Genomic DNA, 53,104 nt, shown 5'->3' with positions numbered 1-53,104 from the left:
CAGATGCGGTTCGATGATCTCCCATTCCTGGTCGCTCAGTTCGTGACGGCGCATGGCAATCTCCTTTCAAAGGAGATTGAATCAAATCAACCACCGAACGTGAACCCGGTTATGGGGATGCGACCTAGACGAGGGGACGTCGCCGGGGCACGGTTTCCCGCATTCGTTCAATCTTTGAGAGAGGGTCCCATGCAGGGCGTCACCGTCATCGACCACCCGCTGGTGCAGCACAAGCTGACGATCATGCGCAACAAGGAGACATCGACGGCGAGTTTCCGGCGGCTGCTGCGGGAGATCTCGACGCTGCTGTGCTACGAGGTGACGCGCAGCCTCGACCTGACGACGATGCGGATCGACACCCCCCTCGCCACCATCGATTCGCCGACGCTCGAGGGCAAGAAGCTGGTCTTCGCCTCGATCCTGCGGGCCGGCAACGGCCTCCTCGAAGGCATGCTCGACCTCGTTCCCGCAGCCCGCGTGGCGCATATCGGCATCTACCGGGACCACGAGACGCTGCAGCCGGTGGAATATTACTTCAAGGCGCCGGAAAATCTCGCCGACCGGCTGGTCATCGTCGTCGACCCGATGCTGGCGACGGCCAATTCCGCCATCGCCGCGATCGAGAAGCTGAAGCAGCGCGGCGCCCGCAACATCCGCTTCCTGTGCCTTTTGGCAGCACCGGAGGGGATCGAGAGGTTCCGCGCCGCGCATCCCGACGTCGAGGTCTTCACCGCCTCCATCGACAGCCACCTCAACGAGAAGGGCTACATCGTCCCGGGCCTCGGCGATGCCGGCGACCGCATGTACGGGACGAAGTAGCCGCTTCGCCGGGCCGCGGCCGGCTCGTCAGCGCGCCGCGGCGGTGGCGACGGCGTCGTTGGCGGCGGCCGGCACCGGGGCGGAGGCGCACCAGCCGTAGCGCTCGATGAAGCGGCTGGTCTGCAGCGCGCTCATCGGCCGGGCGAAGAGGTAGCCCTGGCCGAGTTCGCAGCCGGCGGCGTCGACCAGGCCGAGCAGTTCCTCGGTCTCGATGCCCTCGGCGACGACGGTCGCGGAGATGTCGCGCGCCAGGCTGCAGATCGCCCGGACGATCGCGGCGCTCTTGCCCTCCTGGTTCATGGTCGACACGAAAGACTTGTCGATCTTGATCTTGTCGAAGCGGTACTGCCGCAGATAGCCCATCGAGGCGTATCCCGTGCCGAAGTCGTCGAGCGCGATGCCGACGCCGAGCGAGCGCAGTTCGTCGATCACCGTCTTGGCGTTGGCGTTGCGGATCAGCACCGTCTCGGTGATCTCGAGGATCAGCCTGTGCGCCGCGACGCCGTGGCGGGCGAGCGAGTTCTTCACATGCGACACGAAGGCCCTGTCTCCGAGTTGCACCGCCGAGACGTTGACCGAGACGGTGAGCTGCCGCGGCCAGTTCGCCGCGATCGCCAGCGCCCGGTCGAGCACGAAGCGGCCGATCTCGACGATCGCCCCGGTCTCTTCGGCCAGCGGGATGAAGAAGTCGGGCGCCAGCCTGCCAAACTCGGGATGATGCCAGCGCAGCAGCGTCTCGAAGCCGTGCGCCCGCAGGGTCCCGACGTCGACGATCGGCTGGAAGACGGTTTCGAACTCGCCGCGCGAGACCGCGCTGGCGATGTCGCGCTGCAGGCGACGGCGCTGCTCGAGCCGGCTGCGGAACTCGTCCGTCGCCTGGACGATGGCCGCGCCGCCGCTGCTCTTCGCCGCATACATCGCCGCATCCGCCTCGAGCAGCAGCGCCTCGAGGTCCCGCGAGCCGTCCTTCGAGGCCGCGAGCCCGATGCTCAACGTCGGACGGCGCTCGTCGCAGGCGGTCCCCTGCAGCACGGCGAGGCGGCGCGTCACCATGGTGCAGGCGGTTTCGGCCCGCTCATGCGCCCCCGGCCCGACGAAGAGCAGCGCGAACTCGTCGCCGCCGATCCGGGCGACCTCGCTGCGCAGGCCGGTCACCTCGCGAAACAGCGCTCCGAGCTGGCAGAGAAGCTGGTCGCCGCGCTGATGGCCGCAGCTGTCGTTGATCTCCTTGAACAGGTCGACGTCGACGACCGCGATGGCGATCTCCTTAGCCCCTGCGGCGCGATGCGACCAGTCGCGGAAGGACGCGCGGTTCGGCAGGCCGGTCAAAGGATCGGTGAGCGCCTGGCGGCGGAAGTACAGCTTCTGGCTGACCAGCGTGGCGAGGAGCAGGAAGCCGAAGCCGCAGAGCAGCCTGACGCTGATCCCGACATCGACGAGCGCGCTGGACAGCCGCGTGCGCCAGCCTTCGATGATGTCGCCCTGGACGGCGTTGGCGGTCGTCGCGAGCCGCGAGAAGGTGCGGGCGAGGGTCTCCAGCCGGCCGGCCATCTGTTCGGCCATCGCCGGACCTGCCGTCCGCGGCAGGCGGGCCGCGATCTCGTCGCAGGTCGCGGCGAGTTCGTCCCGGGCCGCGACGGCGTCCTTGAACGGCCGGCCGTTGATCGTGACGGGCAGCGTGTCGAGCCGGGTCTTCACCACCGCGAAGCCGATCTCCAGCTCGTCGCGGTCGGCCCGGCCGGCGCCGAAACCCTCGACGAGCCGTGCCAGCTTCTCGACCTCGATCTGGGCCCGCGAATAGTCGAAGGTGGCGTTGTAGGCGGAAGCGTCGAGCAGGCCGCGCTGATAGTTCTGCGTCTCGACCGAGGCTTCGATCGCCGCAAGCGCGAGAACCACCGTCCCCGCGAACAACGCGGCGACGAACCAGGTGCCGCCCGCCAGCCGCCTGAGCGAAAACCACCTCATGACATGTCGATTTCGACGAGTTGCCAGACGGCGCGGCTGTAATATTGCTGCGACTGCAGCCGCCGGTCGGCATCGAAGGGGAACATCACGAAGACCGGGCCCTTGTTCGCCACCGCCATGAACCGGCCGTTCTCCCGGATCGCGAGGATCGCCCCGGCCTCGGTCAGGAGCGAGCGCTCCGCCGTCACCAGATAGTCGTTCAGCGCGGCGAGGTGGAAGCGTTCGCCCGTTTCGCCGAGGCCGGCGAGAAACGCCGCGACCGTCGGCCCCTCATAGGTCGTCGCCTCGCTGGCCCAGGGGGTGTGGGTGACGATCTTCGTCTGCGGCATCGCCGCGAGGTCGGCCCGGCTGAAGCGCGCCAGCGTGACGCCGCCGCGCTTGACCGCGAGGATCGGCCGGTCCGGATCGTCGAGACCGCCGCCCGATCTCGCGACCGACGGCGCGCCGACACAGACCATCGCAGCGACTGCCCCGAACAACGCTCGTCTCGTGATCGCCATCGCACCCGTCTCCCAAGTCACGTTACGTGATCTGAAATGCGGGATATGTCATTTCCATTGAGTTACTTTTCGCAGCGAGGATCGACCGGTGTCCGGCTCTTTCCCGACGAAGTGAATCGGGCGTTGGCGCTACGTCCGCGATTTTGCGCAAGTTCGCTAAGCATTCCGCACGAGCCGGCGCGCGGCCCGTGCGGCGGCCGGCAGTCTCGGGTGAACGGCCCGCCCGGCCCGTGGCGCGAAGATTTTTTCGACTGCCGGCGACGAACGGCTGCGGCGGGGCGCAAAAGCCGGTCTGCGGTTTGCACTTTCGGGTCATCGGCCAACGAGAGGCCGCCCCGAACAAACCAAGGAGAGACCGACATGATCCGCAACGCCATCATCGCCCTCGCCACCGTCGTCACCGCCGGTGCCGCCCTTTCCGCCCCGGCCAGCGCCAACGGCTACAAGTCCTACCACAGCGACTACGACTACGATTACGTCCGCTACGAGAAGGTCTGCCACTACGAGAAGGTCAAGGTCTTCGGCGGCTACGACGAGTGCGGCAACAAGATCTGGATCTGGAAGCGCGTCAAGTCCTGCCACTGAGCCGCAGCCTGCCTGATCGCTCCCCCGCTGTCCGGCGATCCCCCTCCCCCGGTCCCCTCCCGCCGGTGCCGGACAGTTCATGGAAACCGCCCCGTCCTCCCCGGGGCGGTTTCTTTTTTGCGCCGCTGTCGTGCCGCTCCGACGCCGCGCCGAGGCGCCTTCGAGGGAAAAAATCGTGGTGCCGCAACGTCATGGATTGGAACGGTCGGGCCGCTTTCCGGTTTGCCTCACCCGAAGCGCATCAATCGCTGAACCGAGGTAAGTACCCATGAAGTCCCATCGCACCATGCTGACGCTCGCCGCCGCGAGCGCGCTTTCCCTGCCGCTGTTCGCCATGCCCGCTTCGGCGGCGGTCAACGTCGGCACGCTCGGCTGCCACAGCAAGGGCTCCACCGGCTTCATCGTCGGCTCGTCGGAAGATCTCGTCTGCGAATTCACGCCCGCCGGCGGCGGACAGCCCGAGGTCTACGCCGGAACGCTCGACACCTTCGGGCTCGACGTCGGCGTCACCGGCCGGACGGTGATGACCTGGGCCGTCGTCATGGCGGATGGCGGCGCCTACCAGCAGAGCGCCCTTTCCGGCACCTATGTCGGCGCGAGCGCCGATGCCTCGGCGATCGTCGGCGGCGGCGCCAACCTCCTCGTCGGAGGCGCCAACGACAGCTACACGCTGCAGCCCGTCAGCGTCCAGGCGCAGGAAGGCATCAACGCCGCCATCGGCGTCGCCAAGCTGGAACTGCAGCCGGCGCAGGCCGTCCCGGCGGTGAAGGCGCCGGTCGCCGTGCCGGCCGAGCCCGTCGCGCCGGGCGTCGTGCGGCCGGAGTAAGGCTTGGCCGACGGCGACGCGACCATGATCGAGACGAAAGAGGGCGGTGCCGGCCGGTGCCGCCCTTTTCCTATGCGCCGCGTCGCCCGGCTCGGGAGGCCGGTCGCGGACGGGCCGGCGATGCGGACGTCCCGATCGCCGCAGCTTTTTGGGCTTTGACCTGAAATCCGCTATCGGTTTTCGACGACGTTCGAATCGGCAAAGGCAGATCATGACCATCCGCGTGCACAAGGGCGACCTTCCCGATCTCTCCCGCTACAGCGGACCCGTCGCCATCGACACCGAAACCCTCGGTCTCGACACGAGGCGCGACCGGCTCTGCGTGGTCCAGCTTTCGCCGGGCGACGGCACCGCCGACATCGTGCAGATCGCCAAGGGCCAGAAGGAGGCCCCGAACATCGTCTCCCTTCTGAAGGATCCCGCCCGGACGAAGATCTTCCACTATGCCCGATTCGACGTCGCCGCGCTCTATCACGGCTTCGGCGCGATGACCCAGAACATCTTCTGCACCAAGATCGCCTCGCGGCTGACGCGGACCTATACCGACCGGCACGGCCTGAAGGATCTCGCGCGCGAACTGGTCGGCGTCGACCTCTCCAAGCAGCAGCAGTCATCGGACTGGGCGGCGGAGACGCTGTCGCAGGCGCAGGTGGAATATGCCGCCTCCGACGTCCTCTATCTCCACGACATCATGGGTGTTCTCTACAAGCGCCTCGACCGCGAGGATCGCATGGACCTCGCCAAGGCCTGCTTCGCCTTCCTGCCGACGCGGGTGAAGCTCGATCTCGCCGGCTGGGGCGAATCCGACATCTTCTCGCACTCGGTCTGAGGCCGCGGCAGGTCGTCGCGGCGAGCCTGCGAGGCGCCGCCCTTATCGGCGGATTTACCGAAGCTGGCGAATGTGCGCTTTGCGGCGAAAGGCGTCGCAAAACAGATACCTTTCGGCTTCCGGAAACGCCACATGCGGCGGGGAAAAACCCCAACCGATCTCGAAAGGATCGCCGCCATGGTCCGCCGCCTGTTCTACACCGAAACCGCCCAGACCCTCGCCGTCACGGCCATGCTCTTCGCCGCCGTCGCGGCGACCGCCGGCTTCCTCCATCTCGTCGGTTGAGGACGGCGAAGCGGCACCCAGGCGCCGCGATCTTGATCAGATCATGATCCGGCGGAGGGCGGCGTCCGGCGCACGCCGCCCCTGCCACTGCTTCGGATAGCCGAAGGACACTTCCTCGAAGCGCACGCCGTCGATCGTCCGTGTCGACGGCATGTGGAGGTGGCCCGAGACGACCACGGACGCATTGAAGCGCCGATGCCAGTCCTCGGTCGCCACCGTGCCGCACCACAGCGAAAATCGCGGGATGCGCGGCGGCCGCGCGAGTTCCTCCCGCAGCGGCCAGTGATTGACGAGAATGCGCGGCACGTCCTCGTCCCCGAGCGCCGCGATCCGGGCCGCCGTCGTCTCGCAGCGCTGCCGGCACCAGTCCGAGCGGCTCGCGAACGGCTCGTGCGCCAGGAACTGCTCGTCCGAACAGCGCACGCCGCTCCGCTTCGCCCAGTCGACGGCCTCCTCGAAGGCGACCTCCGGCGGGCGGAAGGAATAGTCGTAGAGGAGGAACATCGGCACCAGACGCGCCGGCCGGCCGTCGACGTCGAGCAGCGGATAATCGTCCTCCGGGGTGAGAACGCCGTAGTCCCGGCAGAGATCGACGAAGGCGTGGTAGCGGGCCTCGCCCCGCGGCGCTGCGACGCCGGGCTCGGCCTCGCGCTCGCCGACGGCCCAGAGTTCGTGATTGCCCGGCACCCAGACCAGGCGCTCGAACTTCGGCGCGAGACTCTCGAAGGCGAGGCGCATGTGGGCGAAGGTCTCGCCGACGTCGCCGGCAAGAATCAGCCAGGCATCGCGCCGCGGCTCGATCTCGGCGAGCGCCTCGCGATTTCCGGCAAAGCCGAGATGCAGGTCGGCGACGGCGAAGAGCTTCACCGGACCTCTCGCGCCGGTGCGGCGACGAGTGTCGCCTCGCCTTCGCCGCGTTCCGGCATATCCGCCGCAAAGGGCGCCGCGCGCCAGAACCGCACGCCGAGCACCGGCTCGGCGGAAGACACCGCGAGGGCGAGCCGGTGCGACGTTCCGATCCGCCGCCTGAGAAAGCGCCAGCGGGCCGGATCGTCGGGACAACGCGCCGAGAACCGGATCGCCGGCGCGGGGCCGGAAAGATCGTAGGCAAAGCCGTCCAGCGGCAAGGCGAGCCCCATGCCGCGCGCCTTGATGTAGGCCTCCTTGAGGGTCCAGAAGGCGAAGAAGCGCTCGGTCAGTTCGGCGCCCTCGGCGGAGCGGACGTGGCGCGCCTCGCTCTCGGCGAAGTATCGTCCGCACAGATCGGCGGGCCGGCTGGTGCGGTCCGGCCATTCGACGTCGACGCCGAGATCGCAGGCGTAGCCGACCGCGAGGGCGACGAGCCCGCGGGTGTGCGAGAGGTTGAAGACGAGGCCGGGGGCGAGCCCTGCCTGTTCCGCCGCAATCGCCGGGCGCCCGTAGGCGTTCGCCTCGAACCGCCAGTCTTTCGGCTCTATCGGCGCGTGACGGGACAGCGTCCGTCGCACGAGGACCCGGCCGGCGAGATATTCCTGCCGCGCGCCCTCGACCTTGAAGCGGTCGTACCTCTCCCGCTCGGCCGGCGCGAGGATCGCGAGCCAATCCGCAGCGTCTTCCCCCGTGGCGGGAGCCGGGTCGGCGAGGTGGACGTCGATGCGGGACGGGTCGGACAAGGCGATGCGTTCGGCTGCGTTCGGACGGCGGCGGCGCGGCGGGGCCGGTGCGTCAGCCGGCGGTGACCGGCATCGACAGCGACCACAGCGCCGAGAAGATCAGGCCGAAGAAGATGATCCAGCCGAACACCGAGTTCGACTTGAACAGGCCGAGGCACTGCTCGGGATCGTCGATGTCGAGGCTGACGATCTGCCAGATCATCTGCACCGCACCGACGCCGAGCCCGGCATAGGCCGGCCAGGACGGGCCGCCATTGTCGCCCATCGCCGCGGCGGAGAAGGCGGCGAGGAACAGGATGATCGTGCCGAGATAGAGGATCGCCAGCGCCTCGCGCGTCCGCTCGCCGAACAGCCGCGCCGTCGAGCGAACGCCGACGAGGGCGTCGTCCTCCTTGTCCTGATGGGCGTAGATGGTGTCGTAGCCGATGGTCCAGAGGATCGAGCCGGCATAGAGCAGGAGAGGCGCCAGCGACAGCGAGCCCCAATGGCCGGCCCAGCCCATCAGCGCGCCCCAGGAGAAGGCGAGGCCGAGGCCGAGCTGCGGCCAGTCTGTCACCCGCTTGAGGAAGGGATAGATCGCGACGGTCAGCAGCGACATCAGGCCGATCAAGACCGCGAAGGGATTGAACTGGATCAGCACCCAGAAGCCGACGAGCGACTGCATGACCAGGAACATCTTGGCCTGGCGGCGGCTCACCCGGCCGGAGGGCAGCGGCCGCGAGCGCGTGCGCGCCACCCGGTCGTCGATGTCGTGGTCGACGAGGTCGTTGTAGGTGCAGCCGGCGCCGCGCATGGCGATCGCGCCGACGAGAAACAGGAACAGGTGCCAGAGGCTCGGCAGGCCGGTGTGGACGGCGCTCGGCGCGATGGCCTGCGGCGCCAGCGCCGCCGACCACCAGCAGGGCCACAGAAGCAGCTGCCAGCCGATCGGCCGGTCCCACCGGGCGAGTTGCGCGTAGGGCCAGACGGCCCGAGGCAGCCAGCGATAGACCCAGTTGTAGACCGGTGCGTCGGAAACCCGGTCGGATGGTTCAGCCAGGCTGGTTTTCAGATTCGCCATAGGCACACAGTGTGTGCATCGATGCTGCAGTCAAGTGAAAATCGCGCCGCAAACCCGGCAGGGGCGGTTTTTCGGCGAAATCCGGCGCTTGACCTTGCCGCCCGATCCCCCCTATCGCCTGACGCACGACGACACCCGCGACACGAGCCACCGCCTCGGGCGACAAGAGACAGCGCATGAACGTCCTCCTCATCGGCTCGGGCGGCCGGGAACACGCTCTCGCCTGGAAGCTCGCCCAGTCGCCGCTTCTCGGCACGCTCTTTGCCGCCCCGGGCAATCCCGGCATCGCCGCCTCGGCGACGATCGTCGCACTCGACGTGGCGGATCACCGGGCGGTCGCCGCGTTCTGCCACGAAGAAGCGGTCGAGCTCGTCGTCGTCGGTCCCGAGGCGCCGCTCGTCGCCGGCATCGCCGACGACCTGACGGCCGCCGGCATCGCCGTCTTCGGCCCGACCGCCGCGGCGGCGCGGCTGGAAGGCTCCAAGGGCTTCACCAAGGACCTGTGCTCGCGCCACGACATCCCGACGGCCCGCTACAAGCGCTTTTCCGACGTGGCGGCGGCGAAGGCCTATCTCGACGAAACCGGCTTTCCGATGGTGATCAAGGCCGACGGCCTCGCCGCCGGCAAGGGCGTGACCATCGCCGCGAACCGCAGCGAGGCATTGGCGGCGATCGAGGACTGCTTCGGCGGCGCCTTCGGCGGGCCGGGCGCCGAGGTGGTCATCGAGGAATTCCTCGAAGGCGAGGAGGCGAGCCTCTTCTGCATCTGCGACGGCACGCGGGCGGTCGTCTTCGGCACGGCCCAGGACCACAAGCGCGCCTTCGATAAGGACCGCGGCCCGAATACCGGCGGCATGGGCGCCTACTCGCCCGCCCTCGCGCTCACCGACCGGCTGCTCGACCGGGCGATGGCCGAGATCGTCGAGCCGACGCTGCGGGGCATGGCTGAAATCGGGGCGCCGTTCCGCGGCGTCCTCTATGCCGGGCTGATGCTCACCGAGACCGGGCCGAAGCTGATCGAATACAACGTCCGCTTCGGCGACCCCGAGGCGCAGGTGCTGATGATGCGGCTGGAGAGCGATCCGCTGCCGGTCTTCCTCGCCGCCGCGAAGGGCGATCTTTCGGGAGTGACGCCCTCCTGGTCGCGCGATCGGGCGCTCACCGTGGTGATGGCCGCAGAGGGCTATCCCGGCAGCTATCGCAAGGGGACGGAGATCCTCAGCCTGCCGGCCGACGACGCCAGGACCCGCATCTTCCACGCCGGAACGACCCGCGAGGGCGATCGCCTGCTGGCGTCCGGCGGCCGCGTCCTCAACGTCACGGCGCGCGGCGCGAGCGTGCGCGAGGCGGCGGCCCGGGCCTATGCCGCGGTCGAGGCGGTCGGCTGGGACGACGGGTTCTTCCGGACCGACATCGGACATCGGGCGATCATGGTCGAAGGGGCCTGAGCCGCGTCCCGCCGGCTGATATCAGACGGGCCGCCCGGTCACCCGCAACTCACCCGGTCCGCTCGCTGGCGCGAACGAAGTCAGCGCCGATGCACACATTGCCGGCGGGCCGGCGGATGCCGCGAGAATGCCCACACGTCAGTCGCCCTTCCCGGCTGCGGTTTCGATCAATTTCCACGGGGCAGGCCGGAAGGCGAAACTCCGGCGGCGGCGGCCTACTGCTTCGGCCAGGCGTAGGCGATCTTGCGCAGCTTCGTCTCCTTGAAGCATTCCTCGCCGGCGGCGACGGCGACGCCGCCGAGCCGCTCGTAAAAGCCGGTCGCGAGGCTGTTGTCTTCCAGCGCCCAGACGGCGTGGCTCGCCATGTCGCGGTCGCGCAGGAGTTTCTGGCAGGCAGAAAAAAGGCGCCGGCCAAAACCGACGCCCTGATACGACCGCTTGAGGTAGAGTTCGTAGATCTCGCCGTCGACCGGCAGCGCCTCGGTGCGGTTGCGCCCCATGGTCGCGTAGCCGACGGTTTCGCCGCAATAGTCGACCACCAGGATCCCGGCGCCGCCGTGCACGGCCCGCTGCCACCAGCCCGAATGGCGCCGCGCGACGATGGCGTTGAGACTGTCATGGGGGATCAGCCCAGCATAGGCGCCGCGCCAAGCGTCTTCGTGGACGCACGCGAGGGCGGCGGCGTCCTTCTTCTCGGCAAATCTGATCGCAGTCGTGATCGTCGGCATCGCTTCTCAACTTTCGAAACGCGGATTCGATCCACGCATTCGAAAAAATTTTTGCTTCGGTCGGGAAGAAGCCGCCAATGGGCCTGTCGACTCCCGTCCGATGCGCCTCACCGGCGCCCGAGGACGCCCTCCGCCAGGGCCTTCTGGATGCCGGCGATGTTCGACCGGCGCGACAGTTCGCGGGTCAGAGGCGGCTGGCCGCTCATCCAGATCGTCATCTCGGAATCGGTGTCGAAGGTGCCGGCGGTCTCGATCGAAAAGGTGGTGATCGCGCGATACGGGATCGACTGGATCGTCCGCTTGCGCCCGGTGACGCCCTGCTTGTCGACGATGACGAGACGCAGGTCGGTGAAGACGAGGATGTCGCGCACGACCATGAAGGCGAGGACGATCTCCTCGCCCTCCACCATGATCGGCTGAAGGTCTGAACGCACCTGCTCGACGTCGACGTCGCTGGTGAGGCCCATCAGGCCGGATAGTAGTCCCATCGCCGCTTTCCCGCTTCTCGTTCGACTGCGTCGCATGCGGCCGGGATCCTCCGTCCGCCGTCGCGACCGAGATAAGTCGCGCGGCGGCGAAGTCCGCCGCCGACATTAATTTTCCGTTCTCCCTTGATCGGAAAATCAACGTTCCAGTTAGCCGCCGGGTGGGTACGATCGTTTCGACACCGCGGGCGCGACGGCGCCCGAGAGCGTCTGTGCGCCCGCGTCGGCGCCAGGAGAGGACGACGTGAAGAACGGCATAACCCACCTCTACATTCCCGGCCCGACCAACGTTCCCGACCGCGTCCGGCGCGCCATGAACGTGCCGATGCAGGATCAGCGCAGCCCCGACATGCCGGACCTGACGCTCGGGCTGTTCCGCGACCTGAAGACGGCCTTCCGGAACGGCTCCGGCCGGGTGTTCATGTTTCCCTCGTCGGGCACCGGCACCTGGGAGGCGGCGATCCAGAACACCCTTTCGCCCGGCGACAAGGTGCTGATGGCGCGTTTCGGCCAGTTCTCCGGTCTCTGGGTCGAGATGGCGAAGCGCCTCGGCCTCGACGTCGAGGCGGTCGAGGTGGAATGGGGCAAGGGCGTGCCGCTCGATGCCTATGAGCGGATCATCGCCGCCGACGCGGCACACGAGATCCGCGGCGTCTTCGTCACCCACAACGAGACCGCCACCGGCGTGACGTCGGACATCGCGGGGGTGCGCCGGCTGCTCGACGCCCACGGACATCCCGCCCTGCTCTTCGTCGACGGCGTCTCTTCCATCGCCTCGATCGACTTTCGCCAGGACGAATGGGGCGTCGACCTCGCGGTGGCCGGATCGCAGAAGGGCTTCATGCTGCCGGCCGGCCTGTCGTTCCTCTCGGTGTCGGAAAAGGCGCTGGCGGCGAACCGCGACAACCGGCCGAAGATGGCGCGCAGCTATTTCGGCTTCGCCGAGCAGATCGCCATGAACGACCAGGGCTATTTTCCCTACACCCCGCCGACGCAGTTCTTCCACGGGCTGCGGGTCTCCCTCGACATGCTGTTCGAGGAAGGGCTCGAAAACGTCTTCGCCCGGCATCACCGGCTGGCCGAGGGCGTGCGCCGCGGTATCGCGGGGCTCGGCCTGAAGCTCGTCGCCGCCGGGCCCGAATGGTATTCCGACACGGTCTCGGCGATCACCGTGCCGGAGGGCGTCGACGCCAATCAGGTGCTGAGGATCGCCTACGAGCGCTACCGGACCTCGTTCGGCGGCGGTCTCGCCCGGCTCAACGGCAAGGTCTTCCGCATCGGCCATCTCGGCGATCTCAACGAGGTGATGTGCCTCGGCGCGCTCGCCGCCGCGGAAATCGCCCTTTGCGACGCCGGCGCGAAGATCGTGCCCGGCGCCGGTGTCGCCGCCGCAAACGCCTACTACCGCGAGGCGCTCGCAAAGCAGCGGGACGACGGGCAGGCCGCAGCCTGAGGCACGGTCCCGGAAGCTGCGAAGCATCACCAGAGCGGGACGAAGGCGTCGAATTCAATCCACCGGGCGTTGACCGGGCTCCTTCCCCGGATCGACCGCGACGGGCGTCCGCCTCGCGCGGGCGCCCGTGTCCGCTGCGGGACTATCCGATCGGCGGGCCGTGAGGATCAGCGGTTGAGAAAGGCCGCGAAGGCCGCCCGCGCTTCGTTCGAGCGCAGCCGCGCGGAGAAGATCTCGATCTCTTCGTCCATGCGCCGAACGACGTCCTCGCGCCGGCCCCGCAACAGCTCGCGCGCGGCGCGCAGGGCCTCGGGCGGCTTTTCCGTCAGCGCCTCGGCCGCCTTCCTCGCCTCGCTTTCCGGATCGGCGACGACCTTGTTCACGAGGCCCGCCTGCCGTGCGGCCTCGGCGTCGAAGGCTTCGCCGAGAACGAGCAGCGCGAAAGCCCGTTGCGGCCCCATGATGCGCGGGGCGATCAGGCTGGAGGCGGCCTCGGGCGTCACGCCGAGGTCGAGAAACGGCGTCCGGAAGACCGACCGCTCGCTGGCGAAGGCGAGATCGCAGTGCATCAGCAGCGTCGTCCCGATGCCGATCGCGAGCCCGTCGACGGCGGCGAGCATCGGCTTGCCGAAGCCGGCGACGGCGTGGAGGAAGTCGCGCACCTCGCCCGGCAGCGAGCCGCCCTCGGCGATCGCCATGAAGTCCCTGATGTCGTTGCCGGCGCAGAACGCTCCCGGCACCCCGGCGAAGACCACGGCGCGGACCGCCTCTTCGCGGGAGGCCTCGGCCAGCGCCCCGGTCATCGCCGCATACATCTCGCGGTTGATCGCGTTCTTCTTGTCGGCCCGGTTGAGGCGGATGGTCGTCACCCCGGCCTGCGTGGTCGCTTCGATCAGTGTGGACATCAGACGGGCTCCCCGACGAGACGATCATGGGCGGCGGCAAGGCTCGCCGCGCCCGACACCACCTTGCGGCGCAGCCCCCCGGTCTCGACGACGAGGTTTTCCGCAAAGAAGCGGCACAGCGCGGCGCGCTCGCCGCTCGTCTCCGCGAGCGCTCCCTTGGCGAGGAGAACGCCGCCCGAGGCGAGGCCGAACAGCCTGAGATAGGGCGTCGCTCCGGCGAGCGCGGTCTCGGTCTCGCCGGCACGGAGCCGTTCGAGGAGATGGTCCGTCGCGGCCCTGAGGTCCGCCATGCCTTCCGCCAGACAGGCCGCGGTGTCGCCGAACTGCGGCGCGTTGCGGCCGCGCAGCTCGTCGACGACGGCGTCCAGCTCGCCGAACAGCGCCGCCACCGCCCCGCCGCCCGACTGGCCGATCTTGCGGGTGACGAGGTCGATCGCCTGGATGCCGTTCGTCCCCTCGTAGATCGGCGTGATGCGGGCGTTGCGCATGAGCCGCGCGGCGCCGGTCTCCTCGACGAAGCCCATGCCGCCGTGAACCTGGATGCCGAGCGAGGCGACGTCGCAGGCCGCGTCCGTCGCAAAGGCCTTGGCGACCGGGGTCAGGAGGTTGGCGCGTTCCTGCCAGGCCCTCGCCTTGTCGGCGTCGCGGTCCTGGTAGCCGCGCGCCCGGTCCGTCGCCATGGCGCAGCAGAAGGCGATGGCGCGGGAGGCGTCGGTGAGCCCCTTCATCGTCAGAAGCGTGCGGGCGATGTCCGGATGGCCGAGGATGGGGCTCATTGCGCCGGACTTTTCCGCCGAGGGCGCGAGCCGCGTCGCCTTGCCCTGGTGCCGCTCGCGGGCATAGGCGAACGCCTTTTCGCAGGCCGCGTCGGCGATGCCGACGCCCTCCATGCCGACCATCAGCCGGGCGTTGTTCATCATCGTGAACATGCAGGCGAGGCCGCGATTCTCCTCGCCGACCAGCCAGCCGACGGCGCCGGCCTCCTCGCCCACGACGGTCCCCTCGCCGAACAGCATGGTGCAGGTGGGAGAGGCGTGGATGCCGAGCTTGTGTTCGATCGAATGGCAGACGACGTCGTTGCGCCGGCCGGGCCGGCCGGTTTCGTCGGGCAGGAACTTCGGCACCAAAAACAGCGAAATCCCCTTCACCCCCGCCGGCGCGTCCGGCAGCCGGGCGAGGACGAGGTGGACGATGTTCTCGGTGAGGTCGTGCTCGCCATAGGTGATGTAGATCTTCTGGCCGAAGATCCGGTAGCTGCCGTCGTCCCGCCGCTCGGCGCGGCTGCGCAGCGCCGCGAGGTCGGAGCCGGCCTGCGGCTCGGTGAGGTTCATCGTGCCCATCCACGCGCCGGAGACGAGCTTTTCGAGATAGACCCGCTTCAACTCCTCGGACCCGTGCCGGTCCAGCGCCTCGACCGCCCCGACGGTCAAAAGCGGGCCGAGCGCGAAGGGCATCGATGCGTGGTTCCACATCTCGGCGACGGCGGCGGCGAGCGCCGTCCCGAGTTCCTGGCCGCCATAGGCGGCCGGCCCGGACAAGGCGTTCCAGCCGCCTGCCGTCCAGTCGCGATAGAGCTCCTTCCAGCCGTCCGGCATGGTGATCGCGCCGTTTTCGAAGCGCAGGCCCTGGCGGTCGCCGACCGGATCGAGCGGCGCCATGCGCTCGGCGGCAAAGCGCGCGGCCTCGTCGAGCACCGCCTCGACGAGATCCGGAGCAAGCTCCGGAAACAGCCCCTCCTCCATCGCCGCGTCGAGCCCGGCGATCGTCCTCAGCGTGAATGCGATGTCCTTCACCGGCGGTTGCGGCATCGTCCCGTCTCCTCCTTCGTCGGCCCCGGCCGCGCCGGCCGGGGGGCGGACCCTCTGCGATTCAATTCTTCGTCGGCCCCGCAATTTCGCGTCGACGCCCTGCCATGCCTCGCCATATGAAGCGCCTGCAGGGCCGGCCGGCGATTCGTCATCCGACAGGGTTTCGACTGCAAGGAACCGGGCGGCCTGTTCGGCCATTCCGGCGATGAGGCGTCAGGGAGGTGTCGATGCGGCTTGTTCGGTTTGGGGATCGCGGTGCGGAGCGTCCCGGCCTCCTCGACGAAACCGGCGTCGTCCGCGATCTGTCCGAACAGATCGCCACGCTCGACGGGCCGATGCTCGATCCCGACCGTCTGGCGTCGCTCGCAGCCATCGATGCCTCGACCCTGCCGAGCGTGCCCGAGGGAACGCGGCTTTGCAAGCCGGTCGACCGGATCGGCAAGATCGTCGGCGTCGGGCCGAACTATTCCGACAGCGCCAAGCTCGCCGGCTTCCGCATCAATCCCGAGCCGACGATCTTCCTCAAGGCCGCGACCAGCGCCTGCGGACCGAACGATCCGATCGAGATCCCGAAGCTCGCCAACCGCGTCGACTGGGGCGTCGAACTCGCCGTGGTGATCGGCCGCGTCGCGAAATATGCCGGGGTCGAGGTCGCCGAGCGGGCGATCGCGGGCTACTGCCTCGCCAACGACGTGACCGAGCGGAATTTCCAGCTGCAGCGCGGCGGCCAGTGGACCAAGGGCAAGTCGCACGACACCTTCTGCCCACTCGGTCCGTATCTGGTGACGCCGGACGAGTTGCGCGAGACCGACAGCATCGAGCTCTGGCTCGACGTCAACGGCGAGCGCCAGCAGATCGGCTCGACGGGCGAGATGATCTTCAAGATCCCCTATCTCGTCTCCTACCTCTCCCGCTTCATGCGGCTGGAACCCGGCGACGTGATCCTGACGGGAACCTTTGCGGGCGTCGGCCTCTCCTACGATCCGCCGCGCTTCCTGAAGGCCGGCGACCGCATCCGCCTGGGCGGCACCCGGCTCGGCGAACAGGACAATCTCTGCGTCTCGATCTGAGGCGACCCTGCCGATAAACCGCTCGCAAGCATCGCCGGACGGACCACCCCGCGCGGCGCCGGCCGGTCGCGCCGCGGACGGCCGCTTTGAACTACTGGCGCCGGCTCGCCCCTTATGCGGCGGAGGCGTCACCCCTTCAGCCGCTCCCAGCCCGGATGCGGGGTAAAGCGCGGGCCGTGCTTGGCCGCAAGTTCGCGCATCCTCGCGACGATCGCGTCGATCCCCCGCTGGCGGGCATAATGGACGGGCCCGCCGCGGAACGGCGCAAAGCCGGTGCCGAAGATCATCGCGCCGTCGGCGATCTCCTCGTCGGTGATCACCTTCTCGTCGATGCAGGCGACGACGGCGTTCAGCATCGGCAGGATCAGCCGGTCGACCATGTCCGGATCGTCCCTGGAGCCGTCGGGCAGCGCCTCGGGGGCGATCTTCTTCGGCTTGCCCTCGCCGTCGTAGTCGTAGAGGCCCCGCCCGGTCTTGCGACCGAGGCGCTTCTCCTCGACCATCCGCGTCAGCCAGTCCGGCGCGGCGGGCAGCGTATCCTCGCCGAGGCGTTCGCGCAGCGAGGTCGCGACGTCGAGGGCGATGTCGAGGCCCACCTGGTCGGTCAGTTCGATCGGCCCCATCGGCATGCCGAACTCTTCGGCGCGCCGGTCGATCCGCTCCTTGGCGATGCCCTCGTCGAGGAGGACGAGCGCTTCCGCCATGTACGGCGTCAGCGCCCGGTTGACGAGGAAGCCCGGCGCCGAGGCGACGGGCGCCGGCAGCCGCGAGATCTCCGCGGCGAAGGCCGTCGCCCGGCGCGCCGTTTCCGGCGAGATGCGATCGTGGCTGACGATCTCGACGAGCTGCATGCGCGAGACCGGGTTGAAGAAATGCAGGCCGACGAAGCGCGAGGGATCCCGCATGCCGGATGCGAGGTCCTGCAGCGGCAGGGCCGAGGTGTTGGTGGCGAGCAGCGCCCCTTCCTTCAGCTTCGGCTCGATCCCGGCATAGATCTTGTGCTTCAGCTCGATCTTCTCCGGCGCCGCCTCGATGACGAGGTCGGCATGCGCGACGCCGAGACCCTCGGGGTCGGGAATCAGCCGGTCGAGGGCGTCGCGAACCTTCAGCGGATCCTTGACGACCTTCTCCAGCATCGCCGCCGCCTTCTTGACGGCCGCGCCGATCGGCTCGAGCCGGATGTCGCCGAGCGTCACCCGGAAGCCCTGCCCGGCCGCCCAGGCGGCGATCTCGCCGCCCATCGCCCCGGCGCCGATCACGTGGACGTGGCGGACGCCGGACGAGCCGTCCTTCAGGCCCTTCATCTTCTCGCGCAGGAAGAAGACGCGGACGAGGTTCTTCGAGGTCTCGCTCTCGATCAGTTCCGCGAAACTGTCGATCTCGGCGCGCTGCATCGCCTTTTCGTCGCCGCCATGGGCTTCCCAGAGATCGATCAGCCTGAAGGGCGCGGGATAGTTCTCCTGCCGGGCCTTTTCCGCGGTCTTCTTGCGCATGGTGCGCGCCGCGATCTGGCGCGCCGGCCTGAAGCCGAGGGCCCGGCCGGCCAGCGACGGGGACTTGCGGCGCAGATCGCCGTAGAAGGCGGCCTCGACCGCCGCCGCGACGTGCCTCTCCTCGACCACGGCGTCGACGAGGCCGATCGAGCGGGCGCGCCTTGCCGGCATCGCCCGGCCGGTCAGCATCATCGTCATCGCCTCGATGGGATCGGCGACGGCCGGCGCCCGGAAGGTGCCACCGAGGCCGGGGTGCAGGCCCAGCATGACTTCCGGAAAGCCGAGCGAGGCGTCGGAGACGGCGATGCGCCGGTCGCAGGCGAGCGCGAGTTCCAGCCCGGCGCCGAGACAGTGGCCGTGGACCACCGCGATGGTGCGGCAGGAGAGCCGCGCCAGCCGGTCGAGCACCTGGTGGCCCTGCTCCAGCGCCGCCTTGATCTCCGCCGCCGACGCGCCGACGAACTGGTTGATGTCGGCGCCCGCGGCAAAGCCCGCCTTCTTGGCGGAGCGGATGACGAGGGCGGCGGGCTTCTCCCGCTCGAAGCGGTCGAGGTGCTGGTTGAGTTCTTCGAGCACCGGACGGTCGATGGTGTTGACGCGCTTGTCGGTGCGGTCGAGCACCATCCAGACGATGCCGTCGTCGTCCCTTGCGACGCGGAAATGGCCGGTCGGCTCGGCGTTTCGCGCCGGCCCGAGTTCGAGGGAGCGCTCGGAAAGAGCGTTCAGCATCCTGCCCATGTCGTAGCGTTTCCGTTCGTCGCGTTGCTTCTTGTTCTGAAATGGCACCGCCCCTCGGGGGCCGTCGTCACGCCGCTTCGAGCATCATCGCCCCGCCGAGCCCACCGCCGATGCACTGGGTGGCGATGCCGCGCTTCCCGCCGAGGCGCTTCAGCGCGTTGGCGAGATGCAGGGTGATGCGGTTGCCCGACGTGCCGACCGGATGGCCGAGGGCGATCGCCCCGCCGTCGACGTTCAGCCTGTCGCGCTCGATCCGCCCGCCCTTGCCTTCGAGACCGAGAACGCCGTCGGCGATCTCCGGCTGGTCGAGTGCCGCGACGCAGGACAGCACCTGCGCAGCGAAGGCCTCGTTGAGCTCCCAGAGGTCCACCTCGTCGACGCTCATCTGCTGGCGCCGCAGGATCGGCGCGACCGCCGTCACCGGGCCGAGGCCCATGATCGAGGGATCGAGCCCGCCCCAGGCGGAATCGACGATCCGCGCCAGCGGCTCGAGGCCGTATGTCTCGACCGCCGCCTCGGAGGCGAGGACGACCCAGGAGGCGCCGTCGGTGATCTGCGAGGAATTGCCCGGCGTCACCTTGCCGTATGGCTTCTCGAAGGCCGGCCGCAGCCTGGCGAGATCCTGCACGGTCGTCGCCGGGCGGATCCCGTCGTCGTGGTCGAAGGCCCGGCCGTCGCGGGCGACGGCGGGAAGCATCTCGTCCTTCAGCCAGCCGTTCTTCGTCGCCTCGCCGAGCCGGCGGTGGCTCTCGACGGCGTAGGCGTCGGCCTCGCGGCGCGAGACGTCGAAGAAATGCGCCAGGATCTCGGCCGTCTGGCCCATGTTGAGGTCGGTAATCGGGTCTGTCAGGCCGCGCTCCAGCCCGATCACCGGCTTCAGGTAGCCGGGCTTCAGCCCGGCGAAGGCCTTCGCCCGGTCGCCGACCGACCGTGCCCGGTTGAGGGCCGCGAACCATTCGACCGCGCCGCGCCGCAGCACCAGCGGCGATTGGCTGAGCGCCTCCGTCCCGCCGGCGAGCACGATCTCGTGGGTCCCGTCCTCGATGGCGCGGAACCCGGTGTCGAGCGACTGCATGCCGGAACCGCAGTTGATCTGGACCGTGAAGGCCGGCGTCTCGTCGGAAATGCCGAGGCGCAGCGCCGCGACGCGGGCCGGGTTCATCTCGTCGGCGACGACGTTGACGCAGCCGAGGATGACGAGGTCGATCGCCGAGACCGGAAAGTCCTGGCGCAGGAGCAGCGGCCGGCCGCACTGGACGGCGAGGTCGACCGGGGTGAAGGGGCCGGGGCGTCCGCGCGCCTTGATGAAGGGCGTGCGGGCGCCGTCGACGAGATAGACAGGGCGTTGGTTCACTCGGCGGCCTCGCGCGAATGCAGGGTCTTGTCGCCGGACCGGCGCTGCGTGGCGTGCTGGTCGGCGAGCGGCGAAACGTCGTGCGCGTCGTAGGCGTCGACCGCGACCACCCGGGCGACGGCTTCCTTCACCTTCACGAGGCGCTCGTACTCCGCATCGGTGATAACGCCCTGATCGCGCGCGGCAAGGGGATCCTTGACCTTCCTGTCGCGCATCTTCTTCTCGATCGGCGCGGCATCGCAGACGAGTTCGAAGGCGTGTTCGAGGTCCTTGACCGGATGGTCGGCGTGGCGCTCGCCGAGATAGAGGTCGGGCGTCAGCCGGTCGCGCTGCGAGGACGGGCGCATCATGATCGCCGCCACCTCGCTGGTCAGCTCGTCCGAGGGCTCCTCGTAGGGAACGCCGAGCGGGAAGGCGAGAAACCGGACCAGCACCGCCGCCCAGCGCGCCGGCAGGTTGTCGAGCACGCCGTTGAAGGCGAGGCCGAGCCGGCAGTAGCCCTTCTCCATGACGTATTCGACCAGCGGCCGGTCGGCTTCCGGCCGCCCCTCCACCTCGAAGCGCTTGAGCGCCGCGCCGAGCAGGTAGAGTTCGGAGAGGATGTCGCCGAGCCGGGCGGAGAGCATCTCCTTGCGCTTCAGCGCGCCGCCGAGCGTCAAGAGCGACAGGTCGGAGAGCAGCGCGAAGGCGGCGGCATAGCGCGACAGCTGGCGCCAGTGGCCGGTGAAGGCCGCGTCCTTCGGCGCCGGCGCGGCGAGGCCGCCGGTCCAGCCACGGGCGAAGCTGCGCCAGGCGGTCTTCACCGAATGGCCGACATGCGCCCAGAAGTGCCGGTCGAAATCGGCGAGCCCCTTCTCGCGGTCCGCCTCGGACAGCGCCAGCATCTCCTTCAGCATGAAGGGATGCGCGCGGATCGCGCCCTGGCCGAAGATCATCAGGTTGCGGGTGAGGATGTTGGCGCCCTCGACGGTGATGCCGATCGGCACCGACTGGTACATCGGCGCGAGATAGTTCTTCTCGCCCTCGATGATTCCCTTGCCGCCGTGCACGTCCATCGCCCGCTCGACGCATTCGCGCATCCGGTAGGTGGCGTGGGCCTTCATGATCGCCGAGAGCACCGAGGGCTTGTGGCCCTGGTCGAGGGCGGCGACCGTCAGCCGGCGCGCCGCGTCGATCAGATAGGCGTTGGCGATGATCTCGGCGAGCGGCTGCTGGATGCCTTCGAACATGCCGATCGGCACGCCGAACTGCGTCCGCACCCGCGCATAGGCGCCGGTGACGCGGGCGCAATAGGCCGCGGCGGCAGCCGATTGCGAGGGCAGCGAGATCGACCGGCCGGCGGCCAGAGCCGTCATCAGCATCGTCCAGCCCTGGCCGATCTGGTCGGTGCCGCCGAGGATCCAGTCGAGCGGAACGAAGACGTCCTCGCCGGTCAGCGGGCCGTTCTGGAAATAGGTGTGGAGCGGAATGTGCCGCTCGCCGTGGCTGACGCCCGGATGCGAGGTCGGCAGCAGCGCTACGGTGATGCCGAGGTCCTCGCCGCGGCCGAGATGGTTCTCGGGGTCGTACATCTTGAAGGCGAGGCCCATGACCGTCGCCACCGGGCCGAGGGTGATGTAGCGCTTGTGGAAGTTCAGGCGGATGCCGAGAACCTCCCGCCCCTCGTGCATGCCGTAGCCGACGACGCCGGTGTCGGTCATCGCGGCGGCATCCGAGCCGGCGTCCGGCGAGGTCAGGCCGAAGCAGGGGATGTCGCGGCCGTCGGCGAGGCGCGGCAGCCAGTGGTCGCGCTGCTCCCTGGTGCCGAAATGCAGGAGCAACTCGCCCGGGCCGAGCGAGTTCGGCACCATGACGGTGACGCCGGCGACGACGGAGACCGACGAGACCTTGCGCACGATCTCGGAATGGGCGGTGTTGGAGAAGCCGAGGCCGCCATATTCCTTCGGGATGATCATGCCGAAGAACTTCTTCTCGCGCAGGAACGCCCAGACGTCTTCCGGCAGGTCGTGGTCGCGCGAGGCGATCCGCCAGTCGTCGATCATCCCGCAGAGCTCGTTCACCGGCCCGTCCATGAACGCCTGCTCTTCCGGCGACAGCCGCGCCGGCGGCGTCGCGATCAGCTTGTCCCAGTCGGGATTGCCGGAGAACAGCTCGCCGTCCCACCAGACCGTGCCGGCGCTGATCGCCTCCTCCTCGGTCTTCGAGATCGACGGCATCACGCCCTTCGCCCACTTGAAGATCGGGCGGGTGATCTTGTCCTTGCGAAACGACATGGAACGGCTCCCTTTCAGCTCCTGCCGGGGATGGTGGCGAAACCGCCCCCCGGTTCCGGCGCGCCCACGCACATAGCCAACTTTTACGTAAACGTCAAAACTTCCGACCCCGTTTCGTCCTTCCGGCCCCGGCCCGGCGCCACGACGCTCGGGCGCCAAGGCGGAAACGACCGCCATGGCGAGACGCGGACGGTCGGTCGGCGGGCGCCTCTTGCCGCATACCCCGACGCCACCACCCGGCCTGGCTTTCCTGCCGGGCCGGCAGCGGCCTTTCCCGTCGGAGATAGGGCCCTGTCTCGCAACGGGGACGTGGCTCCGGCCGTTCCGACGCACTAAATCGTGACGGACGACAGGCGCTTCGGGATCCGGCGCGCTTCTTCGAACGTCTCATGGAGTAGCCCGATCGTGTTGACCGTCCACCATCTCAACAATTCCCGCTCGCAGCGGGTCCTGTGGCTGCTGGAGGAGCTCGGCGCCCCCTACGAGGTGAAGCACTACCAGCGCGGCAAGGATTTGCAGGCGCCGCGGGAACTGAAGCAGATCCATCCGCTCGGCAAGTCGCCGGTGATCACCGACGACGGCCTCACCCTGGCCGAGACCGGCGCGATCGTCGAATACCTGCTCGCAAAGTTCGGCGACGGCCGGCTGATGCCGCCGGAAGGCAGCGGCGACTACTGGCAGGCGCGCCACTTCCTGCATTATGCGGAGGGCTCGGCGATGCCGCCGCTGTTCCTGATGCTGGTCCTGCAGATGATCCCCGACCGGGCGCCTTTCTTCGCGCGGCCGATGCTGAAGACTGCCATGGAAAAGGTCGACGAGATGCTGGTGAAGCCGCAGATGGCGCTGCATCTCGACCATTGGGAGCGGGCGATCGCCAAGACCGGCTGGTTCGCCGGACCAGCGATGAGCGTCGCCGACGTGATGATGAGCTTTCCGGTGGAGGCCGCCGCCCAGCGCTTCGGCTACGAGGCGCATCCGCGCCTGCGCGAATTCCTGCTGCGCATCCACGAGCGGCCGGCCTATCGCCAGGCGCTGAAGCGGGGCGGGCCTTATGCCTATGCCTGAGAACAAGGCGGCATCCGCGCCGTCACCCTGAGGCCGGACGCATCGGGGGTGGATCTCGCGGCCGACGGCCGTAAAATGACGCAGCGTCAACAAGCGACTTGCGGTCCGGCCGATGAAGTCCTTCCTCCTTGTCCTGGTGCTCTGCCTTCCGCCGACGCTCGCCCGCGCCATGGATTTTCGCATCGAGGGCGAGACGATCCACGCCAGCGGGACGATCGAAAAAGGCGACGCCGACCGCTTCGCCGCCACCGTCGCGCCCAGGATCGACGGGCCGCTCTTCACCGTCTCCTTCGATTCGCCGGGCGGAAGCCTCCTCGAGGGCATGCGGCTCGGCGAGGCGATCCACGCCGCCTTCGCCGGCACGTTGGTCGAACGCGGCAGGAGCTGCCTCAGCGCCTGCGCCATCGCTTTTCTCGGCGGCAAGGCTTTCGGCACCTACGCCCATCAGGTGCGCCGCGAGATCGAGCCCGGCGCCCGCCTCGGCTATCACGGCTTCTTCTCCGGCCGGGAAGATCAGGTGGAGCTGGTCAACGAGGTTCTCGACCAGTCGCGGCTCGTCAACGCCCTCCTCCTCGACTACGCGACGCGGATGCGCGGCATCGACGGCGGGCTCCTGTCAGAGCTCCTGACGACCGCTCCCGCCGCGATGGAGATGATCGACACGCCGGCGGAGATCGCCGGGCTCGGCATCACTCTCGTCGGCGATCCCCTGCCCCTGCCGGAAGACTGGCCCGCCATCGCCTGCCGCAACGCCGTCCAGCGGATGATCGGCGCCTTCGCCGACGCAGGGCCGCTCGTCGGCACCGCGGAGAATGCGGCGGCGAGCCTCGAAGCCCTGCGCCGGACGATGCTCGACGACAAATATCCCGCCGAGGGCGGCGCCGGCGACCTGCGGGCCGCCCTTGCCGGGCTCGATCCGGCCGATGCCGTGGATCTGATGGCCGGCGAACCAGTCTATGCCGATCCCGACGATCCGCCCCGACGCGTGGCGCTGAACCGGGGCGGCGGGTTTCTCGGCAATGCCTGCTACGCCATGGCCGACGCGAGCGTCGTCACCACCATCGTCGTCGACGGCATCGACCACAAGGCGACGTTCCGGCAGGACGATCCGCTCTTCGCCTTCGATCCGCACCGGCCGCTCTGGTAGCCCGTCGGCAGGGAACGCCCCCTCACCGCCCCTGGGTCATCAGGATCTTCACCGCAAAAGCGGAAAACACGCTGGCGAAGACATAGTCGATCGCCCGGGTGATCTTCGGCTTGCGCTTCAGGGCCGCCGCGAGCCGGTCCGCCGCGACGATCATCGCCAGCGAGAACGGCGTCGCGAAGACGATGAAATAGATCCCGAGGAAGAACAATTTGCCGCCGGCATGGGGATCGCCCGCGGCGATGAACTGCGGCAGGAAGGTCACGAAGAACAGGATGATCTTCGGGTTCGACAGGTTGATGCCGATCCCGGTCAGCCAGCTCGCCTTCAGCGACGGCGGCGCCTTCTTCTCGCCCTTGGTGTCGAGCCTGAAGGTCGAGCCGGAGCGGATCGCCTGGACGGCGAGGAAGATCAGATAGCCCGCCCCGCCGATCTTCAGGGCGAGGAATGCCTCCGGCGAGGCGGCGATCAGCGCCGACAGGCCGACGGCAGCGAGCGTCGTGTGGATCAGCGAGCCGGTCGAGGCGCCGGCGAAGGCGGCAATCCCCGCGGCCCGTCCGCCGGCGAGCGTGCGGCCGAGAAACAGCGTCATGTCCGGGCCCGGCGTGATCGTCAGGACGAAACAGGCGAGGGAGAAGGCGAGAAGGGTCGAGAGGTCGGGGATGAAGGTCATGAGGTCGGCGTATCCATCGTCTTCCCGATCCATAACGCCGCGAGCTGCCGGAGACCACCCGTTTTGCGGGCCGTCCCGCGGAAGTCGGGCGCCGGCTTGTTCCCTTCGCCCGTGCTTTTGTGTAGACGCCCGTAAACCACATTTTCCACCGGGCAGACGCGAAACACCATGACCCTCCCACGCGACGTGAAAAAGGTCGTCCTCGCCTATTCGGGCGGGCTCGACACCTCGATCATCCTGAAATGGCTGCAGACCGAACTCGGCGCCGAGGTCGTCACCTTCACCGCCGATCTCGGCCAGGGCGAGGAGCTGACGCCGGCGCGCGAAAAGGCCGAGCGGATGGGGATCAAGGAGATCTACATCGAGGACGTGCGCGAGGAGTTCTGCCGCGACTTCGTCTTCCCGATGTTCCGCGCCAACGCCGTCTACGAAGGCACCTATCTCCTCGGGACGTCCATCGCGCGGCCGCTGATCTCCAAGCGGCTCGTCGAGATCGCCCACGAGACCGGCGCCGACGCCATCGCCCACGGCGCGACCGGCAAGGGCAACGACCAGGTTCGCTTCGAGCTTTCGGCTTACGCCCTCGATCCGGACATCAAGGTGATCGCGCCGTGGCGGGAATGGGAATTCAGGTCCCGCACCGACCTCATCGATTTTGCCGAGAAGAACCAGATCCTCGTCACCAAGGACAAGCGCGGCGAAGCGCCCTTCTCGGTCGACGCCAACCTCCTGCACTCCTCCTCCGAGGGCAAGGTTCTGGAGGACCCGGCCGAGACCCCGCCGCCTTACGTCTTCATGCGCACCGTCAGCCCGGAGGAAGCGCCGGACAGGGCGACGATCGTCACCATCGGCTTTGCCAAGGGCGATCCGGTCTCGATCGACGGCAAGGCGATGAAGCCGCACGAGCTCCTGGCGGCGCTCAACGATCTCGGCCGCGACAACGGCATCGGGCGGCTCGATCTCGTCGAGAACCGCTTCGTCGGCATGAAGTCGCGCGGCGTCTACGAGACCCCCGGCGGCACCATCCTTCTCGCCGCCCACCGGGCGATCGAATCGATCACCCTCGATCGCGGCGCGGCGCATCTGAAGGACGAGCTGATGCCGCGCTATGCCGAGCTGATCTACAACGGCTTCTGGTTCTCGCCGGAGCGGCTGATGCTGCAGGCGGCGATCGACAGGAGCCAGGAGCACGTCGAGGGCGAGGTGCGGCTCAAGCTCTACAAGGGCAACGTCATCGTCGAGGGCCGCGCTTCGGAAAAGTCGCTCTATTCCGACGCCCTCGTCACCTTCGAGGACGATCACGGCGCCTACGACCAGAAGGACGCCGCCGGCTTCATCCGGCTGAACGCGCTGCGGCTGCGCACGCTGGCGAAACGCGACGGCCGCTGAGGCTCGGGAGACCGCCGAAGCGTCCCGCCTCCCCCAAGGTCGGCCCGTCGCCGGTGGCGGTCGATGCCCGCCGCGCCGGGCGCGGCCGTCGCCGGCATCTCTTCGGATGATCCCGTCATCCCCGCCGGCCCGAAAAATTCGGGCCCGCGGACCGCCGGTCAGCTGACGATGCGGATGCGCTTGACGCGTTCGGCGATGTCCTGGAACACCGCGCTCAACTGGCTGGCCGTGGTCACCGGATAGTAGTGCCCCTCGTCCGTCGCGCAGCTCTTCAGCAGCGTCTCGTTCCCGTCGATCACCCGGATCGTGTAGAGCTCGAGCACCGTGCCGTCGGCATTGGTCATCGCCTTGGCCTTGCTGCAGGCGAGTTCCGTGCGGGCGTCGATCGAACTGCTCGCGCTGGAATCGTACCAGCGGTCCTTGGTGTTGTCGCCGTCGGTGAGGACGATCATGATCTTCTTGGCGCGCGCGTCGGTGTTCGCCCCCTGCAGCGGATAGTCGCTGGTCAGCGCCTCCATGCCCCACTGCACGCCGATGCTGATGTTGGTGTTGCCGGAGGGCGTGAGTTTGGTGACGGCGGTCTCGACGGTGTCGAGATCCTCGGTCAGGCCGACGACCGGCTGCAGCGACGAGCTGGCGCTGCAGTCGTAGGACCGCGTGTAGAGCGTGTCGACGGTGCTGGCGGTGGCCGCGTCGGACTGCGTGTCGTAGGGCTGCAGTCGGTCGATGATGCAGCCGGTGAAGCTTCCCGTCACCTTGGTCTTCGTCAGGCTGCGGTTGTAGACCGTGGAGGTCGAGGTCGTGCAGCTCGTATAGTTCGAATTGCTGCAGCTGTAGGTCACCCGCGTGACGGTGAACATCTGGGCGGGCGTATCGGCGGCGGTGTAGACGTATCCGATGTAGCGCTTGGCCGAACTGCTGTAGCCGGCGAGATAGGTTCCGGTCGTGCCGAGCACGAAGCCGGCCGCCGTCGTCGAGCAGTAGCTCTTGTCCGGCGACGACATGTAGCTGCAGGTGGCGGTCGGCGTCGACAGCATGGTCATGCTGGCGCTCTGGATCTTTACCTCGGTGTCGAAGGGGATCATCGCCACCTGCACCTTGCCGATGCCCGTCGCGCCGTCGAAGCTGTCGAGGAACAGCTTCACCGCCGCCTGGAGCTGGGTCATCTTGCCGTTGCTGGCCATCGAGCCGGTGGAATCGAGCACCAGCACGATGTCGAGCGGCGTGTCGGCCTGCTTGACCTCCGATTTCACCGACATGTCGAGCGCGTCGATGTGCATCAGCCCGAGAAACGCCGTCGGCATGGAGAAGTCGGCGTCGTAGACCCAGGAGCCGTCGACCTTCGAGAGGCTGGTCGAGCCCACGGTGATGTCGGGATCGATGTTGGCGGAGAAATACATGTTGGCGCGCGACAGCCGCTCGGTCTCGTCCGAGCCGGAATATTTCGCCGCGGTCAGCGCCGCCGCGTCGGCCGCGGCCTGAACGCTGGTCTTCTCCCGCAGCGCGTTCGAATAGTCGACGGCGCCGCCGAGCGCGATCAGGAGCGGCACGGCGGTGAGACCGGTCATCATGCCGAAGTTTCCGGCCGACGAGTGCCGGAAGCGCCGTGCCAGCGCCGCAAGGCGCCGCAACGAACCCGTGGCGAGGGGGCGTGAGCTCATTTTCGATCGGTCCAGTCCGGCTGATGACGAGCCGGAAGGATCGCAGAAATCCCCTAAGGGTCGATGTCCGCAATCGTTCGAATGCGATGCAATCGGCGCGTGATCGCCGCGTGACCCGGCGGCAGGTGGTGCGTGCCCGGGGGCGGGATGGCGGCTCAGCGCGTCCAGTAGGCGGCGATGTAGCTTTCGCCGGCCGGAACCCCGCCCTCGTCGCGGAAGTGAAGCCGTGCCCTGCGCGCCAGTTCGCGCTCGCCGGCAATCCAGACGAAGCGGCTCTCGCCCGGCTTCGGCAGCGTCACGGCACGCGCCCGCTCGAAGATGTCCGGTGTCTCGCCGCGCTGCAGCCATTCGATCGACATGGCGTCCGGAAGCTGCAGCTCCATGCGGTCGCGCGGGTCGGCGAGTTCGACGAGGACGTGGCCGCGACGCACCGGCGGCGAGGCCGCGAGGATGCGGCGGATCGCCGGCAGCGCCGTCTCGTCGCCGGCAAGCAGGATGAAGTCGCCCGGCGGCAGGGTGCCGCCGCCCGGCCCGGCGAGGCCGACGACGGCGCCCTCCTCGGCCTGCAGCGCCCATGTCGTCGCGAGGCCGCCCTCGTGCAGATAGACGTCGAAAAAGAGGTGGCCCGCACCGACGTCCACTTCGGCGGTGGTGTAGGCCGGGCAGTGCAGCGCGTCCTCGCCCTTCGGCCAGACCGTGCGGCCGGCGCGGCCGAGCTGCGGCCAGACGGGCGCGCGGTCCCGCGGCGGAATGGCGAGGCGGAAATGCATGCCTCCGGCGAGGAAGTCGGAGACGCCGGGCGCCGCCAGCGTCACCCGCAGGAAATTCGGCGACAGCTTCCGCCTTCCGACGAACCGCGCGGTGCGGAAATTCGGCGGAAGCGTGCCCTCCGGCAGGTCGCCGCTCCACACCATGCGCTCCGAGAGCTGCGGCGCGGTCTGATCGAAAAGGAAGAGGACCGCCTCGCGCATCTCGTGGATCCGCGCGAGGTCGGCGGCGCCGATCGCGACTTCGAGGCCCTCGCCGAGGAGCCGCAGCCTTATGGCGGCGGCGTCGAATTCGACCGACAGCCCATTCTCCTGCGCCTCGTGCCGATAGCCGTATTCCCGCACCTCGGCGGTGAGATCGGCGACGAGCGTGTCGGGAAGCGGGCCTTCGGCCGTTCCGAGGGCATTGGCGGGAAACGTCATGGCAAAGAGACCTGATCGGTTGCCGGATGCGGCGAAGACGGGAGACGGCGGCGGGCCGCGCCGCCGGGCGAGCCGGAGGGTCGCTTCATGCGGCATGCCCCCCGGCGCCCCTGCGCGCCGCAAGGATGAGGAAGCAGAGACTGCCGAAAAGACCCGCGACGAGACCGCCCGGCACCTGCCACGGCGTCACCGCGACGCGGCCGAGCCAGTCCGCGACGACCATCAGCAGCGCCCCGGCGAGCAGCGTCGCCCCGACCTGCGGGGCGAGACGCCTGACGCCGGCCATCCGGACGAGATGCGGGGCGACGAGGCCGACGAAGCTGAGCGGCCCGATCACCATGGTGGAGGCACTGGCGAGGAGGGCCGAAAGGAGCAGCGTTAAGGTCTGGGCGGCGCGCACCCTCAGGCCGAGCGCCTGCGGCACCGCGGCGCCGAGGTCGAGCAGCGCGATAGGCCGGCGGCAGAGGAGAACCATGCCGGCGGCGGCGGCGAGCAGCAGGCCGAGCCCGATCGCCTCGGGCAGGCTGACCAGCACGGTCGAGCCGGACAGCCAGGCAAGCAGCGCCGTCGCCTCGAGGGACGCGTTGGCGAGCGCGATGCGCACGATCGCATCGAGGAACACGCCGAGGGCGATGCCGGCGAGGAGGACGGCGGCGATCTGGTCGCGGTGCCGCCGGGCGAACCACAGGACGAGCGCGGTCGCCCCGATCGCCCCGCCGAAGCCGCAGAGAAGCAGCGCGGTCCTTGAGATGACGCCGAGCACCAGCACCGCGAGGACCAGCGCCGCCGCGGCCCCGCTGCTGATGCCGAGGAGTTCGGGGCTGGCGAGGTCGTTGCCGACGATCTTCTGGACGAGCAGTCCCGACAGCGCCACGGCGGCGCCGGCCGTCAGCGCGCCGAGCACCCGCGGCAGGCGGGTGAGGAGAAGGGTGCCGTCGCGGGCCGGATCGAGGAGCTCGAAGCCGCCGCCGGTGCGGCCGAGAAACAGCGCGACGAGAATGGCGAAGGCGAGGCCTGCCGCGAGCGCCGCGAAGAGCGCCGGCCCGGCGTCGCGGAAGCTGCCGGCGGAACGGCGCAGAGGCGGGTTCGGCCGGCTCGAAAGGCGGCTGCGCGACAGAAGCGCGAAGAGCACCGGCGCGCCGAACAGCGCGGTGACGGCGCCGGCCGGAACCAGCCGGTCGCCGGAACGCGAGAGAAGCTGCGCCGATGCGTCTGCGGCGAACAGCGCCAGCGCCCCGAGGCCGGCCGAGGCGACGAGCGTCGCCGCGACCGAGCGCGGCCGGCACAGCCGGACGATGGCGGGGATCGCCAGTCCGACGAAGCCGACGATCCCGACGCGCGCAACGACGGCGGCGGTGAGCGCCACCGCGACGACGAGGACGAGGAGACGCGCGGTCTCGGTCTTCAGGCCGACGCTGCCGGCGACGTCGTCGCCGACCGCGAGGATGCCGATCACCCGCCGGGCCGCGAGAAGCGCGGCTGCGGCGAGCGCGAAGGCCGGCAGGAGCACTGCGGGCCCCGACCAGTCCGACTGGGCGAGATGGCCCGATCCCCAGAGAAACAGGAAGGCGAGCTGCTGGCCGTTGAAGAGGACGAGACCGCTGGCGGCGGCGGAGAGGAACAGGCCGACCGCCATGCCGGACAGGGCGACCCGCGCCGGGTCGAAGCGGTGGCGCCGGCCGATCAGATAGACGAGGCCGCCCGCCCCCATCGCGCCGAGAAAGCTCCACGCCTCGGGCGGCAGGAAGGCGGCGGCGCTTCCGGCGAGCGTCGACAGAGCCAGGGCGAAGGACGCCCCGGACGCGACGCCGAGGGTCGTCGGCGAGGCGAGCGGATTGCGCAGCACCGCCTGCATTGCCGCGCCGGCGAGGCCGAGCGAAGCCCCCGCGAGCAGCGCGACGGCGATCCGCGGCAATGTCGCGTAATGGAACATCACCGCCGCGAAGACGTCGTTCGGCGGATCGAAGAGGCCGAGCCGCGCGACGGAGACGGTGACGCGCGGATCCCATCCCGCCGCCGAGGCGAGAATGCCGACGGCGGCGAGAAACGCCCCGACGCCGAGGAGCCGTGCACCCGGCGCCCACGGCATGGCGGCAATCAAGGCGAAGCCTCCGTCAGCGCTTCGGTGATCGCATCCGCCATCGTGACGGCGGAAACGAGGCCTCCGAAGGTCCAGGTGACCGAAAGGCGACGAACCGCCTTCGCCCGCGACGCCGGCAGCGCCCGGCCAAGTGGCGTGTCGAAGACCCGCGCCATCTCCTCCTCGCCGACCGGGCCGGCGACGAGGATCGCGGCGTCGGTGTCCCCGGCGAGCGCGCTCGGTTCAGACAGCGCGAAACCCCATTCGTTGACGTCGCCCGCATAGGCGTCGACGAGGCCGAGCCGGGAGAGGACGGTCGCGGCGACCGAGTTTTTCCCGTGAATGCGGAGCGTGTTCGCGTCGACGAGGCGCACGAAATAGACGTGCCGGCCCGCAAGACCCGCCTTTCGCAGCTTCTCGGCGTCCCGGTCGAAAGCTTCCCGGGTCTCGTCGATCAGCCGCTCGGCCGCCGCCGACCGGCCGGTGAGCCTGCCGATCTCGCGGGTGCCGGAAAGGATCGCCGCGAAGGTGTCGCCGCCGGTGCCGTTGAAGGTCACCGCCTGCACCGGCGCGATCGCCGCGAGCTTTTCCTTCAGCGGCAGGAGATGGGCGTGGGAGAGGATGAGATCGGGCTCGAGCCGCGCCAGTTCCTCGAGATTCGGCTCCTGCCGCAGGCCGATGTCGGCGACGCCCGCCGGAAGTTCGGGATGGCCGACCCAGGCGCGATAGCCCGGCGCGTCGGCGATGGCCGCGGGAACGATGCCGAGGGCGAGCAGCGTTTCGGCCGCCGCCCATTCCATCGCGACGATCCGCGCCGGCGCCGCCGCGCCCGCCGCCGCTGCCGTCCCGGCGGCAGCGGCCGGTGCCGAAAGAAGCATTGCGAGGCACAGGAGAGCGGCGAGACGACCAGGGATCGTGATCGGGCGCGTCGGCATCATCTCGGCTCCTGCTTCACAACGGGTAGACGATCGGCGGCCCGGCCTCGGCCGCCTGCAAGGTGCCGATCGGCAGGTCGTAGATCGCCGACAGGACGCCGGCTCGTTGAATCGCCTCGGGCGGGCCGACGAAGACCGGCCGGCCGGCCTTCAGCGCGATCAGGTGGTCGGCGAAGCGCAGCGCCATGCCGACGTCGTGGATCGCCATGACGATGGTCAGCCGCCGCCGGTCCCGCAGCGATGCGAGCAGCCTCAAGACTTCCATCTGGTGCTTGAGGTCGAGCGCGGCCGTCGGCTCGTCGAGCAGCAGGCAGGACGGCTCCTGCGCCAGCAGCATCGCCAGCCAGGCCCGCTGGCGCTCGCCGCCGGAAAGGCTCGCCATCGCCCGCTCGCCCATGTCGGCGAGCCCGACCTGCGCGAGCGCCGTCGCCACCGCCCGCGCATCGCGGACGTCATGGCGCATGAAGGCGCCGCGCCAGGGATAGCGGCCCATCCGCGCGACCTCGACGACGGTCATCGTCGCCGCTTCCGGCGGGTGCTGGGGGAGCCAGCCGACCCGCCGGGCGAATTCCCGCGGCTGCCGCTCCTCGATCGGCTGGCCGGCGAAGGCGAGCGCCCCCTCGCTCGGAGCGAGCTGCCGGGCGAGCAGCGAGAGCAGCGTCGACTTGCCGGAACCGTTGCGGCCGAGCAGCGCGACGAAGCGGCCGGCCGGAATGGCGAGATCGATCGGCGAGAGGATCCTGACGCCGCCGAGGACGACCCCCGCGCCGCGCAATTCGAACAATGCGGCGCCCGCGGCTGGAGGTTCCGCGGGCGCCGGCTCGCCGGAGATGGCGTTTCCGGCCATCACCGCCCAGATCGTCCCGGCCGCCGCGCACCGGACGGCCGGGGCCGTCGCAGGGCCACGCGCCGCGCCACGCCGGCGCGGTGCGACATAACAACGCGCCCGGCAGAGAAATCGGCGGCAGGGCCGCCGTGGGAAGCCGCGACCGGGGCGGCGGCGGCTGACGCCGCAAGACTCGGGAAGAGCAAGGTTCGAGACATTTCGGGCTCGTCTTTCGTCGTCCGGCGCGGGTCCGGAGCGGCCGGGCCACCGCGCGGCGGCATGCCAGTCGGCAGCCAATTTTATAGACATTCCAAAGAGATGGCGGAGCGTCCATGTGGCCTTGACCGGCACTGCTATTTTATCATGATAAAACGAGTCAACAAACGCTTCCCGCCCCTGGTGCGGCATGGTGCGGCTGTTGCCGAACGGCAACGGATTCTGGAATTGATCGAAATCTCTCGGTGCATTGGACGGCCAGGCCGGGGCGGACGCGCGTCCCGTTCGGGCGCAGCGCCGCATGCCGGCGGTTTACCCTGTCGCAAGCCTCGCTCCTTACGATGCCCCAAGGTCAGAGTATGTGAAGGTTTGCCGTGTCGAAGGCCCGCAACACGCAATTGCCGGCTGCAACCGCAGCATCCGTCGGCCTGTCCCCCGAAACCCGGGGCCCCACGCCGAACTCTTCGACCGACCGCATCGCCACGCTCGAGACCCGGATCGCCGTCCAGGAGGCCCTGATCGCGAGGCTGCAGGCCGAGCTCGCCCACAGCCGCAAGATCTTCGAGCGCGCCTCCAACGCCGCGCAAATCGGCGTATGGGAATGCGAGCTCGACGACTGCACCCTGCGCTGGAGCGACGTCGTCTACGACATGTTCGATCTGCCGCGCGGATCGACGCTCGATCGGGACGAAATCCTGGCGTTCTATCCCGAAGCCACGCGCCTCGAACTCGAGGACATCAGGTCGCGGGCGATCCGCGAGGGGGGCGGCTTCAGCCTCGACGCCGAGATCACCACGGCGCGCGGACGTCCGCGCTGGATCCGCATCACCGCCACCGTCGAGTGCGAGGCGGGCGAGCCGGTGCGGATCTTCGGAATGAAGCAGGACATCACCGCCGAGAAGAACGCGACGCTGCGCCTGCGCCACATGGCCGAGTTCGACGCGGTGACCGGCCTTTCCAGCCGCAGCCGCTTCCAGTCGCGCATGGCGGAGGCGTCGAACGCTGCGGCGGCAGGTGCGCCCGTCGGCGCGCTGATGCTGATCGACCTCGACCACTTCAAGCAGGTCAACGACGCCTTCGGCCATCTCGTCGGCGACGACTGCCTGCGGGCGGTCGGGCGCCGGCTCTCGCGCCTCCATGCGACGAGCGACTGCGTGGCGCGCATCGGCGGCGACGAGTTCGCCGTGGTCTTCGGGCCGGAGACGCCGCGCGCCGTGGTGGTGCGTCTCGCCGGCGCCGTGGTGCGGACGATGCGGCGTCCGATCGAGATCGCCGGCCGGCACATCGAGCTCGGCGCCTCGGTCGGCATCGCCTTTGCTGACGACGGCAACTCCGAAACCCTGCATGCCCAGGCGGACGGCGCGCTCTACGCGGCGAAGGCTGCGGGGCGCGGCGCCGTGCGGATCTTTTCCGGAACGGGCGGCGAGCATCTCGCCGGAGCGCGGCGCGCCGCCGCCGAGCTGACCGCCTGCCCCTGAGGCTGCCGCTCGCCGGCGCCGCGCCGGCGCCGGACTGGTTCAGCGCCGGAGCACCCTTCCGGCTCCGCGCGAAGGCATTTCTCGGCCCCTGCCGCCCCCGCCGGTCGGCGGCGGCTACCAGCCGATGCCGCGCAGTCCCGGCTGCAGATCGGCGGCATGGCCCGGCAGTTCCTCGTTCTCGAAGAGATCCGGGAAGGCCTTGGCGAGCCGCGGCAGCGACAGCAGGATCTCGCGCAGATGCACCCGGACGGCGGCGGCCGCCTCGTCGGCGTCGCCGCGCCGGATCGCCGCGAGGATGTCGCGGTGCTGGTCGATCAACAGCGTCATCGGCGAGGCCTCGGGCAGCGAGAGATAGCGCACCCGGTCCATCTGGGCCTTGCCCATCTCGATCACCCGCCACGCCTCGCTGCAGCCGACCGCCTCGGCCAGCCCCTTGTGGAAGGCCTCGTCGAGGGCGAGGAAGCCGGCATGGTCGTTCGCGGCCGCCGCCTCTTCCTGGCGGGCGATCACCCGGGCGAGATCGCGCAGCGCCGGCGCGTCGGGCGACAGGCAGCAATGCCGGGCGATCGCCACCTCGACCGCCTCGCGCACGAAGCGGGCGTCCGCCACCTGGCGCGGCGACACCTTCACCACATAGGTCCCGCGCTGCGGCAGAACGCGGACGAGCCCGGCCTCGACCAGCTTGATCACCGCCTCGCGGGCCGGCTGCCGGCTCGAGCCGAAGTTCGCGGCGATCTCCTTTTCCGACAGCGGCTGCCCCGGCTTCAGCGCCATGGTGATGATCGCCTGGCGCAGCGCCGCATAGATCTGCGGCGCCACCGCCCCCCTCTCGTCGATCTTCAGCATCGCTTCGAAATTTCCACTTGCCAACTCCGCATTCATACTACCATACTAGCCAGACCAGGCAAGCGGAACGAGGGAGAAGTCGGCCGCTGCCCTGATCGGGAGGTTCATCGTCACATGTTTCGCAAGGCACTCGCCGCGGCCGCGCTCGTCGGCTGCATGATCGTCGGCGCCGGCACCGCCGCCCGCGCCCAGGACTACCAGCTCAACGTCAACACCGCCCTCACCCAGCAGGACCCGATCTACAAGGGCCTCGAGGCGTTCCGCGACGGCGTCGCCAAGCGGACCGACGGCAAGGTCGAGATCCGGCTGTTCCCGAGTTCGCAGCTCGGCAAGGACGAGGATGTACTGGAGCAGGCGCGGGCCGGGGCAAACGTCGCCGTGCTCGTCGATCCGGGCCGGCTCGCGGTCTTCGTCAAGGATCTCGGCGTGCTCGGCGGGCCCTATCTCGCCAAGGGCTACGACCAGTATCGCAAGATCACCCAGTCGGAGTTGTTCGCGGGCTGGGCCAGCGATCTCGACAAGAGCGCCGGCCTGAAGATCCTGTCGTTCAACTGGTGGCAGGGCCAGCGCAACCTCGTCACCCAGAACGCCGTGACGATGCCGGCGGACCTTTCCGGCGTCAGGATGCGCACCCCCGGCGCGCCGGTCTGGATGGAGACGATCAAGGCGATGGGCGCGACGCCGACGCCGATGGGCTGGACCGAGGTCTATCCGGCGCTGCAGCAGAACGCCATCGACGCCGCCGAGGCGCAGGACACCGCGGTCTACGGCGCCAAGCTCTTCGAGGTCGCCAAGCACCTGACCAAGACCGGCCATATCGGCCTCCTCACCGGTCTCGTCACCTCCAGCCAGTGGTTCGACTCGCTGCCCGAGGATCTGCAAAAGATCGTCATGGAGGAAGCGCTCGCCGCGGGCGACGTCGCCTCGCACGGCACCGAGGATGCGATCTCCAAGGTCGACGACGAGATGAAGGCCGCCGGCATGTCGATCGACGAGATCGACGTCACGCCCTTCAAGGAGGCGACGGCCGGGGTCTACGAGACGCTCGGCTACGGCGAGCTGAAGAAGCAGGTCGACGCCGTCCTTTCCGGCAAGTGACGGATTTTCCCCACCGCGAGACCGGGCCGGCGGCGTTCCGCACACGCCGCCGGCCCGCCCCGCGCTGATCGGCGACGCGCCCCATGTCTTCCCTCCTCGCCCGCATCGAAGACCTGATCGGCCGCCTGCTGCTTGCCGCCGTCGTCGTCTTCGTCTTCATCGGCGCCGTCTCGCGATCGATCGATCGCCCGATCATCTGGACGGTCGACATGGCCCAGGCGGTCTTCGTCTGGCTGTGCTTCTTCGGGGCGCTGAAGGCGATGCGGCTGAAGGCGCATATCGGCGTCGACTATTTCGTCGCCAAGCTCCCCTTCCCCGCGCGGCGGGCCATCGAACTCGGCCTCGCCGTCCTGGCGCTCGCCTTCCTCGCCGCCATGGGCTGGTTCGGCGTCAAGCTGACGCTGCTCAACACCGCGCGCGTCTTCGGCGACAGCGGCATCTCGTATGCCTGGGTCACGGCGGCGGTGCCGGCCGGCTGCATCGCGCTCGGCATCGTCCTCTTCGTGCAGATCGTCACCGCGCTGCGATCGGGCGGCCTCGTCTTCACCGCCGAGCCCGGCACGGTCGGCGATGCCGACACCAGCGACGCGCCGGGCCACGGTGAAGCCAAGACCGTGCGCACCGCCGGCGAATTGTGAGCGATCCCCGATGTTGCTGCCGACCATCCTGTTCTTCGCGCTGATGCTCCTCGGCATGCCGATCGCCTTCGCCATCGGCATCGCCGGCTTCTCCTTCTTCCTCACCAGCCAGTTCATCCCGGTGTCGATCGGCATCCAGCAGGTGGCCTCGGCCTCGCAGAGCTTTCCGCTCCTCGCCGTGCCGCTGTTCCTGCTCGCCGGCCACATGATGAACAAGACCGGCATCACCCGCCGGCTGATCGACTGTTCGAACGCCCTCGTCTCCTGGATGGCCGGCGGCCTCGCCCAGGTCTGCATCCTGCTCTCGACCTTCATGGGCGGCGTCTCCGGCTCGGCCGTCGCCGACGCGGCGATGGAGGCGCGGGTGCTCGGCCCGGAGATGATCCGCTCCGGCTACGGCAAGGGCTTCACCGCCGCCACCATGGCGGTCGGTTCGCTGATCACCGCGACGATCCCGCCGAGCCTCGGCCTGATCCTCTACGGCTTCGTCGGCAACGTCTCGATCGGCCGGCTCTTCCTCGCCGGCGTCATTCCCGGCGTCATGATGATGGTCGCGCTGATGACGACGGTCTGGATCGTCGCCAGGAAGCGCGGCTATGGCGGCGACACGAGGTCGCTGCCGGACCGGCGGACGGTCGGCCGCACGCTGTGGGAGGCGAAGTGGGCGCTGATCTTTCCGGTCGCCCTGCTCGTCTCGATCAGGAGCGGCGTCTTCACCGCCTCCGAGGTCGGCGCCTTCGCCGTGGTCTACGCCCTCGCCGTCGGCATCTTCGCCCACCGGGAACTCACCTGGAGCGCGCTGCAGGAGGCGCTGTCGGAAAGCGTCGTCGACATCGGCGTCATCACCGTCATCATCCTTTTCTCCGGGATGGTCGGCTATGCCATCGTCTTCGAGCGGGCGCCGCAGACCATCGCCGAGGCGCTGCTCGGCCTGTCCCACGAACCGATCGTCGTGGTCTTTCTGATCCTGATCTTCGTCTTCGTCTGCGGCCTGTTCATCGAGGCGACGGTGCTCGTCCTGCTGCTCACCCCGATCGTCCTGCCGATCGTCCAGCCGCTCGGCGTCGACCCGGTGCATTTCGGCATCCTGATGATGACCATCGTCACCCTCGGCGGCATGACGCCGCCGGTCGGCGTCGCGATGTACGCCGTGTGCAGCATCCTCGATTGCCCGATCGAGGATTACGTCAGGGAATCGATCCCCTTCGTGGCGGCGATCCTCCTGGTCGTTACGATCCTCGCCTTCCTGCCGGGGCTCGTGCTGTTGCTGCCCAACCTTCTGATGTAAAGCCGGCCGGGTTCCGGCTCCGATCGAAGAGAAGAAAAGGAAAGACGATGCGGCAGACCTGGCGATGGTTCGGCCCGGGCGATCTCGTGAGCGTCGACGACATGCTGCAGGCAGGCGTCGAGGGCGTCGTCTCGGCGCTGCACCACGTGCCGACGGGAACCGTCTGGACGCCGGAGGCGATCGCCGGCCGAAAGCGCGAGATCGCGACCCGCCGGGACGGGACGCCGTCCGGCATCGCCTGGGAAGTGGTCGAGAGCCTGCCGGTCTCCGAGGCGATCAAGAAGCAGACCGGCGACTTCCGCGAGCATGTCGAGAACTACAAAGTCAGTCTCGCCAATCTGAAGGCGGCCGGCATCGAGACCGTCTGCTACAATTTCATGCCGGTCCTCGACTGGACGCGCACCGACCTCGCCTTCCGCGTCGCCCACGGCGGCACGGCGATGCGTTTCGACGTCGTCGACTTCGCCGCCTTCGACATCTTCATCCTGCAGCGGCCGGGGGCCGCGGCGGACTTTCCGCAGGCCGTCGGCGCCGAGGCGGAGCGGCGCTTCGCCACGATGGACGACGCGCAAAAGACGGCGCTCGCCAGAAACGTCGTCTTCGGCCTGCCCGGCGCCGCGGAGCATTTCAGCCTCGACGACGTCCGGGCCCATCTCGCCGAATATGGCGCGATCGACGAGGACCGGTTGCGCCGGAACTTCGTCGACTTCCTTTCGGAGGTCGCCCCGCTCGCCGAGGAGCTCGGCATCCGCCTCTGCTGCCACCCGGACGATCCGCCCTTCCCGCTGCTCGGCCTGCCGCGGATCATGTCGACGGAGGCGCAGTACAAGACCGTCATGGAGGCCGTCGACCTTTCGGCCAACGGCATCACGCTGTGCTCCGGCTCGCTCGGCGTCAGGCCCGACAACGACCTGCCGGGGATGATGCAGCGGCTCGGCGCACGGGTGCATTTCCTGCATTTGAGGAACACCACCCGCGAGGGCGACGGCCTGCCCTGCTCGTTCTACGAGGCCGAGCATCTCGGCGGCGACACCGACATGGTGGCGCTCGCCGCCGCGGCGCTTGCCGAGGAGAAGCGCCGCAGGGCGGCCGGCCGCGCCGACGCCTCGATCCCCTTCCGGCCGGACCACGGCCAGGACATCCTCGACGACCTCAGCCGCAAGGCCCAGCCCGGCTATCCGGCGATCGGCCGGCTGAAGGGCCTCGCCGAGCTGCGCGGCGTCATCCGCGGCCTGGAGTTTTCGCAGGCGGCGACCGCGTCCGGCTGAGCCCCGCCCCCGCTCAGATGCGCGAAAGCGTCGCCGCGTCCTCCGCCCCGTCGAAGAACGCCTCGAGCGCCTGGCGGAAGACGGCCTTCTCCGGCGCTGCGCGGGAAAACAGCGTCATCGAGGAATGGAACTTCATGTCGTCGGGCGAGCCGAAGATCGCGTGGGCGCTCTTGCCGCGATGTTCGAGCACCGCCCCGGTGCATTCGGCGAGGCGGCGGCCGAGCACCGGATGAGCGAGATAGTCCTTCGCCTCGGCGAGCGACCGGATGGCGTAGCGCTGCGCCATCGCCGAGGAACCGAGCCCCTCGATCTGTGGAAAGACGAACCACATCCAGTGGCTCTGCTTGCGGCCGGCCTTAAGTTCGGCGAGCGCCCGGGCATGGACCGGTGCCTGCGCCTCCACGAAGCGGTCGAGCGACATGTCGGGCCTCCGTCTTGCGTCGGCGATCGCCACGGCGCCGTGCGACGCCGGGAGATGCCATCACCTTTCGAAAGACCTAACGCGCTACAGCCGCTTTTCGAAGAAGAAGTCGGGATAGGGATCGTCGTTGAAGCGCTCGATCTCCCGCCAGCCGGCGTTGCGATACATGGCGATCGCCTCCGGCAGCGCCTTGTTGGTGTCGAGCCGGAGCACCGCGATGCCGAGTTCGCGGGCGATCGCCTCGACCCGCGCCATCAGCCGCTTCGCAAGGCCGAGACCGCGCGCCGCCGGCGCGACCCAGAGCCGCTTCACCTCGGCATAGTCCGGGCATGTCCCCTTCAGCCCGACGCAGCCGATGGCAGCGCCGTCGCGGTACGCGACGAGGAAGGCGCCGCGCGGCCGCAGCATCGTCGCGGCATCGGGATCGGCGGAAAGAGCGACGTCGAAGCCGCGGTCGAAGCGTCTCGCGAGTTCGGCGTAATATGCGCCGAGGCAGGAGCGCGCGTCGCCGGAGCGCGGATCCGTCTCGCGAAATTCGATCGCCCCCGGTTCCTGCGGGGCTTCCGGCATCGGCGCGGCCATACCTCCGCAACCTGCCTCAGCGGATCGGCTCATGCACCGTCACCAGCTTGGTGCCGTCCGGAAACGTCGCCTCGACCTGGACGTCGTGGATCATCTCGGCGACGCCCTCCATCACCTGATCGCGGGTGATCACCTTGGCGCCCGCCTGCATCAGGTCGGCGACGCTCCGGCCGTCGCGCGCCCCCTCGACGACGAAGTCTGTGATCAGCGCGATCGCCTCGGGGTGGTTGAGCTTGACGCCGCGTTCGAGCCGCCGCCGCGCGACGACGGCCGCCATGGAAATGAGGAGCTTGTCCTTCTCGCGGGGCGTCAGCTGCATGGATGTGTCCCTCTCGGTCTGTGGTCGCGCCCATGATAGTGGTTCGGCGGACCGGCCAGCAATGCCAAAAGCCGGCATCGGCCGCGCCGAAGCCGGCTCTCGCCGGTCTCAGAACGACCAGATCCGCGGCACCGCGCTTTGCGAGAGCAGCGCCAGGGCCGGGACGAGGCTGCGGCGCAGCAGGAAGCCGGAGGGCGCGACGATGCGGGCGACGACGAGACCGTCGACGAGGCTCGCCCCGCCGCGGTCGCCGACGATGCCGCGCAGGGAGGCGAGCACCGTCTCCGGTCGGTCGAGGCGGGCGACAAGCGTCGCGAAGGCCCGGTTGCCGGCGAGCGCGGCCGGCGCGGCCGCGTCTTCGGCGATCCGCCCGTCGAGCCGCGTCTCCTCGGCGAAGACGAGACGGCCGCCGACGCGGATGCGCCAGCTTTCCCGAAAGAGGCCGCGCTGCACCGTCTCGCCCATCATCTCGCGGCCGAGGATGACGCTCTCGCAGACGACGAAACCGGAATCCTCGTCGGCATCGAGCTCGAGCCGGCGCGACAGCGCGCCTTCGTCGAAGAGGATCGTCTCCTGGGGCAGGAAGCCGAGGAAACCGCCGGCTTCGACCCGCAGCCGCGTCGCGACCTCGGCCCGGCCGGAACGTGCACGGTAGATCCGCTCGCAGGCCTGCGTGGTCACGGCGAGGCGGGCCCCCGCCGAGACCGTGAAGCTCTGGTCGAGGCGGTCGCCACCGGTCAGCCCGCCGGAGGTATTGATCAGCACGGCTTCCGTCGTCGTCCCCGGCAGCTTCGGAAAGCGCAGCTTCAGGCAGCCCGCCTGATGGAGGTCGTCGAGCCGCGTGCGGCCGTCGGCGGCCTTGACCGTCAGGGAGAGCCGGCCCCTGGCGCGCTGCAGCGGCGGCAGGGCCACGTCGTTCGGTTCGGCCGGACGCAAGGGCCTGTCACCATCCATCGTGATCGCACTCCGTGCCAACGCTGCGCCGCTCGAGCGTGATCCCGAAAAGTGGGAACCGGTTTTCGGAAAGGATCATGCACACAAAACAAATTCGACCAGGATGACGGGCGAAGCTCATCCCGCTCTCGCTCATGCAGGAGCCCGCGCGGAGCCGGCGGCCGGCCAACTCTGCGGCATTTTTCGGCGGCAGGCAAAGGCGGGTGGATGTCGGCCTGTCGATCGCGTGAAGGCAAGCGCCATCGGCGACGCGCCGAGGCTACCGCCGGCCCTGGCCGCTCATCCTCGCGATGGCGTCGTCGACGAGGCGGTTGGCGATCTGCATGCGGACCGTCGCCTGCGGGCGATAGAGGATCGCGACACGGTCCGGATGGTTGGCGCGGGCAAAGCTGCGCCGCGCGTCAAGCAGATCCTTGACGCTCGACGCGGTCAGGATGTTCAGCTCCTTGGCGACGTCGCGCGGGTCGGTGCTCGGCGCCCCGGCCGGCGGCGGCGCCTCTTCCGCAGCGGCACTCTTGCCGTAGGCGGCCTCGACGTCGGTGGCAAAGCCCCGCCGGCTGTCGCGCGGGGTGTCGGATCGCGGCGGCTCGGCGCGGCGCGGCGTCTCGCCGGAGCCGCGGGATTCCGGCTTCTTCGGCCCGCCGGATGCCGCCTCCGCGCCCGCCGGCCTTTGCGGCGGCGCAGACGCGGCACGCGGCCCGGACGGCGATGGCGCGCTGCGGGGCGCGGCCGGCTCGTCGAAGTCGGAGAAGTCCTCCGCCTCGAGATCTTCCTCATAGGCGGCGCGCGCCGCCTCGCTCCCGGCGGCGGTCCCGGCGATCTTCGGGCCGCGCCGCATGCCGACGAGGGCCATCAGGCCGGACGAGGCGCGGCCGACGGCCGAGCGCCAGCCCTTGTCCTCGTGCCGGGCGGCGACACCGTCGAGTATCTGCTCGAATGACTGGTCGGCCATGGCGGCTTCTTGCTTTCCGATGGGCTGCGATCGATCCCGCCCATGGTGCGCCGGGCTTGCTGAAGCTTTCGTAAAACTGGATTCTTCATCGAGCCTGATGGCGCTTAGCCGGCTCGTCGGTGTAAATCGCCGGGAAGACCTCACGGAACAAGGCAAGGCGCGATGCGGACGGTCTATGTGAACGGCGTGTTCTGTCCCGAAGATCAGGGACGGGTCTCGATCTTCGACCGCGGCTTCCTCTTCGCCGATGCGGTCTACGAGGTGGTGAGCGTCCTCGACGGCAGGCTGGTCGACTTTTCCGGCCACATGGCGCGGCTGCGCCGCTCGCTCGGCGAACTCGCCATGCCGCAGCCGGCAGGCGAGGCGGAACTCCTCGCGATCCACCGGGAACTCGTCGCGCGGAACGGCCTCGTCGAGGGCGCGGTCTACATGCAGGTGACGCGCGGCGCCGCCGATCGCGACTTCCTGTTTCCGCCGGAGGACACCCGCCCCTCGCTCGTCCTCTTCACCCAGGCGTCGAGCCTCGTCGAGAAGCCGGCGGCGACGAGCGGGCTTCGCGTCGTCACCCTGCCCGACCTTCGCTGGCAGCGCTGCGACATCAAGACCGTGCAGCTTCTCTATCCGTCCATGGCGAAGACCGAGGCGAAGCGGCGGGGCGCCGACGACGCCTGGCTGGTCAAGGACGGCTTCGTCACCGAAGGGTCTTCCAACAACGCCTACATCGTGCCCGGCGACGGCACGCTGGTCACCCGGCCGCTGTCGCCGGCGATCCTTCCCGGCATCACCCGCACGGCCGTCCTGAGGCTCGCCGGCGTGGCCGGCATGGCGATCGACGAGCGGCCCTTCTCGGTCGAGGAGGCGCTCTCGGCGCGCGAGGCCTTCATCACCTCGGCGTCGAGCTTCGTCCTGCCGGTGGTCGAGATCGACGGGCAGCGGATCGGCGACGGCACGCCGGGCGAAACCGCGCGGCTGCTGCGGGCGATCTACATCGAGGAAGCCCGGAAGTCGGCGATCTGACGCCGGTCGAGGGGGGATGCCGGCGCGCCGGCGCGCCCCGGCACCTCGATCACTCTGCGAACACGGCGTCGTAGGCCGCAACCGCCCGCACCGCCCGCGCCCGGACCGTCTCCGCGTCGTCGCCCGGCTGGAAGAGCGAGGAGCCGAGACCGAAATGGCGCACGCCCGCCGCGGCATAGGCGGCGAAGTCCTGTTCCGAGACGCCGCCCACCGCGCCGACCGGCAGATCCGGCGGCAGCACCGCGCGGATCGCCTTGATGCCGGACGGGCCGAGGACGCTCGCCGGAAAGAACTTCAGCGCCGAGGCGCCGAGACGCGCGGCCGCCAGCGCTTCGGTCGCGGTGAAGACGCCGGGCATCGTCACCAGCCCCTGCTCGGCGGCGCGGGTCAGCACCGCGGCATCGACGTTCGGGCTGACGAGAAGCTGGCCGCCGACATCCGCAAGCCGGTCGACCGCCGCGACGTCGAGCACGGTGCCCGCGCCGATCAGGACGCCGTCCGGCGCGAGCAGCGAGGCCTTGGCGATCGACCGGAACGGCTCCGGCGAATTCAGCGGGATCTCGATCGCCTCGAAGCCCGCCTCGATGAGGCCCGAGACCACGGCTTCGGCGGCGTCGGGGGTAAGGCCGCGCAGGATCGCGACGAGGTCGCGCTTCAGCTTCGGCCAGGGGGTTGCACGGTTCATGTCAGGATCTTCCTTGCAGCGGCGAAGAGGCCGCGGCGCACCGCCGCCTCGCCGTCGGCCTCGATAGCCGAAATCGCCAGCGCACGGAACGCCGCCCGGTAGCGCGCGGCGAGGCCCCCGGCGGCGACCAGACGGATCGGCGGTCCCGCGAACGGCCCGAAGCGGCTGGCGGCGCCGGCAAGTTCCAGGCCGATCAGGAGTCCGGAGAGGACCGAGGCCGGGTGCGGGGCGTCATCGGGCGACAGGAGGCCCGCCGCTCGAATGGCGAAGAGGCTTGCCGACAACTCGGCCGGCCGCTCGAAGGCCGCGCAGACGGCGGAGGCGAAGGCAGCCTCGTCGAATTGCGCATCGCCCGGCACGACCGAATGCTTCAGGATCGTGCCGGCGGCGATCGCGGAGAAGAGGTCGCCGGTGAGGAAAGTCGCGAAGCGGTCCAGCCGGCCGTCCTCGACGGCCACCCATTTCGAATGGGTGCCCGGCAGGCAGACGAGTTCGCGCCCTTCGCCGGCTTCGAGGCCGAGGATCTGGGTCTCCTCGCCGCGCATCACGTCGAAGACGCCCTCGCCGCGCTGGCAGACGCCGGGCAGGACGTGGACCGCGCGTTCGCCCCCCGGCACCCTGATCGCGCCGCTCGCAAGGCTGGCGGGATCGGCCGGCGTCGCGACATAGGGCGCCTCGACCCAGCCCTGTTTCGCCCCGACCATGCCGCAGGCGACGACGGAAACTCCCACCGGCGCGTTCAGGGCGGCGAGATGGCGCTCTAGCACGCCGGCAAAACCGCCGTCGGCCTCGCGCGCCGCCGCCATGCCGTCGGCGCTGCGGCGCGCGGCGAGGATCTGCCCCTCGGCATCGACCAGCCAGAGGCGGAAGCTCGACGTGCCCCAGTCGGCCAGCGCTGCGAAGACGCTCACGGTGCTGCCGCCGGATCGAAGAGGAACGGCTCGGCGACCTGCCGCCTGCCGAGCAAGAAGGCGTCGGCGACGTGGCGGAGCGGCGCGAGATCGACCTCCGATTCGCCCGCCGCGATCAGCGCGGCGAAGCGGGCGTAGAGCCCGTCATATTCCGCCTCGGGCGGCAGGTCGCGTGCTGCCCCGTCGACGAAGAGCCTGGCGCCGCCCATCGAGAGCTTCAGCGTCCCCCGGTCGGTCTCGACGTCGATGTCCCAGGTCTGCGGCCCGGTCTGGCGGAAGTCGAAGGCCGCCTCGACCGCCTCGCCGTTCGGCCCGGCGAAGGAGAGATCGGCGGCGATCGGCGCCTGCCGGTTTTCCGGAAAAGTGAGGTCCGCGCCGCTGAGCCAGATCGGGAAGGGCAGGATCTTCGTGACGATCGAGAGGGCGTTGATGCCCGGATCGAAGACGCCGAGGCCGCCGGCCTCGAAGATCCAGTCCTGGCCGGGATGCCAGTGGCGGACGTCCTCCTTCCAGGTGACGGTGACCTTCCGGACACGCCGGGCCTTCAGCCAGTCGCGCGCCGGCTCGACGCCCGGCGCCTCGCGCGAATGCCAGCTGGCATAGAGCGAGACGCCGTTTGCAGCGGCGAGGCCGGCGAGGTGCTCGACCTCGGATAAGGTGGCGCCCGGCGGCTTTTCCAGCATCACGTGCCGACCCATGGCCAGCGCCTGTGCCGCCGCGCGGTGGCGCGCCTGCGGCGGCATGCACAGCGACACCGCCTCGACCTCCGGCATCGCCTCCAGCATCGCTTCGGTCGAGGCGAAATTGGCGATGCCATCGACCCCGGCATTGCGGCTCGCCGCGGCGACGAGGTCGAAGTCTGCCGAGCGGGAAAGCGAGGGCAGATGCTGGTCGCGGGCGATCTTGCCGATGCCGACGAGGCCGAGCTTCACGGGTGCCATGGATGCGGGTCTCACGCCCGGTTCTTGTTGTAGACGTCGAAGATGACGGCGACGAGCAGGACGAGGCCCTTGATCACCTGCTGGTAGTCGATGCCGATGCCGAGGATCGACATGCCGTTGTTCATCACGCCCATGATGAATGCGCCGATCACCGCGCCGACGATCGTGCCGACGCCGCCGGCCATCGAGGCGCCGCCGATGAACACCGCCGCGATGACGTCGAGCTCGAAGCCGAGACCGGCCTTCGGCGTCGCGGTGTTGAGCCGGGCGGCGAAGACCAGGCCGGCCAACGCCGCCAGCATGCCCATATTGGCGAAGGTGAGGAACACCAGCCGCTCAGTGTTGATGCCCGAGAGCCGCGTCGCCTTCTCGTTGCCGCCGACGGCGTAGATGCGCCGGCCGATGGTCGTGCGGGTGGTGATGAAGGAATAGACGGCGATCAAGAGCGCCATCACCACGAGGACGTTCGGAAAGCCCCGGAAGGTCGAGAGCGCCCAGGTGATGTAGACGATCGCCGCGGCGAGGATGAAGTTGCGGCCGAAGAAGAAGATCGCCGGCTCGTCGTCATGGCCGCTGGCGCGGTTGCGGAAGCGCGAGCGCATGCCGAAGAACAGCACCACCGCCACCACCGCCACGCCGAGCAGCATCGACAGTAGGTTGAAGCCCTTGATGCCGAAGACGTCCGGCAGGAAGCCCGAGGCGATCAGCTGGAAGCCGCGCGGGAACGGGCCGACCGACTGGCCGGCGAGAACCCACAGGGACAGGCCCTTGAAGACCAGCATGCCGGCCAGCGTCACGATGAAGGACGGGATCTTCCAATAGGCGATCCAGTAGCCCTGGATCGCGCCGATCACCGCCCCGACGGCGAGGCAGATCACCCCGGCGAGGATGTAGTTCATGTCCCACTGGACGATCATCACCGCGGCGAGCGCCCCGACGAAGCCGAGCACCGAGCCGACCGACAGGTCGATGTGGCCGGAGACGATGACCAAGAGCATCCCCAGCGCCATGATGATCACGTAGGAATTCTGCAGGATCAGGTTGGTGAGGTTGATCGGCTTCAAGAGGATGCCGTTGGTGACGATCTGGAAGAACGCCATGATGACGATCAGCGCCAGAAGGATGCCGTATTCCCGCAGGTGCTTGCGGATGAAGCTGCCCGACGCTGCGGCGGCCTGGCCGATCCCCGGCTTCGCGACGCCCGGCTGATGAAGAGCCTCTTGCGACATTTCCCGTTTCCTCAGTTCCTGTGGCCGGAGCGGATGATCAGCGACATGATCTTTTCCTGCGACGCCTCCGCCGTCGGCATCTCACCGACGAAGCGGCCCTCGTTCATCACGTAGAGCCGGTCGGTGACGCCGAGGAGCTCCGGCATTTCCGAAGAGATGACGACGATCGCCTTGCCGCTCGCGGCGAGCTCGGCGATGATCGAATAGATCTCGTATTTCGCCCCGACGTCGATGCCCCGGGTCGGCTCGTCGAGGATCAGCACCTCCGGCCCCGCGAACAGCCACTTGGCCAGCACCACCTTCTGCTGGTTGCCGCCGGAAAGGTTGACGACCTCCTGGGCGGTCGAGGAGCATTTGATGCGGATGCGCTCGCGGTAGTCCCGCGCCACGGCGAGCTCGCGGTTCTCGTCGATGACGATGCCGTTGGAGATGCCGGAGAGATGGGCGAGCGGGATGTTGCGGCGGATGGTGTCGTCGAGGACGAGACCGTAGGACTTGCGGTCCTCGGTGGCGTAGCAGATGCCGGCCGCGATCGCCCGGTGGACGGTCGAGACGTCGACGGGCTTGCCGTGCATCCACACCTCGCCGGAGATGTCGACGCCGTAGGATCGGCCGAAGACGCTCATGGCGAGCTCGGTGCGCCCGGCGCCCATCAGCCCGGCGATGCCGACCACCTCGCCGGCGCGGGCGTGGAAGCTGACGTCGTCCACCACCTTGCGGTCGGAATGCTGCGGATGGTGGGCCGTCCAGTTCTTCACCTCGAAGATCGTCCCGCCGATCTTCGGCGCGCGCGGCGGATAGCGGTCGTTGAGGCTGCGGCCGACCATGTCGCGGATGATGTCCGCCTCGCTGACCTTGCCGCCGTCGGCATCGAGGGTCGAGACCGCCGATCCGTCGCGCAGGACGGTGATGGTGTCGGCGACCTTGGAGATCTCGTTCAGCTTGTGGGAGATCAGGATCGACGAGATGCCCGCCGCCTTGAATTCGAGGAGGAGCTGCAGCAGCGCCTCGGAATCGGTCTCGTTGAGGCTCGAGGTCGGCTCGTCGAGGATCAGGAGCTTGACCTCCTTCGACAGCGCCTTGGCGATCTCGACCAGCTGCTGCTTGCCGAGGCCGAGATCGGTGACGCGGGTCTGGGGCGATTCTCTCAGGCCCACCTTGGCGAGGAGCTCGCGGGTGCGGGCGAAGGTCTCGTGCCAGTCGATGACGCCGCCGCTGGCCCGCTCGTTGCCGAGGAAGATGTTCTCGGCGATCGAGAGCAGCGGCACCAGCGCCAGCTCCTGGTGGATGATGATGATGCCGCGCTTTTCGGAGTCGGCGATGCCGGAGAACCGGCATTCCTCGCCCCTGAATTCGATGACCCCGTCGTAGGAGCCGTGCGGATAGACCCCGGAGAGCACCTTCATCAGCGTCGACTTGCCGGCGCCGTTCTCGCCGACGAGGGCGTGGATCTCGCCCTCCTCGACCCTCAGGCTGACGTTGTCGAGCGCTACCACCCCCGGAAAGGTCTTGGTGATGCCCTGCATTTCAAGGATGGTGGCCATGGCGGACTGTCTCGAAGCCTCCGGGCCGCCGGGCGGCGGCGGAGGTGCCGGTTGTCGCTTTTGCCGGCCGAGAGAATCGGGCGGCAGCGGCGGTGCGCCGGGATGTCGCCCGCGCACCGCCCGGTCGGATCGGCCGGAGCTGCGTGCCCCGGCCGCGCACCTCACTTGATCTGATCTGCCTTGTAGTAGCCCGAGTTGACCAGGATCTTCTCCCAGTTGTCCTTGGTGACGAGCACCGGCTTCAACAGGTAGGACGGCACGACCTTGACGCCGTTGTTGTAGGTCTTCTCGTCGTTCACTTCCGGCTTGCCGTCGGTCAGGACGGCATCGACCATCTGGACGGTGACCTTGGCGAGTTCGCGGGTGTCCTTGAAGATCGTCGAATACTGGTCGCCGCGCAGGATCGCCTTGACCGAGGGGACCTCGGCGTCCTGGCCGGTGATGATCGGCATCTTCAGGTCGCCGGAACCGTAGCCGACGCCCTTCACCGACGAGATGATGCCGATGGAAAGGCCGTCATAGGGCGACAGGACGCCGTTGACCTTCTTGTCGCCGGTGTAGTTGGCCGACAGGAGGTTGTCCATGCGGGCCTGGGCGACCGAGCCGTCCCAGCGCAGCGTGCCCACCTTGTCCATGCCCGTCTGGCCCGACGGGATGACGATCTTGCCCTCGTCGATCAGCGGCTGCAGCACGCTCATCGCGCCGTCGTAGAAGAAGTAGGCGTTGTTGTCGTCGGGCGATCCGCCGAACAGCTCGACGTTCCAGCTCTTCTCGTCCGGGAAGCGCTCCTTCAGGCCGTCGACGAGGGACTGGCCCTGCAGGACGCCGACCTGGAAGTTGTCGAAGGTCGCATAGTAGTCGACGTTCTCGGTGTCGCGGATCAGCCGGTCGTAGGCGATGACCGGAATGCCAGCCGCGGCGGCGTTGGCGAGCGTGTTCGACAGGGTGGTGCCGTCGATCGCGGCGATCACCAGCGCCTTCACGCCGGTGGTGATCATGTTCTCCACCTGGTTGACCTGGTTCGGAATGTCGTCCTCGGCATATTGCAGGTTGGTGTCGTAACCCGCCGCCTTGAACTGCTTCACCATGTTGTCGCCGTCGGCGATCCAGCGGGCCGAGGACTTGGTGGGCATCGCGATGCCGATGGTCCCCTTGTCCTGGGCGCTGGCCCCGAACGGCACCGCCAGCACCATGGCGGCTGCGGCCAGCCCGGCCAGCATCTTGTTCATCTTCATGGTCACGTCACCTCCCTGACCGTTTTCTCGGACGCCTCGGGCGCCCTTCCCTCGTCAAGCCACGCCGGTCTGGCGCGGCTCGACCGCTCTCCGGCCGTCCGGCAGCTCGCCGGACCGCGCCTCCCCCTCGCCATTGGCGTAGAGGGCATGAATGACGTCGTCGAAGGCGCTCTCGATGAGGCGCCGCATGAACAGTTCCGCGGCCTCGCCGTCGCCGGCAAGGATCGCCTGCATCACCCGCTCGTGCTGGCGCACCGTCTCGTCCTGGGGGTTCTGCCGCCAGGAGAGCGAGAAGGAGACCGAGAGGCTGCGCTCGATGAGCGCGCCGAGCGAGATCAGCAGCGGGTTGCCCGTCGCCTCGAGCACGATGCGGTGGAAGTCGAGATCGGCGGCGATGAGCTCCGGCGAGCCGCGCGGATTGTCGCGCATGCCCGAAAGCGCCGCGGTCAGCCGCCCGGCCTTCTGAGTGTCGATGCGCCGCGAGGCGAGCCGCGCGGCCGCCGGCTCGTTGATCAGCCGCATCTCGTAGAGGGCCTCGATGAAGGGCCGGCGGACCGGCGCCGTCAGGTGCCAGGCCATGACGTCGGCGTCGAGCATGTTCCACTCGGTGCGCGGCCGCACCCTGGTCCCGACCTTCGGCCCGACGCTGACCAGCCCCTTGGCAGCCAGATGGCGCATCGCTTCGCGCACCACCGTGCGCGACACGCCGCGGCTCGTCTGGATGTCCTTCTCGATCGGCAGGGTCTCGCCCGACAGGAGATGCCCGGCGGTGATCATGCGGCCGAACTCGGCGGCGAGCGTGACGGTGCGGTTCGACCGCTCGCCGTCGATCGTCAGACGCTCGTTGCCCATGAAGCTGCCGGACCTCCCATCCGCAATGATCATACCATTGCCTCGGAAATTCCGGTGACGCAAGCCCCGCCGGCCCATCCCTGCGACGAAGGTCGTATCATTGGCGACGATTGCCGGGCGGACGAAGAGTGCGTCGCGGGGGTCCGCATGCCGCCGGCGCGGCGCTCTCCGCCCCGCCGGCGACGTCTCAGGCCGGTGCCGGCTGGCCGCTGCTTCCCGCCGCCGGGGCATCCGCCGACCCGCCGCGGCCGCCGTCGCGGCCGTCGCGGCCGTCGCCGCCGCCGAGCTTCTCCGGCATGTCGTCTGGCTGCGGCAGGTCGCCCTCCGGCGGCCGGCGGACACGGAATACCGCGAGATAGAGCGCCGGGATGAACAGCAGCGTGATCAGCGTGCCGGCGATGATGCCGCCCATCATGGCATAGGCCATCGGCCCCCAGAACACCTCGCGGGCGATCGGGATGAGCGCCAGCGAGGCCGCCGCCGCGGTCAGAAGGATCGGCCGGGCGCGCATGCTGCTCGCTTCGAAGACGGCGATCCAGGGATGCATCCCCTCCTCGCGCAGGACGTCGATCTGGTGGACGAGGATGATCGAGTTGCGGATCAGGATGCCGACGAGGGCGAGCACGCCGAGGATCGCGACGAAGCCGAGCGGCGCCCCGGAGGGCACCAGCGCCGCGACGACGCCGATCAGGCCGAGCGGCGCCGCGCAGAGCACCACGAACAGCGCCCGGAAGCTCTGCATCTGGATCATGATCAAAGTCAGCATGGCGATCAGCATCACCGGCACCACCGCGGCGATCGGCCCCTGGCTCTCGGCGCTCGATTCCACCGCGCCGCCGATCTCGACCGCGTAGTCCGCCGGCAGCTTGTTCCTGAAGTCCGCGATCTTCGCCGACAGGTTTGAGACGATCGTCGCGGGCTGGGTCGGGCCGACGATGGCGGCGCTGACGGTGATCGTCGGCACGCGGTTGCGGGTATAGAAGATCGGATCCTCAAAGGTGTAGTCGAAGTTGACGAGGCTGGCGAGCGGGATGGCGTTGCCGTTCGAATCGGTGAGCTGCAGGTTCTCGATCGCTTCGATCGACTGCCGGTCGCTGCTGGCGCCTCTGGCGATGATCGGCACCAGATAGATGTTGTCCATCACGCTGGTGATGGTGGTGCCGTCGAGCAGCGAATTGAGGCTGTTGGCGATCTCCTGCGAGGTGATGCCGAGGGCGCGCGCCTTGTCCTGCAGGATGTCGACCTTGAGGACGCGGGCGGGCTCGCTCCAGTCGCGGACGATCGAGGTCAGGCGCGGATCCGCGGCGAGGATCCCGGCGAGCTGGCGGGCCTCGTCGCGCACGACCTGCGGGTCGGGGCCGCCGATCCGGTATTGCACGGGGCGCCCGACC

Annotated in this window: 49 protein-coding genes and 1 pseudogene (1 of these 50 cut by a window edge); 17 read left to right on the top strand and 33 right to left on the bottom strand. The window is 69.1% G+C overall.

The features are described 5' to 3' along the window. The first annotated feature begins 189 nt into the window (after positions 1 to 189). Positions 190 to 819: a uracil phosphoribosyltransferase gene (upp, locus tag J1C47_RS05860; RefSeq protein WP_207349775.1), complete on the top strand. Its 630-nt coding sequence runs from the start codon at positions 190 to 192 to the stop codon at positions 817 to 819. 27 nt (positions 820 to 846) lie between these two features. On the opposite strand, the gene J1C47_RS05855 is transcribed toward upp, so the two are convergent. Both J1C47_RS05855 and J1C47_RS05850 read right to left on the bottom strand, forming a co-directional pair. Further along, positions 847 to 2,784 carry a putative bifunctional diguanylate cyclase/phosphodiesterase gene (locus tag J1C47_RS05855; RefSeq protein ID WP_207349774.1) on the bottom strand — a complete coding sequence of 646 codons (1,938 nt, stop codon included), beginning with the start codon at positions 2,782 to 2,784 and terminating at the stop codon, positions 847 to 849. Beyond that, positions 2,781 to 3,284 carry a putative pterin-binding protein gene (locus tag J1C47_RS05850; RefSeq protein WP_207349773.1) on the bottom strand — a complete coding sequence of 168 codons (504 nt, stop codon included), beginning with the start codon at positions 3,282 to 3,284 and terminating at the stop codon, positions 2,781 to 2,783. The genes J1C47_RS05855 and J1C47_RS05850 overlap by 4 nt, the downstream gene beginning before the upstream one ends. A 360-nt stretch (positions 3,285 to 3,644) precedes the next feature. Between J1C47_RS05850 and J1C47_RS05845 the strand changes: the two genes are divergently transcribed. The 4 genes from J1C47_RS05845 to J1C47_RS05830 all read left to right on the top strand — a co-directional run bounded on the left by J1C47_RS05845 (position 3,645) and on the right by J1C47_RS05830 (position 5,809). Continuing rightward, positions 3,645 to 3,869 (top strand): hypothetical protein, encoded by a 225-nt coding sequence (locus J1C47_RS05845; RefSeq protein ID WP_207349772.1) that lies wholly within the window; start codon positions 3,645 to 3,647, stop codon positions 3,867 to 3,869. Between the two features lie 268 nt (positions 3,870 to 4,137). After that, positions 4,138 to 4,695, top strand: coding sequence for a DUF992 domain-containing protein (locus tag J1C47_RS05840; RefSeq protein WP_207349771.1), 558 nt, complete (start codon positions 4,138 to 4,140; stop codon positions 4,693 to 4,695). A 211-nt stretch (positions 4,696 to 4,906) separates the two neighbouring features. Further along, complete coding sequence (locus J1C47_RS05835) at positions 4,907 to 5,524, top strand: ribonuclease D (protein WP_207349770.1); 618 nt, start codon at positions 4,907 to 4,909, stop codon at positions 5,522 to 5,524. 132 nt (positions 5,525 to 5,656) lie between these two features. Continuing rightward, entirely contained in the window at positions 5,657 to 5,809 is a 153-nt protein-coding gene (locus tag J1C47_RS05830; protein ID WP_207349769.1) for a hypothetical protein, read from the top strand. A gap of 36 nt (positions 5,810 to 5,845) precedes the next feature. On the opposite strand, the gene J1C47_RS05825 is transcribed toward J1C47_RS05830, so the two are convergent. Genes J1C47_RS05825 through J1C47_RS05810 form a run of 4 tightly spaced genes read right to left on the bottom strand, consistent with a single transcriptional unit; the run spans position 5,846 to position 8,699 of the window. Beyond that, positions 5,846 to 6,676, bottom strand: a complete 831-nt coding sequence (locus J1C47_RS05825; RefSeq protein ID WP_207349768.1) for a metallophosphoesterase — start codon at positions 6,674 to 6,676, stop codon at positions 5,846 to 5,848. Then, positions 6,673 to 7,461 carry a 4'-phosphopantetheinyl transferase family protein gene (locus J1C47_RS05820; RefSeq protein WP_207349767.1) on the bottom strand — a complete coding sequence of 263 codons (789 nt, stop codon included), beginning with the start codon at positions 7,459 to 7,461 and terminating at the stop codon, positions 6,673 to 6,675. The genes J1C47_RS05825 and J1C47_RS05820 overlap by 4 nt, the downstream gene beginning before the upstream one ends. A 52-nt stretch (positions 7,462 to 7,513) precedes the next feature. Next, entirely contained in the window at positions 7,514 to 8,521 is a 1,008-nt protein-coding gene (gene ubiA / locus J1C47_RS05815) for a 4-hydroxybenzoate octaprenyltransferase (protein ID WP_207349766.1), read from the bottom strand. Beyond that, entirely contained in the window at positions 8,493 to 8,699 is a 207-nt protein-coding gene (locus tag J1C47_RS05810) for a hypothetical protein (RefSeq protein WP_207349765.1), read from the bottom strand. The genes ubiA and J1C47_RS05810 overlap by 29 nt, the downstream gene beginning before the upstream one ends. Here J1C47_RS05810 and purD point away from each other — a divergent pair. Next, positions 8,698 to 9,969 (top strand): phosphoribosylamine--glycine ligase, encoded by a 1,272-nt coding sequence (gene purD / locus J1C47_RS05805; protein ID WP_207349764.1) that lies wholly within the window; start codon positions 8,698 to 8,700, stop codon positions 9,967 to 9,969. The genes J1C47_RS05810 and purD overlap by 2 nt on opposite strands. Before the next feature lie 215 nt (positions 9,970 to 10,184). Here purD and J1C47_RS05800 read toward each other — a convergent pair whose 3' ends face one another. After that, complete coding sequence (locus J1C47_RS05800; protein ID WP_207349763.1) at positions 10,185 to 10,697, bottom strand: GNAT family N-acetyltransferase; 513 nt, start codon at positions 10,695 to 10,697, stop codon at positions 10,185 to 10,187. 107 nt (positions 10,698 to 10,804) lie between these two features. Further along, a complete protein-coding gene (locus J1C47_RS05795; RefSeq protein WP_207349762.1) occupies positions 10,805 to 11,185 on the bottom strand; it encodes a PH domain-containing protein in 381 nt (126 codons plus the stop codon). Between the two features lie 241 nt (positions 11,186 to 11,426). Here J1C47_RS05795 and J1C47_RS05790 point away from each other — a divergent pair, with 241 nt between their 5' ends. Further along, positions 11,427 to 12,635: an aminotransferase class V-fold PLP-dependent enzyme gene (locus J1C47_RS05790; RefSeq protein ID WP_207349761.1), complete on the top strand. Its 1,209-nt coding sequence runs from the start codon at positions 11,427 to 11,429 to the stop codon at positions 12,633 to 12,635. A 167-nt stretch (positions 12,636 to 12,802) separates the two neighbouring features. Here the strand turns inward: J1C47_RS05790 and J1C47_RS05785 are convergent, their stop codons facing one another. Continuing rightward, on the bottom strand, positions 12,803 to 13,540 hold the full coding sequence (locus J1C47_RS05785; protein WP_207349760.1) for a crotonase/enoyl-CoA hydratase family protein: 738 nt from the start codon (positions 13,538 to 13,540) through the stop codon (positions 12,803 to 12,805). Continuing rightward, a complete protein-coding gene (locus J1C47_RS05780) occupies positions 13,540 to 15,348 on the bottom strand; it encodes an acyl-CoA dehydrogenase family protein (protein WP_207349759.1) in 1,809 nt (602 codons plus the stop codon). The genes J1C47_RS05785 and J1C47_RS05780 overlap by 1 nt, the downstream gene beginning before the upstream one ends. Before the next feature lie 227 nt (positions 15,349 to 15,575). On the opposite strand from J1C47_RS05780, the gene J1C47_RS05775 reads away from it, so the two are divergent. Further along, positions 15,576 to 16,418: a fumarylacetoacetate hydrolase family protein gene (locus tag J1C47_RS05775; protein ID WP_207349758.1), complete on the top strand. Its 843-nt coding sequence runs from the start codon at positions 15,576 to 15,578 to the stop codon at positions 16,416 to 16,418. A gap of 128 nt (positions 16,419 to 16,546) precedes the next feature. Here J1C47_RS05775 and J1C47_RS05770 read toward each other — a convergent pair whose 3' ends face one another. From J1C47_RS05770 to J1C47_RS05760, 3 genes are all read right to left on the bottom strand, one after another. Further along, positions 16,547 to 18,649, bottom strand: coding sequence for a 3-hydroxyacyl-CoA dehydrogenase NAD-binding domain-containing protein (locus J1C47_RS05770; protein ID WP_207349811.1), 2,103 nt, complete (start codon positions 18,647 to 18,649; stop codon positions 16,547 to 16,549). A gap of 67 nt (positions 18,650 to 18,716) precedes the next feature. Next, complete coding sequence (locus tag J1C47_RS05765) at positions 18,717 to 20,003, bottom strand: acetyl-CoA C-acetyltransferase (RefSeq protein ID WP_207349757.1); 1,287 nt, start codon at positions 20,001 to 20,003, stop codon at positions 18,717 to 18,719. Further along, positions 20,000 to 22,276, bottom strand: a complete 2,277-nt coding sequence (locus tag J1C47_RS05760; RefSeq protein WP_207349756.1) for an acyl-CoA dehydrogenase — start codon at positions 22,274 to 22,276, stop codon at positions 20,000 to 20,002. Before J1C47_RS05760 ends, J1C47_RS05765 begins: the two co-directional genes overlap by 4 nt. A 405-nt stretch (positions 22,277 to 22,681) precedes the next feature. Here J1C47_RS05760 and J1C47_RS05755 point away from each other — a divergent pair, with 405 nt between their 5' ends. Both J1C47_RS05755 and J1C47_RS05750 read left to right on the top strand, forming a co-directional pair. Next, positions 22,682 to 23,341 (top strand): glutathione S-transferase N-terminal domain-containing protein, encoded by a 660-nt coding sequence (locus J1C47_RS05755; protein WP_207349755.1) that lies wholly within the window; start codon positions 22,682 to 22,684, stop codon positions 23,339 to 23,341. Positions 23,342 to 23,453: 112 nt separating this feature from the next. After that, entirely contained in the window at positions 23,454 to 24,488 is a 1,035-nt protein-coding gene (locus tag J1C47_RS05750; protein WP_207349754.1) for a COG3904 family protein, read from the top strand. A 22-nt stretch (positions 24,489 to 24,510) separates the two neighbouring features. Here J1C47_RS05750 and J1C47_RS05745 read toward each other — a convergent pair whose 3' ends face one another. Continuing rightward, positions 24,511 to 25,158, bottom strand: coding sequence for a LysE family translocator (locus J1C47_RS05745; RefSeq protein ID WP_207349753.1), 648 nt, complete (start codon positions 25,156 to 25,158; stop codon positions 24,511 to 24,513). Positions 25,159 to 25,326: 168 nt separating this feature from the next. On the opposite strand from J1C47_RS05745, the gene J1C47_RS05740 reads away from it, so the two are divergent. After that, positions 25,327 to 26,547: an argininosuccinate synthase gene (locus J1C47_RS05740; protein WP_207349752.1), complete on the top strand. Its 1,221-nt coding sequence runs from the start codon at positions 25,327 to 25,329 to the stop codon at positions 26,545 to 26,547. Between the two features lie 158 nt (positions 26,548 to 26,705). On the opposite strand, the gene J1C47_RS05735 is transcribed toward J1C47_RS05740, so the two are convergent. From J1C47_RS05735 to J1C47_RS05715, 5 genes are all read right to left on the bottom strand, one after another. After that, the gene (locus J1C47_RS05735) at positions 26,706 to 28,208 is read right to left on the bottom strand and encodes a pilus assembly protein TadG-related protein (protein ID WP_207349751.1); all 1,503 of its coding nucleotides are present in this window, start codon (positions 28,206 to 28,208) and stop codon (positions 26,706 to 26,708) included. A gap of 155 nt (positions 28,209 to 28,363) precedes the next feature. Beyond that, the gene (locus J1C47_RS05730; RefSeq protein ID WP_207349750.1) at positions 28,364 to 29,398 is read right to left on the bottom strand and encodes a siderophore-interacting protein; all 1,035 of its coding nucleotides are present in this window, start codon (positions 29,396 to 29,398) and stop codon (positions 28,364 to 28,366) included. An 85-nt stretch (positions 29,399 to 29,483) separates the two neighbouring features. Beyond that, positions 29,484 to 31,499: a Fe(3+)-hydroxamate ABC transporter permease FhuB gene (fhuB, locus tag J1C47_RS05725; protein ID WP_207349749.1), complete on the bottom strand. Its 2,016-nt coding sequence runs from the start codon at positions 31,497 to 31,499 to the stop codon at positions 29,484 to 29,486. Further along, positions 31,496 to 32,416: an ABC transporter substrate-binding protein gene (locus J1C47_RS05720; RefSeq protein WP_207349748.1), complete on the bottom strand. Its 921-nt coding sequence runs from the start codon at positions 32,414 to 32,416 to the stop codon at positions 31,496 to 31,498. The genes fhuB and J1C47_RS05720 overlap by 4 nt, the downstream gene beginning before the upstream one ends. 13 nt (positions 32,417 to 32,429) lie before the next feature. Beyond that, positions 32,430 to 33,197, bottom strand: coding sequence for an ABC transporter ATP-binding protein (locus tag J1C47_RS05715; RefSeq protein ID WP_207349747.1), 768 nt, complete (start codon positions 33,195 to 33,197; stop codon positions 32,430 to 32,432). A 632-nt stretch (positions 33,198 to 33,829) separates the two neighbouring features. Between J1C47_RS05715 and J1C47_RS05710 the strand changes: the two genes are divergently transcribed. Then, positions 33,830 to 34,933 (top strand): diguanylate cyclase domain-containing protein, encoded by a 1,104-nt coding sequence (locus J1C47_RS05710; RefSeq protein ID WP_342591937.1) that lies wholly within the window; start codon positions 33,830 to 33,832, stop codon positions 34,931 to 34,933. A gap of 114 nt (positions 34,934 to 35,047) precedes the next feature. On the opposite strand, the gene J1C47_RS05705 is transcribed toward J1C47_RS05710, so the two are convergent. Continuing rightward, positions 35,048 to 35,779 (bottom strand): GntR family transcriptional regulator, encoded by a 732-nt coding sequence (locus J1C47_RS05705; protein WP_245396370.1) that lies wholly within the window; start codon positions 35,777 to 35,779, stop codon positions 35,048 to 35,050. A 114-nt stretch (positions 35,780 to 35,893) separates the two neighbouring features. On the opposite strand from J1C47_RS05705, the gene J1C47_RS05700 reads away from it, so the two are divergent. The 4 genes from J1C47_RS05700 to uxuA all read left to right on the top strand — a co-directional run bounded on the left by J1C47_RS05700 (position 35,894) and on the right by uxuA (position 40,071). After that, positions 35,894 to 36,877, top strand: coding sequence for a C4-dicarboxylate TRAP transporter substrate-binding protein (locus J1C47_RS05700; protein WP_207349745.1), 984 nt, complete (start codon positions 35,894 to 35,896; stop codon positions 36,875 to 36,877). 83 nt (positions 36,878 to 36,960) lie between these two features. After that, on the top strand, positions 36,961 to 37,515 hold the full coding sequence (locus J1C47_RS05695) for a TRAP transporter small permease (protein ID WP_207349744.1): 555 nt from the start codon (positions 36,961 to 36,963) through the stop codon (positions 37,513 to 37,515). 10 nt (positions 37,516 to 37,525) lie between these two features. Continuing rightward, the gene (locus J1C47_RS05690) at positions 37,526 to 38,803 is read left to right on the top strand and encodes a TRAP transporter large permease (protein WP_207349743.1); all 1,278 of its coding nucleotides are present in this window, start codon (positions 37,526 to 37,528) and stop codon (positions 38,801 to 38,803) included. 47 nt (positions 38,804 to 38,850) lie between these two features. Beyond that, positions 38,851 to 40,071, top strand: coding sequence for a mannonate dehydratase (gene uxuA, locus J1C47_RS05685; protein ID WP_207349742.1), 1,221 nt, complete (start codon positions 38,851 to 38,853; stop codon positions 40,069 to 40,071). A gap of 13 nt (positions 40,072 to 40,084) precedes the next feature. Here the strand turns inward: uxuA and J1C47_RS05680 are convergent, their stop codons facing one another. The 5 genes and pseudogenes from J1C47_RS05680 to J1C47_RS05660 all read right to left on the bottom strand — a co-directional run bounded on the left by J1C47_RS05680 (position 40,085) and on the right by J1C47_RS05660 (position 43,299). Next, the gene (locus J1C47_RS05680; protein ID WP_207349741.1) at positions 40,085 to 40,492 is read right to left on the bottom strand and encodes a DUF1810 domain-containing protein; all 408 of its coding nucleotides are present in this window, start codon (positions 40,490 to 40,492) and stop codon (positions 40,085 to 40,087) included. Between the two features lie 84 nt (positions 40,493 to 40,576). Beyond that, positions 40,577 to 41,032: pseudogene (locus J1C47_RS05675) on the bottom strand (GNAT family N-acetyltransferase); the annotation flags it as partial. A 58-nt stretch (positions 41,033 to 41,090) separates the two neighbouring features. Beyond that, complete coding sequence (locus J1C47_RS05670; protein WP_207349739.1) at positions 41,091 to 41,393, bottom strand: urease subunit gamma; 303 nt, start codon at positions 41,391 to 41,393, stop codon at positions 41,091 to 41,093. A gap of 108 nt (positions 41,394 to 41,501) precedes the next feature. Next, positions 41,502 to 42,347, bottom strand: coding sequence for an urease accessory protein UreD (locus tag J1C47_RS05665; RefSeq protein ID WP_207349738.1), 846 nt, complete (start codon positions 42,345 to 42,347; stop codon positions 41,502 to 41,504). 259 nt (positions 42,348 to 42,606) lie between these two features. Continuing rightward, positions 42,607 to 43,299: a hypothetical protein gene (locus tag J1C47_RS05660; protein WP_207349737.1), complete on the bottom strand. Its 693-nt coding sequence runs from the start codon at positions 43,297 to 43,299 to the stop codon at positions 42,607 to 42,609. A gap of 162 nt (positions 43,300 to 43,461) precedes the next feature. Between J1C47_RS05660 and J1C47_RS05655 the strand changes: the two genes are divergently transcribed. Continuing rightward, positions 43,462 to 44,316 (top strand): D-amino-acid transaminase, encoded by an 855-nt coding sequence (locus tag J1C47_RS05655; protein WP_207349736.1) that lies wholly within the window; start codon positions 43,462 to 43,464, stop codon positions 44,314 to 44,316. Between the two features lie 49 nt (positions 44,317 to 44,365). Here J1C47_RS05655 and J1C47_RS05650 read toward each other — a convergent pair whose 3' ends face one another. From J1C47_RS05650 to J1C47_RS05615, 8 genes are all read right to left on the bottom strand, one after another. After that, positions 44,366 to 45,001 carry a 2-dehydro-3-deoxy-6-phosphogalactonate aldolase gene (locus J1C47_RS05650; protein WP_207349735.1) on the bottom strand — a complete coding sequence of 212 codons (636 nt, stop codon included), beginning with the start codon at positions 44,999 to 45,001 and terminating at the stop codon, positions 44,366 to 44,368. Further along, positions 44,998 to 45,912 (bottom strand): 2-dehydro-3-deoxygalactonokinase, encoded by a 915-nt coding sequence (locus J1C47_RS05645; RefSeq protein ID WP_207349734.1) that lies wholly within the window; start codon positions 45,910 to 45,912, stop codon positions 44,998 to 45,000. The genes J1C47_RS05650 and J1C47_RS05645 overlap by 4 nt, the downstream gene beginning before the upstream one ends. Continuing rightward, positions 45,909 to 46,853 (bottom strand): Gfo/Idh/MocA family protein, encoded by a 945-nt coding sequence (locus J1C47_RS05640; RefSeq protein ID WP_207349733.1) that lies wholly within the window; start codon positions 46,851 to 46,853, stop codon positions 45,909 to 45,911. The genes J1C47_RS05645 and J1C47_RS05640 overlap by 4 nt, the downstream gene beginning before the upstream one ends. Before the next feature lie 11 nt (positions 46,854 to 46,864). Then, a complete protein-coding gene (mmsB, locus tag J1C47_RS05635; RefSeq protein WP_207349732.1) occupies positions 46,865 to 48,082 on the bottom strand; it encodes a multiple monosaccharide ABC transporter permease in 1,218 nt (405 codons plus the stop codon). Positions 48,083 to 48,093: 11 nt separating this feature from the next. Beyond that, the gene (gene mmsA / locus J1C47_RS05630; RefSeq protein WP_207349731.1) at positions 48,094 to 49,626 is read right to left on the bottom strand and encodes a multiple monosaccharide ABC transporter ATP-binding protein; all 1,533 of its coding nucleotides are present in this window, start codon (positions 49,624 to 49,626) and stop codon (positions 48,094 to 48,096) included. Between the two features lie 161 nt (positions 49,627 to 49,787). Further along, complete coding sequence (chvE, locus tag J1C47_RS05625) at positions 49,788 to 50,861, bottom strand: multiple monosaccharide ABC transporter substrate-binding protein (protein ID WP_281065478.1); 1,074 nt, start codon at positions 50,859 to 50,861, stop codon at positions 49,788 to 49,790. A gap of 54 nt (positions 50,862 to 50,915) precedes the next feature. After that, on the bottom strand, positions 50,916 to 51,713 hold the full coding sequence (locus J1C47_RS05620) for a FadR/GntR family transcriptional regulator (protein ID WP_207349730.1): 798 nt from the start codon (positions 51,711 to 51,713) through the stop codon (positions 50,916 to 50,918). Positions 51,714 to 51,900: 187 nt separating this feature from the next. Next, positions 51,901 to 53,104: the 3' end of an efflux RND transporter permease subunit gene (locus J1C47_RS05615; protein WP_207349729.1), read on the bottom strand. Its footprint extends 1,970 nt past the window's final position; the window shows 1,204 of its 3,174 coding nt (coding positions 1,971-3,174); its start codon lies beyond the right edge, outside the window — the gene reads right to left on this strand; the stop codon is at positions 51,901 to 51,903.

It is taken from the genome of Jiella sonneratiae (genome assembly GCF_017353515.1).
Taxonomy (GTDB): Bacteria; Pseudomonadota; Alphaproteobacteria; order Rhizobiales; family Rhizobiaceae; genus Jiella; species Jiella sonneratiae.
The sequence above is the reverse complement of the archived record's forward strand: the minus strand, read 5'-3'. Positions and strand labels throughout refer to the sequence as shown.

Coding starts and splice junctions, on each gene's coding strand:
- upp (WP_207349775.1), top strand. CDS start 190: ATGCAGGGCGTCACCGTCATCGACCACCCGCTGGTGCAGCACAAGCTG.
- J1C47_RS05855 (WP_207349774.1), bottom strand. CDS start 2,784: ATGAGGTGGTTTTCGCTCAGGCGGCTGGCGGGCGGCACCTGGTTCGTC.
- J1C47_RS05850 (WP_207349773.1), bottom strand. CDS start 3,284: ATGGCGATCACGAGACGAGCGTTGTTCGGGGCAGTCGCTGCGATGGTC.
- J1C47_RS05845 (WP_207349772.1), top strand. CDS start 3,645: ATGATCCGCAACGCCATCATCGCCCTCGCCACCGTCGTCACCGCCGGT.
- J1C47_RS05840 (WP_207349771.1), top strand. CDS start 4,138: ATGAAGTCCCATCGCACCATGCTGACGCTCGCCGCCGCGAGCGCGCTT.
- J1C47_RS05835 (WP_207349770.1), top strand. CDS start 4,907: ATGACCATCCGCGTGCACAAGGGCGACCTTCCCGATCTCTCCCGCTAC.
- J1C47_RS05830 (WP_207349769.1), top strand. CDS start 5,657: ATGCGGCGGGGAAAAACCCCAACCGATCTCGAAAGGATCGCCGCCATG.
- ubiA (WP_207349766.1), bottom strand. CDS start 8,521: ATGGCGAATCTGAAAACCAGCCTGGCTGAACCATCCGACCGGGTTTCC.
- purD (WP_207349764.1), top strand. CDS start 8,698: ATGAACGTCCTCCTCATCGGCTCGGGCGGCCGGGAACACGCTCTCGCC.
- J1C47_RS05810 (WP_207349765.1), bottom strand. CDS start 8,699: ATGCGCTGTCTCTTGTCGCCCGAGGCGGTGGCTCGTGTCGCGGGTGTC.
- J1C47_RS05800 (WP_207349763.1), bottom strand. CDS start 10,697: ATGCCGACGATCACGACTGCGATCAGATTTGCCGAGAAGAAGGACGCC.
- J1C47_RS05795 (WP_207349762.1), bottom strand. CDS start 11,185: ATGGGACTACTATCCGGCCTGATGGGCCTCACCAGCGACGTCGACGTC.
- J1C47_RS05785 (WP_207349760.1), bottom strand. CDS start 13,540: ATGTCCACACTGATCGAAGCGACCACGCAGGCCGGGGTGACGACCATC.
- J1C47_RS05780 (WP_207349759.1), bottom strand. CDS start 15,348: ATGCCGCAACCGCCGGTGAAGGACATCGCATTCACGCTGAGGACGATC.
- J1C47_RS05775 (WP_207349758.1), top strand. CDS start 15,576: ATGCGGCTTGTTCGGTTTGGGGATCGCGGTGCGGAGCGTCCCGGCCTC.
- J1C47_RS05770 (WP_207349811.1), bottom strand. CDS start 18,649: ATGGGCAGGATGCTGAACGCTCTTTCCGAGCGCTCCCTCGAACTCGGG.
- J1C47_RS05760 (WP_207349756.1), bottom strand. CDS start 22,276: ATGTCGTTTCGCAAGGACAAGATCACCCGCCCGATCTTCAAGTGGGCG.
- J1C47_RS05750 (WP_207349754.1), top strand. CDS start 23,454: ATGAAGTCCTTCCTCCTTGTCCTGGTGCTCTGCCTTCCGCCGACGCTC.
- J1C47_RS05745 (WP_207349753.1), bottom strand. CDS start 25,158: ATGACCTTCATCCCCGACCTCTCGACCCTTCTCGCCTTCTCCCTCGCC.
- J1C47_RS05740 (WP_207349752.1), top strand. CDS start 25,327: ATGACCCTCCCACGCGACGTGAAAAAGGTCGTCCTCGCCTATTCGGGC.
- J1C47_RS05735 (WP_207349751.1), bottom strand. CDS start 28,208: ATGAGCTCACGCCCCCTCGCCACGGGTTCGTTGCGGCGCCTTGCGGCG.
- J1C47_RS05730 (WP_207349750.1), bottom strand. CDS start 29,398: ATGACGTTTCCCGCCAATGCCCTCGGAACGGCCGAAGGCCCGCTTCCC.
- J1C47_RS05720 (WP_207349748.1), bottom strand. CDS start 32,416: ATGATGCCGACGCGCCCGATCACGATCCCTGGTCGTCTCGCCGCTCTC.
- J1C47_RS05705 (WP_245396370.1), bottom strand. CDS start 35,779: ATGCTGAAGATCGACGAGAGGGGGGCGGTGGCGCCGCAGATCTATGCG.
- J1C47_RS05700 (WP_207349745.1), top strand. CDS start 35,894: ATGTTTCGCAAGGCACTCGCCGCGGCCGCGCTCGTCGGCTGCATGATC.
- J1C47_RS05695 (WP_207349744.1), top strand. CDS start 36,961: ATGTCTTCCCTCCTCGCCCGCATCGAAGACCTGATCGGCCGCCTGCTG.
- J1C47_RS05690 (WP_207349743.1), top strand. CDS start 37,526: ATGTTGCTGCCGACCATCCTGTTCTTCGCGCTGATGCTCCTCGGCATG.
- uxuA (WP_207349742.1), top strand. CDS start 38,851: ATGCGGCAGACCTGGCGATGGTTCGGCCCGGGCGATCTCGTGAGCGTC.
- J1C47_RS05680 (WP_207349741.1), bottom strand. CDS start 40,492: ATGTCGCTCGACCGCTTCGTGGAGGCGCAGGCACCGGTCCATGCCCGG.
- J1C47_RS05670 (WP_207349739.1), bottom strand. CDS start 41,393: ATGCAGCTGACGCCCCGCGAGAAGGACAAGCTCCTCATTTCCATGGCG.
- J1C47_RS05665 (WP_207349738.1), bottom strand. CDS start 42,347: ATGGATGGTGACAGGCCCTTGCGTCCGGCCGAACCGAACGACGTGGCC.
- J1C47_RS05660 (WP_207349737.1), bottom strand. CDS start 43,299: ATGGCCGACCAGTCATTCGAGCAGATACTCGACGGTGTCGCCGCCCGG.
- J1C47_RS05655 (WP_207349736.1), top strand. CDS start 43,462: ATGCGGACGGTCTATGTGAACGGCGTGTTCTGTCCCGAAGATCAGGGA.
- J1C47_RS05650 (WP_207349735.1), bottom strand. CDS start 45,001: ATGAACCGTGCAACCCCCTGGCCGAAGCTGAAGCGCGACCTCGTCGCG.
- J1C47_RS05640 (WP_207349733.1), bottom strand. CDS start 46,853: ATGGCACCCGTGAAGCTCGGCCTCGTCGGCATCGGCAAGATCGCCCGC.
- mmsB (WP_207349732.1), bottom strand. CDS start 48,082: ATGTCGCAAGAGGCTCTTCATCAGCCGGGCGTCGCGAAGCCGGGGATC.
- mmsA (WP_207349731.1), bottom strand. CDS start 49,626: ATGGCCACCATCCTTGAAATGCAGGGCATCACCAAGACCTTTCCGGGG.
- chvE (WP_281065478.1), bottom strand. CDS start 50,861: ATGAAGATGAACAAGATGCTGGCCGGGCTGGCCGCAGCCGCCATGGTG.
- J1C47_RS05620 (WP_207349730.1), bottom strand. CDS start 51,713: ATGGGCAACGAGCGTCTGACGATCGACGGCGAGCGGTCGAACCGCACC.